Genomic DNA, 55,674 nt, shown 5'->3' with positions numbered 1-55,674 from the left:
CATCGCGCCAATGCACCCTCGCGCGACCGGCCGCTCTGGGCGACGATTGCTCATGCCGCACGCCCCGGAATGGGCGCAGGCACGGCCGCGTCGTCCGGTAGCCGCTTCCTGCAAAGCCGCGCCTCCGCTCCGCAGCGCGATGAATACGAGGTCATGCAAGCTTTATCGGCCAAACAGGAACTGCGTCGTGCCTTCCGGCACATCGAGCAGGAATTGCCGACCCGGATGGCGGCGGCCCTGAGATGGCTGCGCCATCCGCGCTCGCGGCTGGTCCGCATTCCCGCCGGCATCGCCCTCATCGCCGGCGGCGTGTTCTCGTTCCTGCCGTTGCTGGGACTGTGGATGCTGCCGCTCGGCCTGCTCCTGCTCGCCGCCGACGTGCCGTTCCTGCAGCGGCCGATGGCGCGCTTCGCGCTCTGGTGCGTCCGTGCGCTCAACCGCTTCCGGGCCTGGCGCAAGCGGGATTGAGCGTTTCCGACCCGCCGTCAGACGATCAGCTCCGCGACAGGCAACCGCGCGCGATGCGAAGCGGCGTTTGACGGGATCCGGCCCAGCCGGAAGACGTTGACGAGCCTGCGCCCGGCCGGCAGCGGATGGCGCGCGACGAGGGCGGCATTGCTGACCGGCCAGTCGGCCAGCACCGAGATCGGGCAGGCGCCGAGCCCCTGCGCTTCCATCGCGAGCCAGGCCCGGTAGAAGGCACGGCCCGTCTCCAGGGGGTCCTCGCTCTGGGGCCGATGGAACAGCGCTATGGCGCCCGATGCTGTCTTCGTACGCTCCTGCGTCAACGGTTCGGCGAGGCCGAGGCGCTTCAGCAGCGGGAACAAGGGCCCGAGCACGAGCGCGGCCCCCATCGCCTCGACGCTGCCCAGCGCCATCGCCTCCGCATTGAGCCCGTCGCGGCCATAGCGCGGATCGCGGCGCGACAACCGCATCCAGGCGAGCAGTTCGCGCCGATGCTCGTCCTCGCACAGGAAATGGAAACCGGCGCGGTCGCCCATTTCCGCGATCGCCGCGACGGCCGGGCCTGGTGGGACAATGAAGAGATCGGGCGCGGCAGCAAGCTTCTGAAGGGCTTCCTGCAACCGGGCATCGGCAGCCGCAAACCGGCCACGCCAAGAGCGGCGGCCTGCGACAGCGGCGGCGAGCGGGTCTGCCGTTCCACCGGGAGCAAGCGTCAGCCGGGCGATGACGCGCAGCCCCGCCACCTCCTTCGAGCCATCACCGAGCTCCACACGCGAGACCCGCAGCCCATGTCGACCGCAAGTCAGCGACAACCCTTCGATTGCCGCCCCATGCGAGAGCCGGACATCGTGGCCGCTCGGGTCGGCTGCCGACAGACGCCTCTCACCATCCTCCAGCACGAGCACCGTGTCGGCCTCGAGCAGGCGCCAGCGCGTCGGCTGGATGTTGTGGACGCTCGGCGCGAGGCTGGCCTCGGCGATCAGGTCCCGGAACAGATCGCGGTCGAGCATGCCCCTTCACCCCTGCAGCGGCTTGGCGAAGAGATGCAGGCGATGCAGGGGCTTGGCGCCGGCCTTCTCGGCCTGCCGCAGGCTCGGCCCGTTGACATCGGCGATCCAGGTTCCGCCGAGTTCGGTATAGCCGGCGGCCTTGAGCGCGGTCGCCACCTTGAACAGCATCGCCCCGTTCAGGCCGCGATTATGAAAGGCGCGACTGACAGACTGGTAGACGATGACGGCGCGCCGGTTCGTCCAGCGGTGCCGCAGGAAACGGAAGGGGAAACTCAGGCCCATCCGGCCGCCGGTCGCCTTCACCAGCGGGTTGAGATCGGGGATGGCGATGATCGCGCCGACCGGCTCGCCCTTGTGGTGAACGACGGTCGAGATGCGCTTGTCGATGACCCACATCATGTCGCCGGCCTGGAAGCGATACTCCTCCGCCGTCGGCGGCACGAACATCGGGTTGGCGTCGAAGCCGTCATTGAGGATCAGCCGGGAATCCTCCAGCCGCTCGGCGAAATGGCGGCGGTCGATCGGCATCCAGCGATAATCGGGATCGGCGAAGATCTCCTGCTGCTTGGGCCCAAGCAGCCCGCGCGGGTCGATATCGGCGAGATCGATCCGGAAGGTCGTCATCGGGAAGGTCGGGGCATAGCCGTTCGCTTCGAGCAGGCGCGCGATATGCGGCGGGCTCCAGAGCATGTCGGTGAAGGGGGCGTTGTCGAAGCCGCCTGTCACGACACCGGCCTGCTGCATCGCGGTCAGATTGAAGTTGCCGACGAGTTCGTCCATGCCGCGCTCGCGCGCCCAGCTTTCCGCTGCGCCGAGCAAAGCCGCGGCGATCTCGGAATCGTCGGCGCAGTCGAAATAGCCGAACTGCGCACGCCTCGTGCCGTGCCGGGCATTGGAGGCGTCGTGGATCGTCGCGACGATGCGCCCGAGCGGCCGGGCGTCACGCAATGCCGTGAACAGCTCGAAACGGCCATGGCCCTGCGTCACCAGCGGATTCCTGGCAGGGTCGAGCATGCGATCGAAATCGGACCACATCGGCGGGACATAGGGGCTGTTCGCCGGATAGACGTTTGCCGTGACGGCGAAGGCCGCCTTGCGGTCGTTGCTGCGGATCTCGATCATGCGAGGGCCTCACTCGGGGCAGTCGCAAGCAGGCGGCGCACCAAGGCCAGCGCCGTCTCGGTCGCCGGATCGGCCGAGACCACCGGCACCGTCACCAGCAGCAGGTCGAGCGGCTCTTCACCAAGCACGAGCAGATGGCTCGCGGAATTCCCTGCCATCAGCGCCGCCAAGCGCTCGGCAGCCGGGTCGGTCGCCGGCCAGGGCCAGCCGCGCCCGGAGGCATGGAGCACGCCGATGCCATGCAAGGCCGGCCGCAGGATTGCCGGATCGTAATCGGCGAGCGCGGCTTCATCAAGCCGGCGGGCGCTGCCGAACAGGGGATGCGTGGCAAGCTGCGCGATCAGCGCCTCTCGCGTCTGCGCCCGTGACCGGGCGAGGGAATCGAGAATTCCGGGCGCTTCCGCGTCGAAAGCGCTCGACAGCGCATCGACGGCCAGCGCGATGGCGAGCACCCCGGCGAGCGCGACGGCGCAGAGCCGCGCGGCATGGGCGAAGCCGGCATCGGGGGTCACGAGCGCCGCCGCGAAACCCAGGAGCAGCGCTGCCACGACGCGCAGGCTGAGCATCGCGAAACGCTGCCGCCGGGCCGGCGCGGCCCCGCCGGTGACCAGCAGGATCGAGACCAGGAGCAAGGCGCCGACGCCGCCGAGCCTCACCGGCAGACCCGGCAGCAATTCGCGGAAATCGCTGAGCGCGAAAGGCAGGATCAGGAAAGCGCAAAGCCCGAGCCGCCAGACGCTCGTATTCTCGGCTGCGGTCAGAGAGGCCTGATCGCGCCGGAACAGCAGGAACCCGCAGAAGGCAAGAGTCAGGAGCTGGAAGCCAGCCAGCGCGAGATCATAGATCCGGCCCGGCTTGTCGAAGCCGAGGAGGCTGGCGAGGACCAGCAGGAGCGAGCCGGCGAGCACCGCGATCTTGACCGGGCGCGGGGCATGCCGGCGCAGCATCCCCTCGGTGACGATCAAGGCGCCGAGCGGGAACAGGGCGGCACAGGCGAGCGCGAGGCGTCCGAGGATCACGCTGCCGCTCCACCAGCCCAGTGCCCGCAGCAGGAAGAGCGCCGCGACCAGCCCCATCGCGACGAGGAAGCGCCGCGCCAGCGCGCCGCGCGGATCACGGCGGCGCAAGGTCGCCATGGCGACAGCGAGGCCGAGCGCGCCGCAGAGATCGACGATCGAATCCGCCACCAAGGCCGGATTGGCGAAGCCGCCGGTCATGGCCCGGCCACCATTTGCTTCAGCGCCCGCGCCACGAAGGGCTTGAGTAGCGCCGCGACCGGGGCCGGCCAGGGCCGCTCCACCGCAGGCCGGTAGGGATTGAAGAACCAGCCACGGCAATCGGTGCCGGTGCGCCGGCCCAGCGTGAGCGCGATCGCCTCATAGGCCATCATCATGCCCGTGGTGATCACCATCGGCGCGAAGGACATGCGGCTGCGCCGCCCGGCAGCGACCTCGCCGGCGATGGCGAGGTCGACATGATGGCGCGAGCGCGAATGCAGCATGACATGCGTGACCTCGCAGAGCATGGCGGCGCGCTTGTCGTCATCCGACAGCGTTCGCCAATCCTTGCTGAGCGTCGGAAAGCCCAACCGCTCCTCGGGACGCGGGTCGTCGGGGCGCACCACGATCACCGAGGGTAATGGCGCCATATAGGCGTCGATGACGGTCGCGCCGGCCGTCTTGGCCGTGCGGTAGAGATGGAGGCCGACGGCAATGTCGTCCATGCCGTTGACGATCACCTTGCAGCGACCTGCGATCTCGGGCAGGCGCTTGACCCACTCGGCGCCGAGCACCTCGATCTCGATCCCCGGGTTGATCGCGCGCGCGGCCTCGGCCGCCGCTTCCGCCTTGGGCCGGCCGATCGTGCCGGCATTGGCGAAGACCTGCCGGTTCAGGTTAGAGATCTCGAAGACGTCGATATCGGCGATGACGAAACGGCCGATCCCCGCCCGGACCAGCGCCATGAAGGCCGCACCGCCCATGCCGCCGACACCGCAGACGAAGACTGTCGCTTGCCTGAGCCGCGCCTGCTCGGCCTCCGAGACGAAGCCGATATTGCGGGTGGCGAAGAGATCGTAGCTGAAGCCGGGGATCATGGTTTCGACCTCGATGGGCGCGGACGCAGCGTACCGAAGCGTCTGGTATCGTCGAGCCAGTGCACCAGCGGCAAGGCCAGGCGCTGCACCAGCAGGAAGGCCGAAGCTCCGAGCAATCCCGGCAGCGAGGCGCGCGGCACCTGGCCGAGCAGATAGCGGCGCGCGGCGGCGAGGTCCATGCGGCCGAGCTGAAGCACATCGTCGCCACGGGCGTAATCGAGCTTGTCGCGGCAGAACGAGTTGTACCGCTCCTCGCGGTGATGCGTCGCCTGCTCGAAGCTCTTCTTCAGGTCATCCGAGCCGCCGGTATAGGCATCGGTGATGATCGAGTTCGCCTCGTCGAAGCCGGCCTCGGGCCCAACGCCGAAGACATGGCGGTGGTCGCGCATGATCTGCCGCGCGAGCGAAAGATGCGCGAAGCTCTGGCGACTGCCCGGATCGGGCGAGGGATAGACCTCCGAGAAGGTCTCGCAGACCATGCCGACCACGCCCGGCACCTGCGTAACGTTCGAAATCCAGCGCGGGCGCAGGCCGCCACGGACGAAGAGCACCAGCACGGTCAGACCGTAGAGCACCCAGGACAGGCCGCGACCGCGCACCTCGGGATCGACCATGACGAGGCCGAGATGCGTGACTTGCTCGGGTTCTCCCGCGAGCGTGAGCGGCATCTGGGCGAGCGCATTGAAGGCGATCGGCCGGCCGGTCGCCGTGTCGCTGATCAGGGTGACGATGCTCTGGCTGAGGCGCTCGCGCTCGCCGGAGAAGACGCCATAGGTCAGCGCGCCCTGCGCCAGCGTCCGCCCCGCGACCGTCCGCAACTGCTCGACCAGCGCAGCAAGCTCCGCATCGTCGAGCACGACGCCCGGCCGCTCGATGATGCGGGTCTGCTGACCCGGCGCCGTCGTCAGCGTCAGGTCGAGCGTCGGCCGGGTCAGCGCCTTCAGCCAGAAGCCGAGCATCAGGCCTCCACCGGCTGAGGCGCGGGCGAGGCTGCCCGCTCCTTGACCAGCCTGGCGATGCCGGCGAAGTCGAGCTTGCCGGAGCCGAGCACCGGCACGGCCGGCACGACCACGATTTCGGCCGGGATCATCAGGTCCGCCGCGCCCCTGCCCTTGGCGAAGGCCTGGAAGGCCGCACGCGTCGCGTCCTTCTGCTGGGTCACCAGCACCAGTCGCTCGCCCTTGCGCGCATCGGGGAGGCTGGCGACGCCGGAGAGCACGCCCGGCCAGCATTCGGCGGCCAGCGCCTCGACCGCGGCGAGCGAGACCATCTCGCCGGCGATCTTGGCGAAGCGCTTGGCTCGGCCCTTGATCGTGACGAAGCCGTCCCTGTCAATCGCGACGATGTCGCCGGTGTCGTGCCAGCCCTCGGGCGGCGGTTCGAGCACGCCGGGATTCTCCGACTTCAGATAGCCCAGCATGATGTTGGGGCCGCGGACATGCAGGCGGCCGCCCTCCTCGACGCCCGGCATCGGCTCGAGCCTGGCTTCCATGCCCGGCATGATCCGGCCGACCGTGCCGAAGCGGTTGAACATCGGCGTGTTCAGCGCCAGCACCGGCGCGGTCTCGGTGACGCCATAGCCTTCGAGGATGCGCAGGCCGAATTTCTCGGCATAGGTGCGCCGCGTCGTATCCTTCACCGGCTCGGCACCGGCCACGATATAGCGCAGCGAGCGCAGATCATATGGATGCGCGGCGCGGGCATAGCCGGTGAGGAAGGTGTCGGTGCCGAACAGGATCGTCGCGTTCGAGCCGTAGACCAGTTCCGGCACCATCCGGTAATGCAGCGGCGAGGGATAGAGATAGACCGGCACGCCCGAGACCAGCGGCAGGATCAGCCCCGCCGTCAGGCCGAAGGAGTGGAAGACCGGCAGGACGTTGAAGACCTTGTCGCGCCGGCCGAAATCGATGCGGGCCGCCGCCTGCGCCGCATTGGCCAGCATGTTGGCATGGCTGAGCACGACGCCCTTGGGCGCGCCTTCCGAGCCCGAGGTGAACAGGATCGCGGCACGGTCCGAGCCCTTGGCGGGCTCGATCGCCTTGCCATGGCGCCAGAGCGCTTTGAGCTTGTCGGCCGTCGAGACGGTGGCGCGGACATCTTCGAGATAGACGATCTTCACATCAGTCGAGAGCGCCTCGATCAGCGGCCCCATCCGGCCCTTCTCGACGAAGGCGCGCGAGGTGACGATGGTCCTGACCTCAGCCGCCTTGCAGGCGGCGGCGATATTGCCGGCGCCGGCCGTGAAGTTGATCATCGCCGGTACGCGCGCCGCCGACATCAGTCCGAGCAGCGTCACCGCCGCGCCATTGGCATTGGGCAGCATCACGCCGACCGCCTCGCCCCTGGCCGCCAGCGGCATCAGCTTGCGGCCAAGCACCTCGGCGCCGATCAGCAGGCGCTTATAGGTCAGCGTCCCCGTGATCGGGTCCTCGACCGCGACGCGGCCCTTGCCGTTCCGCTCCGCGGCTTCGGCCACGGCTTCGAAGACGCTGCGGTCGATATCGGTGGTCTTGAAGATCAGGTCCGACATGATCTGGTAGAGCGCCGCACCCGCCGCCTGGCGGCGCGGCTTGCCCTTCAGCTCGTTGGGCACCGTCAGCGAGACCGGATCGAGCACGGTGACGCGCACCTTGGGGAACCAGCGGCGGCGGACCTGCTCGCGGGTCAGGCGCGAGAAGATCGTCGCTTCCAACCCCTCGATGCGGACCGGCACGATCGGCACGCCCGACTTCTCGGCGATCATGCCGACGCCGTCATAGACCTTCATCAGGCTGCCGGTGACGGTGAGCCGCCCTTCCGGGAAGATCACCAGGCTTTCGCCGTTCTTGACCGCGTTGATCAGGGAGCGCGTCGCCAGCGGGCGCGAGGGATCGAGCGGCATCGCCCGCGTCAGCTTCAGGAAGGGTTTTACCCACCAGCGCTGGGCGATGCCGTGGTCGATGGCGAAGACCGGCTCCTTGTCGAGGATCGACAGCGCCAGCGCGGCATCGAGGAAGGAGACATGGTTCAGCGCGATGATGGCGTTGTCGCCGGCCTTGGCGATGTTCTCGCGGCCGGTAACCTCGACGCGGTAGAAGGCGCGGAACAGGATCGAGAGGAAATCGCTGAGCGGATTGGTCGGCAGCGTCCGGAAGATCCAGACGGAGGCCGCGATCGTCAGGGCACCGATCAGCAGGAAGAGATGGCTGAGCGTCAGGCCCGCAGCCTGCAGCAGGGCGACGACTGCAGCGCCGGCAACCATGAAAGCGGCCGAGAGCACGTTGACGGCAGCGACGATGCGGGCGCGCTTCTCGGCCGGCGCCCAGGCCTGGGTCGCGGCAAAGGAGGGTACGATGAAGATGCCGCCGGCAATGGCGAGGCCGGCAAGGTCGATGCCGACGCGCCAGGCGGGGGAATTGCTGAAGAAGACGTCGATATCCTGCGCCGGCTGATGCGCGACGATACCCGAGATCGCCCAGCCGAGATCGAGCGCGAACAGCCCCATGACGATGCCGGCGACCGGCACGGGCAGGAGCACGATGCGCCCGCTCGCCAGGAAGGAGCCGATGCCGGAGCCAACGGCGATGGCGATGGCGAAGGTGGCGAGATAGGCCGAGACGACCATCTCGGTGCCGCCCATGCCGTTCTTCACCAGCGCGGGCAAGAGCGCCATCACGACGGCGCCGATCAGCCAGAACAACGAGACCATGACGCCGGTGCGCCACAGCCGCGCATCGGCCCAGAGATCCTTGAGAAGGTCGCGTGTCGAGCGCAGGATGTTGCGGTCGATCGCGAGATCGGGCGCGGCCGCACCGGTCTTCGGGATGAACAACGTCGCGACCCAACAGGCGAGCGCGAAGACCATGATCAGCAGGCTGAGCTGGGCCGCGTCGCCACCCTCACGCGCGGTCAGGCCGCCTGCGATGGTGCCGAGCAGGATCGCGATGAAGGTCGCGCCTTCGATCAGCGCGTTGCCGGCCGGCAGTTCCTCGCGCTTCAGATGGTCGGGCAGGATGCCGTATTTGATCGGCCCGAACAGGGCGGCGATGACGCCGAACAGGAAGAGCGCGACGAAGAGCATCGGCACGGAGTGGAGGGTGAAACCGAGCGCCGCCACGCCGGCCGCGCCGATCTCGGCGAGCTTCAGGCGCTGCGCCATCATGGCCTTGTCGAAACGGTCGGCCATCTGGCCGCCGATGCCGGAGAGCAGGAAGAAGGGCAGAATGAAGAGCCCGCCCGCCAGCGTCACCAGCGCTTCGCCATGCGAACCGGCGAGCCGGTAGAGGATGATGAAGACCAGCGCGTTCTTGAGAAAATTGTCATTGAAGGCGGAGAAGAACTGCGCCCAGAACAGCGGCGCGAAGCGCCTTTTCAGCATCAAGGTGTCGAACATCATGCACTCGCGCGGTTCGAGGGAGGTTCGCATCGCCCGTGCAAAGCAATCCTTGCCGGCGGCGGGCGATGCGATCTTGCGGTTAAGCGGGGCTTACCGCCGCCGCCTCAGAGCACGGGCTTGCCTGCATCCATCAGCAGGCGCTCGGTGCGGGCGTCCTCGATGCGGTTCACCAGTTTGGAGGCCTCGTGCATGTCGCGCACCGTCTTGGTCATGGTGATGCAGGACTGGACAAGCATGACGCAGCCCATGGCGAGATAACCCTTGGCCCACCAGTCGAGCGGCAGGAACAGGATGCCGGAGCCGACCATCGCGGCGGCGGCGAAGAACGAAGCGTAGGTGAAGCTGACCCAGGCACCACTATGCGGTTGAACGTTCGGGTTCATGCGGCGATCTCCCGTTTGAAAAGCGATTGTTGCGATCAGTTGGCTGGAGCGGCGGCACGGCTGCGTAAGCGTTCCAGCACGTCCTCGGCAGTGGTGCGCAGGCGAGGCCCGAAACCCTTGGCCGCCAGCTTCTCGGTGACGGAGGCCGCAGCCGCGCCGTCCAGCTCATCCAGCGCCGTCTCGGCTGCTTCCGCCTCGACCTGGCGTTCGCGCAGTCGCTTCAGGGTCTGCTCGGCTTCGGCCAACGACGCCTCGTGGGTGGGACCGGGCTCGATCCGGCCCTGCCGCATCTGGCGCACGGCTTCCGAGGCACGGGCGAGGCGCCGCCCGCGATCAAGCTCGGCGATCCGCGCCTGGGCCTGGGCGACATGCCGGCGCAGGCGGAGAATTTCCGCCGCGAACAGCGCCTGCGCGCTCGCGGCAGCGTCACGGTCCGCCTCCAGCGCAGCGATGGCCTCGGCGCCTTCGCGGGCAAGGCCTTCGTCGCCGGCCACCAGCGCTGCCGCGACGCGGGTTTCCAGATCCGCGATGCGAGCATGGCTGATGGCAAGGCGCTCCGTCTCCTGCCGGTCCTGCGTGATTGCGACGGCGAGTGCCTTCTTGGCGCGCTCGAAGGCTCCCGCCCCATCGCGCATCTGCTGGTCAAGAATGAGGAGTGCGTTGCGGTCGACGAAGCGTTCCTCGGCGATGGCAGCACCGCCGCGAACGAAAGTGAGAAACATCTTGAGCATTGGCTTTCCCTTGCTATGAACATCGTTCACGGTATATGGGTAGCGCATCAATGAACAACGTTCAAGACATATTTTGAACATCGTTCAAGGTAAATGAGAAACGGGCAAGGCGAGAGCGACGAGATGACCACAACGGCGGCACGACGGGACCGGCAGCGCCAGCAGCTCATCGATGCGGCGGAACGGGCCATTGCCGAGAAGGGCCTCGCCGGCCTGAAGGCGCGCGAGCTGGCCCAGGAGATCGGCTGCTCGCTCGGCGCGATCTACAATCTCGTCGCGGATATGGACGAACTCGTGCTGCGAGTCGGCTCGCGCACGCTCGCCCGGCTCGATGCTGCGCTCAGCACCGCATCCCCACCCGTTTCGTCACAGGAACAGGCCACGGAAGCCCTCGTTGCCGTCGCCCTCGCCTACTCGGCCTTCGCCCGCGACAACCTGCAGCTCTGGCGCGTGCTGTTCGAACACCGCATGGCCGAGGGTTCGACCGTGCCCGACTGGGCCGTCACCGAGCAGATGATGATGTTCCGGCACATTCTCCAGCCACTTGGCACGCTGGTGCCGGATCGCAGCGCGGAGGACCGCAACCTGCTGGGCCGGACCTTGTTCTCTGCCGTCCATGGCGTCGTCGCGATCGGGCTGGAGGAGAAGCTGATCGCCGTACCGCGCCGCGAACTCGACCGCCAGATCGAGGGGCTGGTGCGTCTCGCCTGCCGTGGCCTATCCACGGCGAATTGAGGCGGCTTGGACCACGGCTGGGTCGTTCCTAGCCAAACCACCCTTGTCATTCCGGGGCTTCGCGCAGCGAAGAACCCGGAACCCACGACCGGGTGAGCAGCTAACGGTTCGGGATCGAATGTCTCACCCAGTCGTGGGTTCCGGGTTCGCGCTTGCGGCACGCCCCGGAATGACAACAGCGCGGCGATAAGCTCTGCCTACCCCTTGAAAGCACCAATGAAGTGCTTTATAAAAATCGCATGGTCAAGAAGCCTCAGACAACGATGGCGCTTCTGCTGGCGCCGAGCGACGAAGACCGCGAGGCGCTGCACGCCACCCTCGCCGCCTATCGGCAGGCCATGGCGATCCTCGACGGCACGACGGGCGCCAATCTCGTCGCGCTGCACGAGGAGGCCTATGAGGAGATCCGGGCGCGGACAGGCCTGCCCTCGCGCATGGCGACCTTGGCCCTGCGCGATCATAGCCGGCAGCAGCCGAACGAACCGGCCTTCGAGATCCCGCTCGACTCCAAACTCTTCGCCATCAAGGGGCCGGACAGCATCAGCATCGCCACCATCAACGGGCGGATTGTCGTCCCCTATTCGGTGGATAGCTATCGCGGCGGCTGGAACGACTTTGCCGAGGCGCGTCTGTCCTTCCAGGGATCGACGATCAGCGTCCTCGTCGCTGTCCAGGCCGGAATTCACACACACAGGGAGAGCACGATGTCCAACGAAGGAATCCTTGCCCGCCTCGGTCGCGTGATCGCCGGCGTCGTCAATAATGCGGTCGATGCGGCCGAGGGCGCCAACACCACCGCCGTCGCCCAGCAGGCCGTGCGCGAGATCGAGAAGATCGCCGAGGAGGCCCGTGCCGCGCTCGGCGTCGCCGTCGCCGCCGGCCATCGCCTCAAGGCGAAAGCCGCCGATCTCGACGAGGAAATCCGCGACCTCGACCAGAAGATCAAGACGGGGCTCGAAAAGGGCCGCGAGGACCTCGCCCGCGCCGCCACCGGCGTCCAGATCGACCTGGAGGCGCAGCGCACCGCGCTCGCCAAGGCGGTCGCCGAGAATGCCGGCGAGATCGCCGAGGCCGAGGCCACGCTGCGCAGCATCGCCTCGGCCCGCGCCGACGCGATGAAGAGGTTGGAAGACGCCAAGCGGGCCGAGCGGGCTGTCGCTGCCAGCGATCCCGCCACCCCCTCGCAGCGCAACGACCAGCGGCTTGCCGCGGCGCTTTCCGCCGTCGAGCGCGTCACCGGCGTCCCAGCCAAGCCGATGACCGGCGCGGCGGAGGTCGATGAGCTTGGCCGTATCCAGCGCGAGGATGCGATCGAGGCAAGGCTCCGGGCGTTCCGGGAAGGCCAGCGCTGATGGGCGACATCATCCAGCCGGGCACCGCGCCCTTCTGGGTGGCGCTGATGGTCGTGGCCGGGCTCGGCCTGATTGAGCTGGCCTCGGTCCTGATCGGCGCCTCGGCCTCCGGCCTGCTCGATGACGGGCTCGGCCATCACGGTCCCGGCGAACACGAGGCCGGGCTGCTTGGCGGCTGGATGTCCTGGCTCAATGCCGGCGGCGTGCCGATCCTGGTGCTGGCGGTGATCCTGCTCACCGCCTTCGCGGTCTTCGGCTTCATGCTGCAAAGCGTGGCCGCGCAGATCCTGCGGCCGCTGCCGCTCCTGATCGCCGTGCCGGCCGCTGCTCTGGCGGCCGTGCCCGCGACGCGCTGGGCGAGCCGAGGCATCGCCCGGATCATCCCGCGCGACGAGACCAATGCGCTGAGCCAGTCCGAGTTCATCGGCCTGATCGGCACCGTCACGATCGGCCCGCTCGACCAGGGCCATCCCGGCGCGGTCCGGGTGAAGGACCGCTACGACAATGTTCACATCCTGCGCGCCAGGGCGGCGCCGGGACATCTGATGGCAACGGGCACGCTGGTGCTGATCGTCGATGGAGCGGACGGCCTGTTCGAGGCCATTCCCGCGCCTGACAGCGTCGCAGGCAGCGCCTCAACGGGGGTCTGAGACATGGATTTCTTTTCGCTCGGCATCATCGCCGCCAGCATTCTCGTCGCCATCGTGGTGATCGGCATCATCATGACGTCGCTCTACACGCGGGCGACGCGCGACAAGGCCTATGTCCGCACCGGTCTCGGCGGCAAGAAGGTCGTGCTCGACGGCGGCTCGGTCATCCTTCCGATCTTCCATTCCTATTCCTGGGTCTCGCTCAGCACGCTGCGCCTCGAGGTGAAGCGGGCCGAGAACGAGTCCCTCATCACCAAGGACCGGATGCGGGCGGACATCACGGCCGAGTTCTATGTCCGGGTGAAGCCGGATGCCGAGAACATCGCGCTCGCCGCGCAGACGCTGGGCGACCGCACCAACGATGCCGACGCGCTCAAGGCACTTGTGGAAGCCAAGTTCGTCGACGGCCTGCGCTCGGTCGCCGCCACCATGTCGCTGCGCGACCTGCAGGAGCAGCGCGCCGAGTTCGTGAAATCGGTGCAGGCGGCCGTCGCGCATGACCTGCAATCCAACGGTCTCGAGCTGGAATCGGTCTCGCTGACGCGGCTCGACCAGACCGACATCAAGCATTTCAACCCGAACAACACCTTCGACGCCGAAGGCCTGACGGCGCTGACCAAGATCACCGAGGAGCGCAAGCGCGAGCGCAACCAGATCGTGCGCGACAACGAGGTCGAGATCGCGACCAAGGACCGCGAGGCCTCGCTGCGCCGCCTGACCATCGAGCGCGAGCAGCGCGACGCGGAGCTCAGCCAGGAGCGCGATATCGCCAACAAGACGGCCGAGACCCGCGCCGAAGCGGCCAAGGCCGAGCAACTTGCCCGGCTCAACGAGGAGACGGCACGGCTGGAAGCCGAGCGTGGCATCGCCGAACGCGATTCCGAGACGCGGCAGGCGCGCGAATCCGCCCGCATCGCCGCCGAGCGCGGCATCGCCGAGCGCGAGGCCGAGGCGCGCAAGATCACCGAGACCGCCCGCATCGAGGCCGCGATCGCCGTCGCGCAGAAGACCGAGGAGGAACAGGCAGCGCGGGCCAAGGCCGACGAGGCCAAGGCTTCCGCCATCACCGCCGAAGAGCAGGTGACGACGGCCCGCGAGGTCGAGATCGCCGAACGTGCCAAGCGCATCGCCGTGCTCGATGCGCGCCGTATTGCCGAGCAGGAGGCCACAGCGGTCACTGTGAAGGCCGAGGCCGAGCGTCAGGCTGCGGAGAACCTCGCGGCCGCGACCAAGATCGAAGCGGAGGCTGAGGCCGCCGCGGCCAAGATCCGCGCCGCCGGCGTGATCGAGCTCGGCGAGGCGCAGGCGCGCGCCGAGCGGGCCAAGAACGAAGCCCGCAACGCCCTGTCGCCGGCGATCATCGAGTTCGAGCTCAACAAGGCCCGCGTCGACATCGTGCCGGCGGCGCTGGCGCAGGCGATGAAGCCGATCGAGAAGATTTCCGACATCCGCATCTTCAGCGCCGGAAATCTCGCGGGCGCGATGAATGGCGGGGCCGGCGGCGACCAGGCGGGCGCAGTCGGCGACCTGTCGAGCCAGTTGCTCAGCTTCACCGCCCAGAAGCCGATCCTCGACGAGATCCTGAAGCAGGCCGGGTTCGAGGGCGCCGATCCGACGCAGGCGTTGCTCGCGGCTTCCGTGGGGGCGACAGGCAAGGCTCAGACGGCCCCGGCAACCGAGCCGAAGAAGCCGTAACGTTTCAGCCGGTCATCCCGGCCGACGCGAAGCGGAGAGCCGGGATCCATGCCTGAACCTTTGCCGGATGCGCTCCGGCATGGATCCCGGGTCAAGCCCGGGATGACGGTGTGGTTCTCCGCAAAATCGGCTAATCATGGCGAGCAGCCGTTTGATCAGCTCTCGCTTTTGCCGAAGAGCTGCGACACCGCCAGCAGCAGCGACGTCATCACGATCATGATCGTCGAGATCGCGGCGATGGTGGGATCGATCTGGTCGCGCAGCGCGAGGAACATCATCCGCGTCAGCGTCGCGTTGTCGCCGCCGGAGACGAAGAGCGCGACCACGACCTCGTCGAATGAGGTCAGGAAGGACAAGACCGCCGAGGTGACGAGCGCGAAGCCGATCTGCGGCGCCGTCACCTGCAGGAAGGCCTGCGTTCGCGTCGCACCGAGGCTGCGCGCCACCCGCTCCTGATCGAGGTCGAAGCTCTTCAGGGCCGAGCCGACGATCATCATGACGATCGGCACCGCCAGCATCGTATGCGCCAGCACGATGCCGAGGAAGGAATTGACCATCTTGAGCTGCACATAAGCGTAGAACAGCGCGATGCCAACGAGGATGACCGGCACGATCGTCGGCGTCAGCAGGGCGAGGATCGCAAGCCCCGCGAAGCGCAGGCGCGAGGCGTGCAAGCCATAGGCTGCGAGCGTGCCCATCGGCGTCGCCAGCAGCGCCGTGCAGAAGCCCGCCTTGAACGAGGTGGCGGTCGCCGCCATCCAGCTCGACGAGGAGAAATAGGCCTCATACCAGCGCAGCGACCATTCGCGCGGCGGGAACTCCAGATATTGCGACTGGGAGAAGGACATCGGGATGACGATCAGCGTCGGGATGGCCAGGAAGGCCAGCACCAGCACGCCGAGTGCATAAAGCCAGAGCCGCGCGCCATGGCTGATCTGCGTATCGCTGGCGGGGCGATCGAGCCAGCTCATCTCAGTGTCCCGCCCCGAACAGGCCGGCGCCGCGCGACAATCGCGCCGCCAGCACGAGCACGACCAGCGTGATCACCAGCAGCACGACGCCGAGCGCGCTCGCCGCGCCCCAGTTGAAGAACAGCTCGATATCGTTGGCGATGCGGTTCGAGACCATCGTCACCTTGCCGCCGCCGAGCATGGCCGGCGTCACGTAGAAGCCGAGGCAGAGCACGAAGACGAGCGCGGCGCCGGCCGCGAGCCCCGGCAGCGAAAGCGGGAAGAACACCGTCCAGAAGCCATGGACCGGCGTCGAGCCGAGGCTGGCCGCGGCGCGCAGCAGGTTGCGATCGATCGCGCGCATCGTGCCGTAGAGCGGCAGCACCATGAAGGGCAGCATGATATGGACCATGCCGATCAGCGTGCCGCCCATGTTGTGGACGAGCTGCAAGGGCTCGCTCCACAGGCCGAGCTTCATGCCCCATGTGTTGATGAGCCCGCTGCGCTGGAGCAGCACGAGCCAGGCATAGGTGCGCACCAGGAGCGAGGTCCAGAACGGCAGGAGCACCGCGATCATGCAGAGATTGGCGGCTCGCCTTGGCAGCTGCGACAGGAAATAGGCCAGGGGATAGCCGAGCAGGATGCAGATCAGCGTGGTGACGAAGCTGATCTCGAAGGTGGTCAGGAAGGTCCGGCCGTAGGAGGGCTCGGCCAGCATGCGCCGGTAATGCTCGAGGCTGAAGCCGCCGTTGTCGTCGAGGAAGGACAGGCCGAAGAGCCAGCCGACCGGCACGAGCATGGTGACGATGACGAGCAGGAGCGCCGGCGCCGCGAGGCCGGCCAGCCCCATGCGCTCGCGCCACTGGTCGCGCCGCAGGCCGGCGGCGTGGTCGTCGCCGGCCGAACCGGCAGGATCGAAGGCGCTCGCGGCCGTCACGGCGCGCCTCGCGCCTCGTCGGGCAGCAAAACGGTATCGGTGACCGCGATGCCGATCCGGACGGGCGTTCCCGGCGCGGGCGGCGGGCCTTCGCCACCGCGCGTCGTCAGGCGCAATGCGACCGGGCTGCCACCGTTCAGGACAGCCTGAAGGAGCAGCGTGTCGCCCTGATAGACCGCGCCGGTCACGCGGCCTTCGAAACAGTTCATGCCCTCGCCTTCGCCAGGTCCGAGCAAATGCAAACGTTCCGGCCGCAACACCATCGTGCACCGACCCTGTTGCGTTGGCAGGTTGCCGGCGCGGATGGACGTGCCGGCGGCGCGGGCGACGCCATCTTTGACCGTCACGTCGAGGAAGGAAGATTCGCCGATGAACTCGGCGACGAAGCGGCTGCCGGGATCGTCATAGATCGCGCGCGGCGTGTCGATCCGGGCGATGCGGCCGCGATCGAGGATGGCGACGCGGTCCGACATGGTCAGCGCCTCGCGCTGGTCATGCGTGACATAGACGGTGGTGGTGCCGAGACGCTCGTGGAGCTGGCGCAACTCGATCTGCATGCGTTCGCGCAATTGCTTGTCGAGCGCCGAGAGCGGCTCGTCCATCAGGATGATGCGCGGCTCGAAGACGATGGCGCGGGCGAGCGCGACACGCTGGCGCTGGCCGCCGGAGAGCTGGTCGATGCGGCGACCGCCAAAGCCGCCGAGCTGGAACATCTCCAGGGCCGTCTCGACGCGCCGAGCGGTCTCTACCGCCGGCACGCGCCGCAGCCGCAAGGGAAAGCCGACATTGCGGGCGACATCCATATGCGGAAACAGCGCGTAGTTCTGGAAGACCATGCCGATCTCGCGCTTATGCGGCGCGAGGCGGACGACCTCGCGCTCGCCGAAGCGGATCGAGCCCTTGTCGGGCCGCAGGAAGCCGGCGATCGCCATCAAGAGCGTCGTCTTGCCCGAGCCGGAGGGGCCGAGCAGGGTCAGGAACTCGCCGGGCCGGACATCGAGATCGATCTCGTCCAGCACGGGCACCGCGCCATAGGCCTTGCTCAGCCGCCGGATCGCGATGGGCAGGGCCGTGGCGGAACCCGAGGCCGAAGCGGCCGCATCGCGCGGCCGCTCGTGATCGCCGGCCAGCCTCATTCGGTCAGCATGTTCTGGTAGGCGGAGGAAGCCTGGGCTTCGAACTTGATGTACCAGTCCAGGTCGATCGGCAGCTGCTTGCCGGCATTGTCGGGATGAGACGGCAGGGTCTTGGCGAAGGCTGCATCGATCGCGCCGCCCTCATAGGCCTTCTTGTTGGTCGGGCCGTAGGTGATGTATTTCGTGAACTCGGCCTGGTATTGCGGCTTGCTGATCTCGGCGAGGAATTTCATCGCCAGATCCTTGTTCGGCGCCCCCTTGGCGATCGCGAAGCAGTCATAGTCGAGCAGGCCCTGATTGAAGGTATAGGCGACCTTGGCGCCGTCCTTGGCGGCGACGTCGAAGCGGCCGTTCCAGCCGGTGATCATGTCGACCTCACCGTCCTTCATCAGCTGGGCATGCTGCGCGCCCGAGCTCCACCAGACCGCGATATGCGGCTTCAACTCGCGGATCTTCTTGATCGCGCGCTCGATGCCGCCGGGCTGCGACAGCACCTCGTAGACCTTGTTGGCGGGAACGCCGTCGGCCATCAGCGCCGGCTCGAGCGCGCCGGCCACGCCCTTGCGATAGGAGCGCTTGCCCGGGAACTTCTTCACGTCCCAGAAATCGGCCCAGCTCTGCGGCCCGTTCTGGCCATAGGTCTTGGTGTTCCAGGCGAGCACGGTCGAAAACACGTCGCCGCCGACGCAATAGTCCTGCGCAGTGCCGGGCAGGAAATTCGAGGTATCGATGACCTTGTAGTCAAGCTTCTCGAGGATGCCCTCGGCGCCGGCGCGGGCCGCGCTGCCGGAACCGCTGGCGACCACGTCCCAGGTCACGGCGCCGGCCTTCACCTTGAGGCGCAGGTCGGCGATGCTGGTATAGGTCTCCTCCTTGATCTTGATGCCCAGTGCCTTGGCGGCGGGCTGGAAGAGCGCCTTGCTCTGGCCCTCCTGATAGGAGCCGCCAAAGGAGACGACGGTCAGTTCCTGCGCCCCGGCGGGCGCAGCGCTCAACAGGCCAAGGCCCATGATGAGGGCAAGGGCCGTTCTCGTCGGCATCATCGGCTGGCGCGGCATGTGTCTGTTCTCCCGTTTGAACGATGCGTTCCCTGGCGCGAGTGCGGTTGACCGGCAAACGGCGTCCGCACTTCTCGCCTTATGTAGAATTCGGCGAAATTGGTCTGGCTATAAGGTCCACTCTGAGAATTCGGAGCGACCACTTTATCGTGTCAGCGGGCCAAACGATCGCGCCAGCTGTAGTAGAGGACCGACGGCGCGAGGAACCAGGGATTGCCGCTGTAGAAGGGCCGCGTCTGGAAGGGCAGCCCGTCGAAAGCGGTCTTGCCTTCGGCGAGGCCAAGCACCTGCTGGCCCAGCCGCATGCCGAGATAGCTCGCCATGCCGACGCCGGAGCCGCAATAGCCCATGGCGTAATGCATGCCGTCATGGCGGCCGATATGCATGAGTTCGTCGAAGCTGTAAGCGACGAAGCCGCACCAGGAATGGCTGATCTTGCGGCCTGCGAGTTCCGGGAAGATCCGGCTCATCGCACCATGCAGCAGCGGGCCGCTGCGGCGCGGATCGGTCTCGCTCAACGAGACGCGGCCGCCGAACAGGATACGCCGCCGGTCCGGCGAGGCGCGGTAGTAATAGACCACCTTGCGGGTGTCGCTGACGATGCGGTCCTTCGGGATCAACTTGTCGACCAGCGCCGGCTCCAGCGCCTCGGTCGCGATGACATAGCTGCCGATCGGGATGACGCGGCGGCGCAGCCAGCCGGTCAGCGGGCCGGTATAGCCGTTGGTGGCGATGACGACATCGCGGGCGCGGATCGTGCCCCGTGGGGTCTGGACGAGGAAATCCTGCCCGATGCGCTCGATGCCCGTCGCCGGGCAATGCGGCACGATCTCGGCTCCGGCCGCGACGACGCGCTGCAACAACCCCTGATGGTAGCGGGCCGGGTTGATCGAGGCATGGCTCTCGTAGACGACGCCGCCATGGTAGAGATCGGAGCCGATCTCGCTGCGTTGCTCGGAGCGCGGCACGACATGGCAGGCGACTTCCAGCCCCTTCGGCTGGGTTCCGACGCTGCGGGCCAGCTCCTCGTATCTGCCGGGTGCATGGGCCGCATGGAAGCGGCCGACGACGCCGAAATCGCAATCGATCTGCTCGTCGTGGACGAAATCGCCGATATAGCGCAGCGAGTTCCGGCCCTCCTGCATGATCGCGAAGGCGCGCTCCCGGCCATGGCGGCGGGCGAGTTCGTCGAAGCCCGGTTTCACGCTGGTCGAGATCTGACCGCCATTGCGGGTGCTGCAGCCAAAACCCGCCGCCTCGGCATCGAGGACGACAGTGTGGCGCCCGCCGCGCGCCGTCTGGAGCGCCGCCTGCAAGCCGGTATAGCCAGAGCCGACGACGACAACCTCGGCCTGTGCAGGCGGGTCAACGCGCGGCAAGTCAGGCCGCGGTACCTCGTCCCACCAATAGGGCGCGGCCTTGAAATCACTGGCGAACAGATCGCTCGACATTATCCCGTCATCCCCCCGGATCAGATTCGCGCCACCACACTCTTGAGCTTGCAGTAGGAGCGCAAGCCCGCCATGCCCTTGGCGCGGCCGAAACCGGATTTGCGGTTGCCGCCGAAAGGCATCGCGATGCCGCCGGCGAAGAACTCGTTGATGTAGACCTGCCCCGCATCGACGGCCCGTGCATATCGCCACGCCTTGGCGTGATCGCGGGTGTAGATGCCGGCGACCAGCGCATAGGAGGTGGCGTTCGCCGCGGCGATGGCCGCATCGAAATCGGGGACGACCTGCACCGTCAGCACCGGGCCGAAGATTTCCTCCTGCACCAGTGGATCGCCTGGGCCATCAGCCAGCACGATGGTCGGCTGGTAGAACCAACCGCCGCCGCTAGCCTCGGGCGGTACGATCGCGCCACCGGCCAGGATGTGGTTGCCGGCGGCACGGGCGCGGTCGACATGGGCCGCAACGCGCGCGAGCTGCGCCGGAGAGTTGATCGGCCCGATCCCGGCATCGCTCAGGCCATGACCCGGCCGCAGAGCCTGCGCGCTGGCGACGAGGCGTTCGAGCAGCGGCTCGGCGATCGCCTCCTCGACGATCAGGCGGGAGCCGGCCGAGCAGATCTGCCCGGCATTCTCGAAGATCGCTTCCATGATCCCGGCCACGGCCGCGTCGATATCGCAATCGGCGAGTACGACGAGAGGGGATTTGCCGCCGAGCTCCAGCACGAGCCGGGTGACGTGCTCCGCCGCGGCGCGCATCACGCGCTGCCCGGTCGCGACCGAGCCGGTGAAGGTGATGTGGTCGATACCGGAATGGGCGACGAGCGCCGCGCCTGCCTCGGCACCGGTGCCGGCGACGACGTTGAGCACGCCTGCGGGTAGCCCTGCTTCGTGCAACAGCTCCGCCAGCATGAGCGTCGTGAAGGGCGTCTGCTCGGCCGGCTTGACGACCAGCGTGCACCCGGCCGCGAGCGCAGGCGCGATGCCCCGCGCCGCCGTCGAGAGCGGGTAGTTCCAGGGCACGATCTGGGCGGCGACGCCGACCGGCTCCTCGATCGTCAACCCGATATGATCGGGGTCGAGCGGCATGCTGTCGCCGTGCAGCTTGTCGGCCGCACCGGCATAATAGGCGAAGGCCTTCACGACGCCGCCGACATCGCCCTCGGCTTCCGCAAGACGCTTGCCGGAGTCGAGGGTTTCGACCACGGCGAAACGGGCCGCGCGCTCGGCGATCAGGCGGCTCGCCCGCATCAGGATGTCGCCGCGCGCGGCCGGGCTCAGACGCGACCATGGACCGGACAGGGCCGCACGGGCGGCTGCAACCGCCCGGTCGATATCCTCGCTGTCGCCGGCTGCAACCGTGGCGAAAACCTTGCCTCGGCCGGGATCAAAGCTCTCCATCCGTCGCCCGGACGCAGACCCAACGAAACGGCCATCGATGAAATGCCCGCCCGGCAGGCCGGCGAGCGTGCCCGTCCGCAAAGCCTCGGCGATAAGCTCGGCGCGGTCCAGGATCACGCGCCGATCTCCGTGACCTGATAGGCGGCCTTGTCGAGCCATGACGGCTCGATCTCGACGCCCCAACCCGGGCCGTCGGGGATCGCCACCATGCCGTCGCGCGCCTGCGGCGGGTTGCGCAGCAGGCCCTGCTCCCAGGGGTAGTAATCCGGCCCCTCGATCGAGAACTCGACATAGGGGCCGGCATTGGCGAGCGCGCCCATGATGTGCAGCGTGAACACGGTCACCAGCGACTGGTTGGCCGAATGCGGCGTCACCGGGAGGCCGGCGGCCTCGGCCCAGCGCGCGACTTTCAGCATCCGCCCGACGCCGCCGATATAGCAGACGTCCGGCTGCACCACGTCGACCACGCGCCCGTCGATCATGGCGCGCCAGACCGCGAGATCGCAGTCCTGCTCGCCGCCGGTCACATCGAGATCGAGGGCGTCGCGGACCTCGCGCGTCCAGGCATGCTCCCAATAAGGACAGGGCTCCTCGAAATGGATGATGCCGTGATCCTGCAGCATCCTGCCGACCGCGATCGCCTTGGCCGGCGAATAGGCGCTGTTGCCGTCGACGAGCAGCGTCGCCTCGGCGCCGAGCGCCCGCCGGATCTGCGGCACGATCGCCTCTGTCCGGCCCGGCCATTCGTCGCTATCGCGGCCGCATTCGCGCCCGACCCGGAACTTGAAGGCGCGGTAGCCATGAGCGTCGCGCAAGCGCAGGAAGCGCTCGGCCTCGGCTTCGGGCGTGATCTCGCCACGCTTCATGCTGGAGGCATAGACCGGGAAGGGGCGCGGCGTGCCGCCGAGCAATTCGCAGACGCTCTTCCGCTCGATCCGCCCGCGCAGGTCCCAAAGTGCGGTATCGAGCCCGGTCATGGCACGGCAGAGATAGGAGCCGGGGAACTTGTGCTCGCGCTCGCCGATCGTCGCGATCAGCTCGTCGATGTCGAAGGCGTTTTCGCCGACCGCCCAACGCGCGACCTGCCGATGGAAGACGGTCGCGGTGATGTCGGCATTATAGGGCGAGAACTGACCCCAGCCCTGGCTGCCATCCTCGCATGTGGCGCGGACGAAGCCGACGTCCTGCGTCGAGAAGCTTTCGAGCCGGGTGATCTTCATCGCTGCCGCTATCCGTTCCGGGAGCGCCGCCCGGCGGGACCGCGAGCAGCTTCGGCGCAAGAAGGGGCTTGAATTGGCCTGATCCCAAGGTCCATTCTCGCCAAATCGACAGTCCACTCCAGCGCAGAGCATCATGGTCAAACGTGAGGAAGGCGCCCTGCTCCAGTCGATCGTGCTGGACCGCGAGGGCGAGCACGGGCTCAGCGTCCAGATCTGCGCGGGCCTGCGCGAATTGATCCTCGGCGGCACGCTCAAGGTCGGCGAGCGCCTGCCGGCGACGCGCACGCTGGCGCAGGAATTCCGGGTCGCCCGCACCACCATCGTCGAGAGCTTCGAGCGGCTTGCGGCGGAGGGTCTGATCGAGACGCGGGTTGGGTCCGGCACCTATGTCAGCCAGGCTCTGGCGAACGAGCGCCCCGCCCCGGCCGCCGCAGCCGTCGCCGCGCCGACGGCGCGGGTCAAGCTGGCGCAGGCGATGAACACGGCGTCAAAACTGTTCGGCACGCGCCTGCCGCATCAGCCGCGCGCCTTCACCACGGCGATGCCGGCCTTCGATGCGTTCCCGATGGCGCAATGGGCCAGGCTCTCGGGCAAGCACTGGCGCAAGCCGCGCCATCAGGTGCTCGGCTATCCCGACCCGCATGGCGAGCGGGCCCTGCGGCAGGCCATCGCCGCGCATCTCAGGCTCAACCGCGGCATCGCCTGCGAATGGCAGCAGGTCTTCGTGGTGGCGGGCGCGCAGCAGGCCTTCCAGCTCATCGCGGCGACGCTGCTCGACCCCGGTGACAAGGTCTGGTTCGAGGATCCCGGCGCTATCGGCGCGCGCAACAGCATGATCCAGTCGGGCGTCGAGATCGTACCCGTCCCGGTCGACGAAGCCGGGCTCGTGGTCGAGGAAGGCCTGCGCCGCGCGCCCGAATTCCGGCTCGCCTTCGTCACGCCGGCGCATCAGCAGCCGCTCGGCGCCAAGATGAGCCTGGAGCGGCGCCTCGCCCTGCTCGAAGCGACCGAGGCCAGCGGCGCCTGGATCATCGAGGACGACTGGGACGGCGAGTTCTGCTTCCAGGGCGCGCCGATGGCGACATTGACCAGCATCGATCGCAGCGGCCGGGTGATCTACGTCGGGACCTTCTCGAAGACGCTGTTCCCGTCGCTGCGGCTCGGCTTCCTCGTCGCGCCACCGCACCTTGTCGAGCAGATGGGCATCTGCCTCGAGGCCTTCTCTCCCGGCGTTCCGACCGCGCTGCAGGGCATCGTCGCCGATTTCATCGTCGAGGGGCATTTCGCGACGCATGTGCGGCGCATGCGCAAGCTCTACCAGGAACGCTACCAGGCGCTGGAGGATGCGGCGCGGGAACATCTGGCACCCGATCTGGAAGTCGTGCCGACCCAGACCGGCATGCACACCATCGCCTATCTCCGCGACGGGCTTGATGCCGTCGCGCTGACCCAGGCCGCGGCCCAGCGCGGCGTGACGGTCGCTCCGATCAGCCGCTTCTGCCTCGAACCTGTGGTGCGTGACGGGCTCGTGCTCGGCTTCAGTGGCTTCACGCAAGCGGAGATCAGGGCCGGCGTCCTCGACCTGCGCCGCGCGATCGGCGACCTCATGGCGGGCAGCGAATGGACTGGCGCTTCGGCGGGAATGGCCCTTAGCGGGAAGCCCAATCGTTCCTAGGAATCGTGTCGGGCAAGCTGGATGAGAGCATCTTGACGGAATGGGACGTGATCATCGTCGGGGCGGGTTCGGCCGGCTGCGTGCTGGCAGGGCGGCTCGCCGAGGCCGGCCAGGGCTCGATCCTGGTGATCGAGGCCGGGCCGCGCGATCTCAGCCCCTGGGTCCACCTGCCGATCGGCTACGGCAAGACCTTCTACCATCGCCGCATGAACTGGATGTACCGGACCACGCCGCAAGCCGAGCTGGACGGGCGGGAGATCTACCAGCCGCGCGGCAAGGTCGTGGGCGGCTCCAGCGCGATCAACGCGATGGTCTATGCCCGCGGCCAGGCCGAGGATTTTGACGAATGGGAGCGGCTCGGCAATCCCGGCTGGGGCTGGGCCGAGGTGCTCGCCGCCTACAGGCGCATGGAGGACCATGCCCTGGGTTCCTCCATCTGGCATGGCGCCGGCGGGCCGCTCCATGTCGAAAATGTCGCGGCTGAAGTCCATCCGCTGACACCCCTCTTCGTCAGGGCGGCCGGCGAAGCGGGCCTGCGCTTTAACCCCGACCTGAACGGCGCGACCAGCGAGGGCGCCGGCTTCTACCAAATCACCACGCGCGACGGCCGACGTGAATCGGCGGCGCGCGCCTTCCTGCATCAGGCAAGGCGGCGCGGCCGCGTGAAGCTCGAAACCGACATGCAGGTGACGCGCATCCTGTTCGACGGACGGCGCGCCATCGGCGTCGAGGGGAAGCGCGGCGGCGAGACCCTGCGCTTCGGTGCCCGCAGGGAGGTCGTCCTCTCCGGTGGCGCGTTCAACTCGCCGCAATTGCTGCAGCTCTCCGGCATCGGCCCTGCCGAGCTCCTGAAGCAGCACGGCATCGCGCCGCTGCTCGACCGGCCGGCGGTCGGCCGCAACCTGCAGGATCATCTCTGCTACGACCATGTCTATCGCTCGAAGCGGCCGAGCCTGAACGACGCGCTGTTGTCGTGGCCGGCCCGCATCGGCATGGCCGCGAATTACCTGCTGCGGCGGCGCGGGCCGCTTTCGCTCAGCGTCAACCAGGGCGGCGGCTTCTACCGCACAAGGCCGGAGCTGACGCGACCGGACATGCAGCTCTATTTCTCGCCGCTGAGCTATGAACGCGCCGTGCCGGGCGTGCGCGCCCTGATGAAGCCCGATCCGTTCCCCGGCTTCAGCCTGAGCGTTTCGCCCTGCCGGCCCTTGAGCCGCGGGCATGTCGCGATCCGCTCGCCCGATCCGCATGCCGCGCCGGAGATCGCGCCGAACTACCTCTCCGAGCCCGAGGACCTGCGCCTCTTGCTGGATGGCGCCCGCTTCCTGCACCGGCTTGCGGCGACGCCGACGCTTTCCGCTCTGATCGATACCGCGATTCGCCCCGGCCCTGAGGCCGTCGACAAGGCGGCGCATGTCGCCGCTATCCGCGCGAACGCGTATTCGGTCTTCCACCCTTGCGGGACCTGCCGGATGGGCCCCGATGCGAGCGACGCCGTGGTCGATGCCAGGTTGCGGGTGCATGGCATCGAAGGTTTGCGCGTCGTCGATGCCTCGATTTTCCCGACGATTCCCTCCGGCAACATCAACGCGCCCGCCATGATGGTCGGGGAGCGCGCCGCCGCCCTGATGGCCGCCAGGTGACGCGGAACCCCTCTGAATATTCACGCCACAGGATGCGAGCCGGCTATTCCGCCGGACGCATTCCCGTGTGAAGATCGCGCATCGGAGATGGATGACCGGCATGACGCAAGCCTACACGTTCGACGCTCTGAAAGAGGATGTCACCGCCGGTCGCATCGATACCGTGCTCGCCTGTCTCGTCGACATGCAGGGGCGCCTGATGGGCAAGCGCTTTCATGCCGCCTTCTTCCTCGAAAGCGGGCATCACGAGACGCATAGCTGCAACTACCTGCTCGCGACCGACATGGAGATGGAAACCGTAGCCGGCTATGCGGCGACGAGCTGGGCCGCCGGCTATGGCGACTATACGATGAAGCCGGACCTTTCGACCTTGTGCCGCGTGCCCTGGCTCGAAGGGACGGCGCTCGTGCTCTGCGACGTGCAGGACCATCATGGCCATGACATCCCGCATTCGCCGCGCGCCGTGCTTAAGAAGCAGGTCAAGCGGCTCGAGGCCATGGGGCTCAAGGCCTATATGGCGACCGAGCTCGAATTCTTCCTGTTCGACGAGACCTATGAAAACGCCTGCGCCGGCGGCTATCGCGACCTCAAGACCGCGAGCAGTTACAACGAGGACTACCACATCTTCCAGACGACCAAAGAAGAGGCAGTGATGCGGGCGATCCGCAACGGATTGCAGGGCGCCGGCATCCCGGTCGAGAACTCCAAGGGCGAGGCTTCGGCCGGGCAGGAGGAGATCAATGTCCGCTATGCCGACGCGCTGACGATGGCGGACCGGCATGCGATCATCAAGAACGCCTGCAAGGAGATCGCCTGGGCGCAGGGCAAGTCGATCACCTTCCTCGCCAAGTGGAGCAACGCCCATGCCGGATCCTCCTCGCATATCCACCAGTCGCTCTGGAGCGCCGACGGCAAGACCCCGCATTTCCTCGATGCGCAGGCGAAGCACGGCATGTCGCCGCTGATGCGGAACTATGTGGCCGGGCTTCTCGCGCATGCCTCCGACATCACTGGCTTCCTCGCGCCCTATATCAACTCCTACAAGCGCTTCGTCGCCGGCACCTTCGCGCCGACCAAGGCGATCTGGAGCGCCGACAACCGCACCGCCGGCTACCGGCTCTGCGGCGCCGGCACCAAGGGCATCCGCATCGAATGCCGCGTCGGCGGCTCGGACCTCAACCCCTATCTCGCCATGGCGGCGCTGCTCGCCGCCGGCATCGACGGCATCGAGAAGAAGATGGAGTTGGAAGAGGCCTTCGTCGGCGATGCCTATGGCGACCGGAACGTCCGCGAGATCCCCAAGACCCTTCGCGACGCGACCGTCGCGCTGAAGGGCTCGGCGATGCTGCGCGAGGCCTTCGGCGACGACGTGATCGACCATTACGTCCGCGCCGCCGAATGGGAGCAGGAGGAATACGACCGCCGGATCACCGATTGGGAAGTGAAGCGCGGTTTCGAACGCGCCTGACCCGGCTCCCTCCCCCAGCAGCGAATTTCAGCCAGACGGATAGTGACTATGACGATGATCCGATGCGTGTCGCCGGTGGACGGTTCGGTCTTTGCCGAGCGGCCCACCTTGAGCCTCGACGATGCGAAAGCCGTGATCGCCCGCGCCCGCAAGGCGCAGAAGGCCTGGACCAGGCGTCCGCTCGACGAGCGTATCGCACTGGTGCTCAAGGGTGTCGCGCGACTCAACGAGATGGGCGATGAGGTCGTCACCGAGCTCGCCTGGCAGATGGGCCGACCGGTGAAGTATGGCGGCGAGTTCAAGGGCTTCAACGAGCGCTCGAACTACATGGCCTCGATCGCGCAGGAGGCGCTGGCGCCACTCGTCATCGAGGACAGCGCCGCCTTCAAGCGGTTCATCGCGCGCGAGCCTCATGGTGTCGTTTTCGTCATCGCGCCGTGGAACTACCCCTATATGACCGCGATCAATTCGGTCGCGCCGGCCCTGATCGCCGGCAATGCGGTCATCCTCAAGCATGCCAGCCAGACGCTGCTCACCGGCGAGCGATTGGCACGCGCCTTCCATGAAGCCGGCGTGCCGGAAGAGGTCTTCGCCAATGTCTTCCTCGACCACGAGACCGCGTCGCGCCTGATCGCCGAGAAGCAGTTCGACTTCATCAATTTCACCGGCTCGGTCGCGGGCGGGCAGGCGATCGAACGCGCCGCTGCCGGCACCTTCACCGGGATCGGGCTGGAGCTCGGCGGCAAGGACCCCGGCTACGTTATGGACGACGCCGATCTCGACAAGGCGGTCGATACGCTGATGGACGGCGCGACCTTCAATTCAGGGCAGTGCTGCTGCGGCATCGAGCGCATCTATGTGCATGAGAGCCTCTATGACGCTTTCGTCGAGAAATCGGTCGCCTGGGTGTCGAATTACCGGCTCGGCAACCCGCTCGATCCCGAAACTTCGCTCGGCCCGATGGCGCATAAGCGCTTCGCACAGGTGGTGCGCGAGCAGATCGCTGAAGCGACCGCGAAAGGCGCGCGGGCGCTGGTCGATCCCAAGCTGTTCCCGCAGGACGACGGCGGCGCCTATCTCGCGCCGCAGGTCCTGGTCGATGTCGACCATTCCATGACGATCATGCGCGAGGAGACCTTCGGCCCGGCGGTCGGCATCATGAAGGTGCGCGATGATGCTGAGGCGGTCGCTCTGATGAACGATTCCAAATACGGCCTCACCGTCTCGCTTTGGACCGGCGATGCCGAGCGCGCCGCCCGTTTGGGTGCAGAGCTCGAAACCGGCACCGTCTTCATGAATCGCGCCGATTATCTCGACCCGGCCCTGTGCTGGACCGGCGTCAAGGAGACCGGGCGCGGCGGCTCGCTCTCGGTCATCGGCTTCCACAACCTCACCCGTCCGAAATCCTACCATCTGAAGAGAGCTGGCTGATGCCGATCACCGCGAACTGGAGCTATCCGACCGCCGTCAAGCTGGGCGCCGGGCGGATCAGGGAAATGGCCGATCACTGCAAGGCGCTCGGCATGAAGCGGCCGCTGCTCGTGACCGATCGCGGGCTGGCGAGCATGGCGATCACCGCCAACGCGCTCGACATCCTCGAGGCCGGCGGGCTCGGCCGGGCGATCTTCGCCGATGTCGATCCGAACCCGAACGAGCGCAATCTCGACGCCGGCGTCCGGGCCTTCAAGGCGGGCGGGCATGACGGCGTCGTCGCCTTCGGCGGCGGCTCCGGCCTCGACCTCGGCAAATGCGTGGCCTTCATGGCCGGCCAGACCAGGCCGGTCTGGGATTTCGAGGATGTCGGCGACTGGTGGACGCGCGCCTCCACCGAAGGCATCGCGCCGATCGTCGCCGTGCCGACCACGGCTGGCACCGGCTCCGAGGTCGGCCGCGCCTCGGTCATCACCAATTCGCAGACCCATACCAAGAAGATCATCTTCCACCCGAAATTCCTGCCGGGCGTGACGATCTGCGACCCCGAACTCACCGTCGGCATGCCCCGGGCGATCACGGCCGGCACCGGCATGGATGCCTTCGCGCATTGCCTGGAGGCCTATTCCTCGCCCTTCTTCCATCCAATGAGCCAGGGCATCGCGCTCGAAGGCATGCGACTGGTGAAGACCTATCTGCCGCGCGCCTTTGCCGATGGCGGGGATATCGAGGCGCGCACGCAGATGATGGCAGCCGCCGCGATGGGTGCCGTCGCCTTCCAGAAGGGGCTGGGCGCGATCCACTCGCTCTCCCACCCGGTCGGCGCGGTCTATCACACCCACCATGGCACCACGAACGCGGTGGTGATGCCGCCGGTGCTGCGCTTCAACCGCCCGGCGATCGAGGAGAGGATCGCAGCCGCCGCCGCCTATCTCGGCATCACGGGGGGCTTCGACGGCTTCTATGATTTCGTGCTGAAGCTGCGGGCCGATCTCGGTATCCCCGACAAGCTCGCTGCGCTCGGCGTCGGCACCGACCGGATCGACGAACTGGCCGAGGCCGCGGTGGCCGATCCCTCGACCGGCGGCAATCCGGTGGAACTCACGGTCGATGCGGCGCGGAAGCTGCTGATCGAGTCGATCTGAGACCGACGAATACTCTCAACCGGCGCGCAGATTGCGGACGATGTTCGCGGCGCGCCGGATCGCGGTGACGACGGCACCGATCGCGATCAGCCAGAGCGCGCTGGTGAGCACCTGATTATGGCCGCTCCAAAGCGGCTCGGCCAGCGACAGCACGGCCGCCGCCGTGATCACCGCCATGCGGTGCTGCTTGGCCATCGGCCCGGAGAAATCGGCAGGCAAACCGCAATTTCGGCCGAGCTCGCGGATATAGGCGGTCAGCACGGCGAAGGCCGCCGCCGCCCAGCCCAGCGTCGGCACGCCCGCGCCATAGCTGGCCCCGACAAGGATCAGGATATCGGCGACGCGGTCGGGGAATTCGTTCCAGAACGGCCCGTCCGGAGCCTGCTTGCCGCCCTCGATCGCCACCATCCCGTCGAAGAGATTGCAGAGCAGCCTGAACTGGCAGAACAGCGCGGCGAGCAGGAGAAGGGCCACGCGGGAACCGCCCATGGCCGTGCCTGCCTGCCAGAAGACGACGCCGGCAACGGCAGCCATCACAATGCTCGCCATCGAGATCTGGTTCGGAGTCACAGAGGCCGTGCTCAAGCGGCGGGCGATGGCGCGGGCCCAGCCGGAATCGCGGCTGGCGAGCGGGCGGCGATTTTCGTCCTGCGCCATGGTTCAGGCCTTCCGGATGCGCCAGAGCGAATAATTGTAGAGCGCGGCGTAGCTCGTCGCGACGGTGAGCGGCACGGCGATGGTCTTCGCGATCTCGGGCGTGCCGCCGAGCGTATGGAGAAAGGTCAGCAGGCTCGCGGAGACGAGACCGGCGATTACGGGCGGCGCCAGCAAGGCCGTCAGGCCCGAAAAGCGGCTGGCGAGATATTCGATCGCGCGCTTCAGCACCAGCGTGATCGTGGCCGAGATCGCACCCTGCAACAGCCCGGCCTGAAGCGGCGCCGGCATCGGATGGGCGCGATTGGCGAAGGCTGCCCAGCCGCCCATCGCGAGAAAGGCGAAGCCGACATGGACGACGCTGCTCCGCATCAGGCGCGCGAATGGCGCGCTCATACGGCCGACCAGCCGTAGCGGACGAGATGAAAGAAGATCGGGGCGGAAAACACGACCGAGTCGAGCCGGTCGATGAAGCCGCCATGGCCCGCGATGAGATGGCCCCAGTCCTTGACGCCGCGATCGCGCTTGATCGCCGACATGACGAGCCCGCCGAAGAAGCCCATGAGGACGATGACCAGCGCAAGGAAAGCCGCCTGAAACGGTGTGAACGGCGTCATCCAGGACAGGCCAGCGCCGACCGCGGTCGCGCTGAGCGCCCCACCGACGAAGCCTTCGACCGTCTTCGAGGGCGAGAGCTTCGGCGCGATCTTGGTGCGGCCGATGAGCTTGCCCCAGACATATTGCAGGACGTCGCTGATCTGCACGACGATGACGAGGAAGGCGATCAGCAGGACATTGCGCCCCTCATAGCCGGCGATATCGAGGCTCAGCAAAGCCGGCACATGCGAGGTGGCGAAGACGCAGATCATCAGCGCCCATTGCACCTCGGCAATGCGCACGAGGAAATGATCGGTATCGCCACGCGCCGCGGCGATGATCGGCATCAGCAGGAAGGCGTAGACAGGGATGAAGATCGAATAGAGCCCGTACCACTCGATCCAGATCAGGTAGTACTGCACCGGCAGCACGACGAAGAAAGCCGCGGCCAGCGCCCAATGATCGGCCCGGCGCGTATCGGTCAATGTGATGAATTCGCGCAAGGCCGCGAAGGAACAGAAGCCGAAGAGCAGGGTTACGCCGGTCTTGCCGCCGATCAGCGCGAGCCCCATCAGCACGACCATGATCCACCAGGCCCGGATGCGGTCGTTCAGATTCTCGACCACGGCGTTCGAGCCATCAGGCGAGAGCTTGCGCTGCAGCACGAAGCCGATGGTGGAGGCGACGACGAGGACGCCGAGGATGCCGGCGAGCACGGCCACGAGATCGGAATGCGGCATCGTCATGGCGCGTTCGCCTTCGGGGACAGGGCGAGCAAAGCGGCTTCGGCCCGCGCCAGGAAATCCTGCTTCGCCTCGCCGTCAGCAAGGCGAAGCGGCGCGCCGAAGGTCACCGTGCAGATCAGCGGGATCGGCACGAACTCGCCCTTGGGCATGACGCGGTTGAGATTGTCGATCCAGGCCGGCACCAGCGCCACGTCCGGCCGCGCCTGCGCCAGATGGAACAGTCCGCTCTTGAACGGCAGCAGGCGCGCCTCGGTGGTGTTGCGCGTGCCCTCCGGGAAGACGATGAGCGAGGAGCCGGCATCGAGCGCCTCGGTCATCTGGGCGATCGGGTCGCTCGTCCGGCTCTCGCGATCGCGGTCGATCAGGACGGCATTGAAGACGTTGCAGCCGATGAAGCGCCGCAAGCTGCCCTTCAGCCAGTAATCGCTTCCGGCGACGGGCCGGGTCGTGAAGCGCATGCGCCGCGGCAGCACGGTCCAGATCAGGACGAAATCGCCGTGGCTGGCATGATTGGCGAAGTAGATGCGCTGTTCGTCGGCGGGCGCAGCGCCCTCCCAGCGGCCGCGCGCGGCGGTGATGAAGCGGGCGAAGAAGAGAATGAGCGCGCCAGCCACGCTTGCCCCTGCCCCACGCATTCCCCGATCTCGCCCCCGTTCGCCGTGCAGTGGAGGTAGCGCCTGTTTCTGGCCGTGTCGATATCGACAGCTCGCCACCCCACGGGCAGCCGGCACAACAGCCGTGGACAAGGTTTCCCGGCGTCAGTGCGCATAGGGGTCGGCCGGTGTGCCGTCCTCGGTGTCGACATCACGCGGATCGAACGCGGCGGACCATGCCGATAGCTCCTCCCTATTCCCGCTATGGAACACCGCCTGCCTCAGGAAGACGCGCAGCGCCTGCCGGCCGAACCGGCTGCGCGGCGCCTCGAAAGCCTCAGCAGCGAGACCGGCGGCGATGGCCTCACGCGCGCTTCGCTTCAGCGCGATCAGCGCAGGGTCGCCGAAGCGATCGACAAGCGTTTCGAACGCCAGGAAGGCTTCGCGGTCGAACGCGTGAGGCCGGCCCAGGCTATCCTTGAGCGGGTGCGCCGGGACAAGATGGGCGCAGGGCACGAAGCCCTCCGGCATCGGCTCGGTCGCAGCATGGGTGCGGCCGCTGCGCAGGAGCTGGGGCAGCACATGGGTATGCGGGCCTTCCGGGCTGCGGCCATCGGCCGGCGGAATCGGCTGATAGACCTCGCAGCGGCCGAAGCGGGCGATGAAGACCCGGTGCGGTCCCGCCGCGACGATCACGCCCATCGCGGGATTTCCGGGCTCGAACAGGGAACGCCCCGCTTGCCCCCGCAACGCCGCGATCAAGGCCGGATCAGCCGTGCGGATGCAGATATCGGCCTGGAGCGTGCCGAGCCCCATATCGAACAGGATGCCCGCCGCATCCTGCGGACGCAGCGCGCCCGCGTCCGGGCCGAGCTCGGTCAGGACAGTGCGCCGGTTCATCGCGCAAGCGTCCTCCGGCAGGCAGAGCGCGACGCGGTGATTCCAGCCGCTGCCGACGGCGCTCTCCGATGCATGGAGGCGCACGCCGTCGAGCCGGCCGAAGCCGACCCCGCCGCGGGCCGTCGTCGCCGAAAGCCGATCCGGTTCATCGACGATCTCGAACGGCTCGCCGGCGTCGCGCATGAATTCCGCGATGGCGCCGAAGGTGCCGAGGTTCCACTGGCTGCCGGCGTCGAGAAGATGATCGCGCAGAAGGCTGCGCACCGTGTCGGTTCCGATCATGAAGCAGTCTTTCCGTTGTCGAGTGTGCGCCAGGGCAGGAGGAAGGGCTCGCCGGCATGGGCGCCGCGCAGGGCATGGATGCCGAAGACCTGCGCCAGCCTGACATCGTCGACAACTTCGGTTGGTGCTCCGTCGGCGATCCGCCGGCCATGGTCGAGCAGGAGGAGCCGGTCGCAGAAGCGAGCGGCCAGCGTCAGATCATGCAGCACGACGACGACCCCGGTGCCGTCACGGCTGATCCGGCGCAGCAGTTGCAAGGTGTCGAGCTGGTGCTGAGGGTCGAGCCCCGCCAACGGCTCGTCCGCGAGGAGATACGGCGCCTCCACCGCAAGCGCCCGCGCCAGCAGGACGCGGCGGCGCTCCCCGCCCGAAAGCGTGCCGACCGAACGGCCGACGAATCCGGCGACATCGCAACGCGCCAATGCCCGCGCGACCGCCTGCCGATCCGCATCCCCCAGCTCGGCGAAGGGGCGGCGATGCGGCAAGCGGCCGAGCCCGACCAGTGCCTCGACCGAGAGCGCCGCCGGCGCCTCACCGCCCTGGGCGAGGAAAGCGACGCGGCGAGCGAGCGCAGCTCGACCACGTTCTCGCGCCGTAGCACCGTCATAGTCGACCCTGCCACGATTCGGCGCGAGCAGTGCCGCCAGCACCCGCAGCAAGGTGGTCTTGCCGGCACCGTTGGGACCGATCAGGCCGAGCAGCTCGCCGGGCCGGACCTCGGCATCGACCTCTTGCAGGATCGGCTTGCCGCCGAGCGAGACCGTGATGCCGGACGCCGTGATCGCCATCACAGGGCCTCCCGGCGCAGACGCTGCACCAGTGCGAAGAGGAAGGGCGCGCCGATCAGTGCGGTCACCACGCCGAGCTTGAGTTCCGGCCTGACGGGCATGAGCCGAACGCCGATATCCGCCGCCAGGACGAGAATGGCGCCGCCGAAGCCGCTGGCGATCAGCAACCGTCCCGGCCGGTGGCCGACCAGCGGACGCAGCAGATGCGGCACGACGAGGCCGACGAAGCCGATCGCGCCGGTGACGGCGACCGCACTGCCGACCGCCAGCGCTGCGCCGCCGATCAGTCGCGCCCGCAGCCAGCCGAGATCGAAGCCGAGGCTCGCGGCCGTATCCTCGCCGAGGCTGAGCGCATCAAGCGCCGGCGCCGTCGAGGCCAGCAGGAGCCAGCCGACCAGCATCAGCGGCAGAGCGAGCGCGACATGGTTCATGCTGCGGTCCGCCAGCGAGCCCATCAGCCAGAACACGATTTCCAGCGCCGCGTAAGGATTGGGCGCGAGGTTCAGTGCGAGCGCGGTCGCGGCGCCCGCGAAGCTGTTGAGCGCCACGCCGGCGAGGATCAACGTGGTCGTGCTCGCGCCACGGCCAAGCAGGATGAAGAGGATCACAGTCGCCATGAGCGCTCCCGCGATGCCGCCGAGCGGCAGGGCGAGCGCAAGGCTGGCGGAGAGCCCGCTATAGAAGACGAGGACGGCGCCGAAGGCCGCCGCGCTGGAGATGCCAATCACGCCGGGCTCTGCCAGCGGATTGCGCAACAATCCCTGCATCGCCGCGCCGGCCATGCCGAGGCTGAACCCCACGAGCGCACCGAGCAGGGCGCGGGGCAGGCGCAGTTCATAGAGCACGAGCGCCGGCAGGCTCTTTTGCCCCGCGAGGAGGTCCGTCACCGCCGGGCCGAGCGCCAATGGCGCATAGCCGACGGCCATGGAGATCGCAGTCATCGCCAGAGTGGCGAGGGCAAGCAATCCCAGCAGCGGTGCCGGCCTGATGCCGGGCGAAGCGTCCGGCGTCATGGCTTCTCCTCCACGGCACGCACCAACAACTCGATCGCGTCGAGGACGCTCGGGCCGGCGCAGGTCCATAGCCGCGACGGCAGGGCGACGCGCTTCAGCCGGTCGCCAAGCCGGTCGATCACCGGATGGTGCAGGATCTCGTGCGCCAGGGACGGCGGGCCATCCGGCGTCTCGTTCAGGATCAGGATTTCGGCGCCGCCGAGCGCCACGGTTTCGAGCGCGATCTGCCCATAGCTCTCGACGCCCAGTTCGGCCGCGATATTGACGAGACCGGCGCGGGTCAGAATCTCGTCGACGAGCGAGCCGCGGCCGACCGTGAAGCCGCTGGGACGGAGCACGATCGCCCGCAACGGCCGCTCGACACGCCGAGCGGCGAGGGCCTGCAAGCGCTGCTCGATCCCGACGAGCAAGGCCTGCCCGCGAGCGGGCTCGCCGAGAACATCGGCCATCTCGGCGATCTGCGCCTTCATTTCCGCGAGATTGTGGGGAACGCCGAATTCCCTGACGCCGATGCCGACCCGCCCGAGCAGCGAAACCGTGGCGCGCGTCGTATAGGTGCCGGCGACGACGAGATCGGGGTGAAAGCCCAAGACTTCCTCGGCAAGCCCGTGATTGGCCGGTATCAGGCGGGCGGCGTCCGCCATGTTGGCGTTGCGCGGGTCCTGCGACAGCCATGTCACCGAAGCGATGCGCTCGGGATCGGCCAGGCGCAGGACGAGCTCGTCGGTACACATATTGAGCGAGACGATGCGGGCCGGCCGCTCCGCAGCAAGCGAGACCGATGCCATCGCGCCCGCAAGCGCGATGGGCAGGAGGCAGGCGCCGCGCAGGCGGCGCAGGGCGAGAGGCAGGTTCATCCGCCGATGGCCACCTTGATTCCGCCGAAAGCGCCGAACCCCGGCACGAGGAAGCCGACCGGATTCTCCCAGCGCTTGTCGAAGAGGTTATCGACCCGCCCGAACACCGTCACCTTGTCGGTCGCCTTGTATTCGGCGGCGAGGTTGACCAGCGTCGCCCCCTTCGCGCGCATGCGGGATACCGAGAAGTCGCGATTGCCGTCGACCCAGGAGCCCACATAGATCAACGTCGCGGAGAGGCTGAGCTTGTCGGTCGGCGTCCAGGTCGCGGTCGCGCTCGCCTTGTGGCGCGGCCGGCGCAACAGTTCCTGCCGGGCGATCTCGTCCCTGGCGAGGGTGAAGGTGTAGTCGGCGCGGATGCGGAACTGGGGCGAGATTTCCAGTGCGGCGAAGGCCTCGACGCCCTTCGTTCTGGCCTTGCCGATATTGGCGTAGGAATCGCGCGTGACATTGGTGACGATCAGGTTGTCGATATCGTTCTGGAACCAGGTCGCGCCGAATTGCAGGCGCTTGTCGAAGAGCGGCTGCTCGAGGCCGATATCCCAGCCGCGGCTTTCCTCCGGCTTCAGGTTCGGGTTGCCGAAGAAGTTGTAGCCGGGGCGATAGTCGATGAAGAGCTCGCTCAGCGTCGGCGCCTTGAAGCCGGTGCCGTAGCTCGCCTTCAGCTTGGTTTCCGTACCGGGGATGATGACGGCCGGGGTGACGCGGTAGGTCGTGTGCCCACCATAGCTGTCGTCATGGTCGTGACGGATGTTGGCCGCCAGGAAATAGCGATCCTCGATATTGCCCTGGTATTCGAGATAGGCCGCCTTGTTGCCGTTCGAGGCGATCAGGCTCGTGGTATCGAGCCGCTCGCGCTCATATTGCAGGCCCGTGATCAGGTTGTGGCCCTTGATGATCTCGAGATTGCCGCGCCAGTCGAGCTTGGTGCGCTCGCCGAGGCTCTGATTGGGCAGGCCAAGCAGGCCTGTCGCCGCGGAGGCCGTCCGCGTTCCCCTGTCCTGCCGCGAATAGGACACGCCGAAGGTGTTGACGAAGCGCCCGCCAAACGGGTCCCAGACCACCTCGCCGCGGGTGAAGGCCTGCGCGTAGTTCTGCAGGGAGCGATAGGGCGAGGGCGTGCTCGGGAAGCCGGTGTCGCCGGTATAGCGCAGCTGGCCGTCCTGATAGCGGCCGACCCAGTTCAGCGTCAGCGTGTCGGTGAGCGCAAAGCCGAGGCGTCCCGAATAGCTGTAATTGTCGAAGATGTTCGGATTGATCCGGCGGCCGGGCGGTACGAGGTTCGGCGGCGTCACCTCGGTTCCGTCGGCGCGGAAATGGCTGGCGTTGAAGGCATAGTTGAAGCGCGCATCGCCCCCGCTGAAGCCGAGGGACTGGTTGAAGCTGCCGTGCGAGCCGCCCTCGACGCGCGCGGTCACCTTCGGCGGCCCTTCGCCGCGCTTCGTGGTCACCGAGATGACCCCGCCCAGCGCGTTGGCACCGTAAAGGCCGCTCTGCGGGCCGCGCAGCACCTCGATGCGCTCGATATCCTCGGTCAGCATCGAGCCGAAATCGAAAGAGCGGTTCGGCGCCGAGGGGTCATTGGCCTCGATGCCGTCGATCAGCACCTTGACGTGATTGGAATTGGTGCCGCGCATGAAGACCGAGGTCAGGCCGCCCGGCCCGCCAGTCTGGACGATGTTGAGCCCGGGCACGGCGGCGAGCGCCTGCGGCAGCGTCCGGCGCTGCTGCTGTTCGATATCCCCGGCGGTGATGACGGTGACGGAGCTCGCGACCTCGCGGGCGGGCGTCGGCGTTCCCGTGGCGCTGACGACGATCTCGTCGAGCGCCACGGTGGCGGGGGCGTTCTGGGCAAAGGCCGGGGCAGTTGCACCGGCGATGGCAAGGCAGGAAGCGGACAACAGCAGGCGGCCGCATCCGGCGGCCGGGAGGAAGAATTTCACGATGGAGACCTCGGGCGTTGACGTCAGTGGCACGTCACCGCGAACGCGATCTCCCATCAGCCGTACGAAAGACGGCGAACAGTCGAATCAGCGATCGGCGCACCCCGGCCGAACGTGTCCGCGTGTGACCACGGCTGACGGCAGGTCTCCTGGCTCGCGGGTCGTTGCCTTTCGCCGCCTTCCCAGGTCCGAGGCCCCAGTGGCGTATGGCGAAAGGCTCGCCGCTTACAGTTGCGGGGGCAGCCGCGGCATGGGGTGGTTCGACACCCGCACCGCGTTCCCTTTTGATCCCGTGAGGGAACCGTCGCGCTCAGGCTTATGGGGAGATCGGGCCGGCGTCAAACGGAGGTTCCCGATCCTGCTTTCCGCCTTGGGACCTGATGCCGTTTTCCGTCACGATATGGCGCATCGGGATATCGAAGTCGTGCGGCCGGATCGTCGTCATCTCCGCCATCTCGTAGCCGACCCCGATCGCGATCGTGGATGGCGGCAGCGCCGCCAGCGTGCGGTCGAAGAAGCCGCCGCCATAGCCCAGCCGGTAGCCCTGCGCATCGAAGCCGACCAGGGGCGCGATGACGATCCGGGGGAAGACCGGCACACCTGCAGCCGGCACGGGGATGTTCCAGACGCCGCGCTCCAGCCGCTCGCCCTTGCGCCAGAGCCGGAACAGCAGGGGCTTGCCGCGCTCGACCACGACCGGCAGTGCAGCGAGGCCACCGCGCTCGCGCAGGCTTCGGAACCAGTCTCGCAGGTCCGGTTCGCCACGGAACGGCCAGTAACCGCTAACGAGGACGCCGGCGGGATCGCCGATCAGCGCGTCGAGATGACCGGCGATCCGACGCCCGAGCGCGTTTCGAGCGCGGGCCGACATCGCCAGACGGGCTGCGATCAACCGCGCCCGTTCGGAGCGCCGCCATTCGGTCAGGCTCGGTTCGGGCTGCGCCTGCCCGGCTCTGCGCGGCGGCGTCAGCCCGGAATAGGCCGGATCGATCTCGTGCAGCAGGCAAGCCGGCGAAGCATAGTCATTCAGATCATCGTCGCCCTTGCCCATCAGCTTCCGGCCTCCCTCGCCACGACGCGCCAGCCACCCCCGGCCCGAGCGAGGCTGCGCGCGAAGGTCCGGACCTTGGATCTGCGGCTCATGAGCATTCTGCGCAGGCAGGCCATGCAATCAACCGAATTCAGGGTTGATGGAATACGGCAATCTTCGATGCAGATCGCTCTGGAACGCCGAATTCGCCGGCACCTCCGGTACCCATCGGGCACGGAAATGCTCTATGCTGCCGGGATCAGAAGCAGATAGGCACCCGCTCGATGCTGGCCGAGACTTTGCCCCCCGCGAGCGTGGGCGTCACCGTCAAACTCTATGACGACCTCTCCTCGGCCATCGTCTCCGGGGAGATCGCGCCTGGCGCCAAGCTGAGCGAGCCGGCGATCGCCCGCCGTTTCGGTGTCAGCCGCGCGCCGGTGCGCGAAGCGATCCGGCGCCTGCAGGAGCGCGGGCTCGTCACCTATGTCGCCAACCAGGGCGCCCGCGTCGCCGAGCCGAGCGCGGCCGAGTTCCTCGCCCTGCTCGACGTGCGCGAGGCGACCGAGGGCATGGCCGCCCGCCTCGCGGCCGAAAGCATGAGCGAAGCCGAGATCGCCGCGCTGGACGCACTGGTCCGGGGTCATCGCGGCGAGATCGAGCGCAACCCGATGGGCGCCTATCTCCAGGACGAGCCCGAGGCGGATTTCCACCGCCGGATCGCGAAGGGCAGCGGCAACCCGATCCTCGCCGAACTGCTCTGCGAGCAGTTCTATCCGCGGCTGCGACTGTGCCGGCGCCTGCACTCCACCGTGCCGGGACGCGGTCGTGAGGCCTGGGGCGAGCATATGCGGATCACCGAGGCGATCAGCCATCGCGACGGCGAACTGGCGGAGATCCTAATGCGGCGCCATATCCGCGCCGCGCGCATGGCGCTTCAGGCCGCGCTGGCCGCGAATGTCGGTACCAAACCGGGCAAGCGCCGGACCGGAGCGAAGCGCTAACCTGCCCGGCCAGCAGAGGTCGCCGGCTCTTCTTCGGCACTGGCGCGCCGGCGCAAGCGCGCGAGCACGGGCGGCACGACCAGCACCAGCGCCGCGATCGCAAGCAGTGTCGCCGCGATCGGCGTGCCGATCAGCACGCTCCAGTCGTTCTGACTGACAGCGAGCGCACGCCGGAGCTGAATTTCCGCCTGCGGGCCGAGGATCAGCCCGATCAGGGCCGGTGCGATCGGGAAATCATGGACGCGCGCGACATAGCCGACGAGGCCGAGGCCGCACATCAACGCCAGGTCCATCCAGGAGGTCGAGAGACCCCAGACACCGACCATCGCGAAGACGACGATGCCGCCATAGATGTATTGCCGGGGGATCAGCAGCAAACGGACCCAGATGCCGACCAGCGGCAGGTTGAGGATCAGCAGGATGACGTTGCCGATATAAAGCGAGGCGATCAGGCCCCAGAGCAGATCGGGGTTGGTGGCGAACAGCAGAGGCCCGGGCTGGAGCCCGTAATTCTGGAAGGCAGCGAGCAGGACGGCGGCCGTCGCGGTCGAGGGCAGGCCGAGCGTCAGGAGCGGCACGAGGATGCCGGCCGCCGCCGCGTTGTTGGCGGCTTCGGGGCCGGCGACGCCTTCGATCGCTCCCTGTCCGAACTCCTCCGGATGCTTGGTCAGGCGGCGCTCCAGCGCATAGGACAGGAAGGTCGGGATTTCCGTGCCGCCAGCCGGCAGCGCGCCGATCGGAAAGCCGATGACGCTGCCGCGCAGCCAGGGCTTCCAGGAGCGCTTCCAGTCCTGCTTCGTCATCCAGCTTCCGCCGGAGAGCGGATTGATCGCGGCCGGCGCAGCCCCGCTGCGGCTCGCGACATAAAGCGTCTCGCCGATCGCGAAGAGAGAGACCAGCACGACGGTGAAGGGGATGCCGTCGAGCAGTTCGAGCGTGCCGAAGACCATGCGGGTCTGGCCGGTCTGGGTGTCGATGCCGATCGTCCCGAGCGCGAGCCCGAAGAACAACGCGGCGAAACCCCGCACCATCGAACGCCCCATCACCACGGCGACCGAGGTGAAGGACAGTATCATCAGGGCGAAGTAATCCTCGGGGCCGAAGACGAAGGCGAGCTCGGCGATGGCCGGCGCGAGGAAGGTCAGTGCCAGCGTGCCGATCGTACCCGCGACGAAGGAGCCGATCGCCGCCGTCGCCAGTGCCGCCGCGCCACGGCCGCGCCTTGCCATGCGGTTGCCTTCGAGCGCCGTCATCACCGAGCCGCTCTCGCCCGGCGTGTTCAGCAGGATCGAGGTGGTCGAGCCGCCATAGAGCGCGCCGTAGAGGATGCCGGCGAACATGATGAAGGCGGAGGCCGGGTTGACCTGCGCGGTGACCGGCAGGAGCAGCGCGATGGTCAGCGCCGGCCCGATGCCGGGCAGGACGCCGACCGCCGTGCCGAGCCCGCAGCCGACGAAGGCCCAGAACAGGTTCATCGGCTGCAAGGCAACCGCGAACCCGCCGAGCAACTGGTTCAGGATGTCCATGCTTTAGCCCAGCAGCGGAAAGAAGGGGCCAAGGCTGATGCCGAGGCGGGAGAAGCCGAGCCAGGCGAGACTGGCGATCGTTGCGCCGATCGCAAGATCGAGCAGGGTGCGGCGCGAGCCGAAAGCGTGGGTCACCAGCGTGAAGGCCAGCATCGCGCTGAACGGAAACCCGAGCCAGCGGATCGTCAACAGCGGCACGCCGACGCCGGCCAACGCCATCAGGAAGGCGGGACGGGAAAACGGCGCCTCCTCCTCGTCCTCACTGGGCGGCGCCAACTGCCCCTTCAGCGCCTGCATGATCAGCAGGAAGCCGAGCAGGACAAGGACGAGTCCGACGGCGAGCACGATCGCAGCCGGCCCAAGGCCGACATAATTGGTGGTCGAGGCAATGCCGCGCGCGCCATTGAGCCAAAGCGCGCCCATGACCACAATGGCGAGCCCGAGCCACCAGGGCCGCCCGCCGCCGGCCGCAGCCGAATCGTTCTTCATCGACGACATCTGCCTTGCCCTGCCCTTTCGCGATGGACCGCGGGCGGCGCGCTTACGCACGCCGCCTGGCTTCGTCGAAGGCTATTTCAGGATGCCGACTTCCTTGAGCGCGCTCGTCCAGTTGGCGTCCTCGCTCTTGAGGAAGGCGTCGAAGGCATCGCCCGGCAGATAGGCGTCCTCCCAGCCTTGCGTCTTCAGCGTCTCCTTCCACTCCTTGGTGGCATGGAGCTTGGCGAAGCGGTCGAGCCAGGTCTTCTTGGCGGCGTCGCTCATGCCGGGCGCACCGACGAAACCGCGCCAGTTGCCGACCTCGACCGGGATGCCGGCTTCCTTCAGCGTCGGGGCGTTGAGGCCCTCGACCCGCGTCGGGCCGGAGGTCGCAATGATGCGGATGCGGCCGGATTCGGCGAAGGCGCGGAATTCCGAAGCGCCGGAGATCGCCGCCTTGATCTTGCCGCCGCCGAGCGCAGCCAGGATCTCGCCGCCGGAGAAGGCGACGAAGTTGATCTTCGAGACCGGCGCACCGGCATGTTTGGCGAGCAGCGCCAGCATGACATGGTCGGCGCCGCCGGCCGAGCCGCCGCCGACGGAGAGCGCGCCGGGATCGGCCTTGAGCGCGGCAATGAAGTCCGCCGGCGTCTTGATCGGCGAGTTCGCGGGCACGGCGATGGCGTTGTACTCGTTGGTCAGGCGCAAGAGCGGCGTCGTGTCCTTGAGCGAGACCGGCGTCTGGTTGGTGATGACGCCGCCGACCATGATGACGCCTGTGACCAGCAGGGCGTTGTCATCGCCCTTCGCGGTGCGGACGAATTCGGCGAGGCCGATCGTGCCGGCAGCACCGCCCTTGTTGGTGAAGGACGCGCCGTCCGTGAAGACCTTGGACTGGGCGAAGGCCGCCATGGTGTGGCGCCCGGCTCCGTCCCAGCCACCGCCGGGATTGGCGGGAATCATCACCTTCGCCGGTTCAGCCAGGGCCGTGCCGGCGCCGAGCCCCAAAGCCAGAACGCCGGCCATCGTCAAACGCTTCAGCATTTCCATTTCCTCCCGTTGTCGTTACGCCGCCTGTTTCGGCTGGTCGTTCTCTTGCCGCGTCATCCGCGGTTCGGATGCCGGATCATTCCGGCACCTGGTGTCCTCATGCGCTGCGCTCGCGCTGCGGCATGCCTTCCGGCGCGATGGTCGCGACGATCGAGGCGTCCAAAGCTTCGTAATCGGCGAGGCCGATCGTCTTGTAGAGCTCGACCCGCGTCTGCATCTGCTCGACCATGGCATGGGTGCTGCCGTCGCGGGCAAGTGCGGCGTAGAGCTTTTCCTGCGCCTTGTTGGCGACACGCAGCGAGGAAACCGGCCAGATCACCATGCGATAGCCCATCGCCTCGAATTCGGAGGCGGTGAAGAACGGCGTGCGGCCGAACTCGGTCATGTTGGCGAGCAACGGCACACCGGGCACACGGCGCGCGAATTCGCGGAACATCTCGGCCGTGGTCAGGGCCTCCGGGAAGATCGCGTCCGCACCGGCCTCAAGATAGAGCTTCGCACGGGCGACCGCGCCGTCGATGCCCTCGCTCGCGGCGGCATCGGTGCGGGCGATCACGTAGAGATGGCGGCGCGCCTTCACGGCGGCAGCGACCTTTGCCGCCATATCATGGGCGTCGGCGAGCTTCTTGTCGTTGAGATGGCCGCATTTCTTGGGCAGGAGCTGATCCTCGATATGGACCGCGCCGGCGCCCGCATCCTCGAAGACACGCACCATGTGCATCACGTTGAGCGCCTCGCCATAGCCGGTATCGCCATCGACCAGCAGCGGCAGGCCGGAGGCCCGCGCGATCTGGCGGATGAAGAAGGCGACCTCGTCGACGGTGATCATGCCAAGATCGGGGATGCCCATCGAGGCGGTCATCGCCGCGCCCGACAGATACAAGCCCTCGAAGCCGGCCATCCTGGCCTGAATCGCGGCCATGCCGTTATGGGCGCCGGGCAGGCGGGCGATGCCGCCGCGCTCGACCAGCGCCCGGAAGCGCTGGCCGGCCGGCTCGGAGGGAAGATCGGAGGCGACGAGATAGGGCATGGGCACTCAGCTGCAGTAGAGATCGACGTAATCGTTGACCGAGATCGCCTCGAGCTTCGCCTGATCCAGGGAGACGTCGAGGATCTGGCGCTGACGCTTCTCGACGAAACGACGGGCGAGATTGGTGCGGAACTTGGCTTCGAGCAGCGGGATGCCGTCAGCGCGGCGGCGCTTGTGGCCGATCGGGTATTCGACCACGAGCTCGGGCAATACCGTGCCGTCCTTCAGCGTCACCGTCATGCCGTTGGCGATCGAGCGCTTATCGGGGTCGTGATAGTCCTTGGTGAAGCCCGGGTCCTCGACGCACTCGATCTTATCGCGCAGCGCATCGATGCGGGGATCGGCGGCGATATCATCCTCGTAATCGGCGGCGGTGAGGCGGCCGAAGATGAAGGGCACGGCGACCATGTACTGGATGGTGTGGTCGCGATCGGCCGGATTATGCAGCGGGCCGCGCTTGTCGATGATGCGGATGCAGGCCTCGTGCGTGCGGATCTTGATCGAGGCGATGTCGTCGCTGCTGCGGCCCATCGCCTTGAGCTGATCGTGCAGCGTCATCGCGGCCTCGACCGCGGTCTGCGAGTGGAACTCGGCCGGGTAGGAAATCTTGAACAGCACATGCTCCATCACATAGGAGCCGTAGGGGCGCTGGAACTTGAAGCTCTGGCCGCGGAACGAGGCGTCGTAGAAGCCCCAGGTCTTGGCCGACAGCGCCGAGGGGTAGCCCATCTCGCCGGTGCGGGCGATCAGGGCGAGCCTGACGGCGCGGCTGGTGGCATCGCCCGCCGCCCAGCTCTTGCGCGAGCCGGCATTGGGGGCGTGGCGATAGGTGCGTAGCGCCTGGCCATCGACGAAGGCGAGCGAGAGCGCGTTGACGATCTCGTCGCGGTCGAGCCCGAGCATGCCGGCGACGACCGCCGTCGAGGCGACCTTGACCAGGATGACATGGTCGATGCCGACCTTGTTGAAGGCGTTCTCCAGCGCCAGGCAGCCCTGGATCTCGTGCGCCTTGATCATCGCGGTCAGCACGTCGCGCATCGTCAATGGCGCCTTGCCGGCCGCGATCGCGGTGCGCGAGAGCCAGTCGGCGACGGCGAGGATACCGCCGAGATTGTCGGATGGATGGCCCCATTCGGCCGCGAGCCAGCAATCGTTGAAATCGAGCCAGCGGATCATCGTGCCGAAATTGAAGGCCGCCTGGATCGGATCGAGCTGGTAGGGCGTGCCGGGCACGCGGGCGCCGTTCGGCACGACTGTGCCGGGAACGACGGGGCCGAGCAGCTTGGTGCAGGCAGGGTATTCGAGCGCCTCCATCCCGCAGCCCATCGTGTCGATCAGGCAGTTGCGGGCGGTCTCGTAGGCGAGGCTGCTCTCGACGCGGTAGTTCAGCACATAGTCGGCGATATCGACCAGCACGCCGTCCGGAGCCGGACGCTCATTGTTGTTGAATGTCGCCATTTTCGGCCGTTCCTCGCATCGATCGCCCGCCTTTTCGTCCTGGCCGGCGCTTATTGTCGACACAAATTACATCGACCCGCCCGTTTGACAAGCGGTTCCGGTTCGCTAATCTAAAAATTGTCGACAATCGAACAGGGCTGGCAAGAGCCCGGATAGCGACGCCAACCCGCCACCGCAGGCAGAATTTGGGAGGAACGCCATGAGAACAACGATCGCCACCTGCTGCGCGCTGCTGCTCTCGGCAACCGTCCACGCGCAGGACTTCCAGCCGCAGAACCCGGAATGCATCGCCCCCGCCGCGCCCGGCGGCGGCTTCGACCTGACCTGCCGTTTGACCAGCCGCGTGCTCAACGAGACCGGGCTGGTCGGCCCGTCGATCCGCACCACCAACATGCCGGGTGGCATCGGCGCCGTCGCCTATAACAACATCCAGGCGCAGCGCGCCGCCGATCCCAATGTCATCGTCGCGGTCTCGACCGGTTCATGGGTCAATCTCGCCCAGGGCAAGTTCGGCCGCTTCAGCGAATCCGACGTGCGCTGGCTCGGCGCGATCGGTGCCGATTACGGCGTGCTCGCCGTGCGCAAGGACAGCCGCTTCAAGACGCTGGCCGACGTGGTCGAGGCCCTGAAGAAGGACCCGACTTCGGTCAAGGTCGGCGCCGGCGGCACGGTCGGCAGCCAGGACTGGATGAAGCCGGCGCTGGTGCTGAAGGCGGCCGGCGTCGATCCGCGCAAGATGCGCTACCTCGCCTATGAAGGTGGCGGTGAGGCGATCGGCGCCCTGATCGGCGGTCATATCGACCTCTTCCCCGGCGATGCCTCCGAGGTGCGCGGCCAATTAGAGGCCGGCGAGATCCGCCTGCTCGCGACCTTCTCGGAGAAGCGCCTGCCGGGCGCCTTCGCCGAAGTCCCGACCGCCAAGGAACAGGGCTACGACGTGCAATGGCCGATCGTGCGCGGCTTCTATGCGCCGCCGAAGGCACCGGAAGCGTCCTATGCCTACTGGACCGGCATTCTGACCAAGCTCAACGCCGATCCGCGCTGGCAGAAGGCGCGCGGCGAGCAGGGCCTGTTCGAGTTCAGCATGGTCGGCACCGAGTTCGACGCCTTCGCCAAGAAGCGGACCTCCGACTTCCGGGCGCTGGCCGCCGAGGTCGGCCTGGCCAAGTAAGGCAGAAGCCTTTCGCCAAGCCAAGGGAACAGGACGGGAGGAGATCATGATCGATCGCCTGGTCGGGTTGATCTGTGCGTTGCTCGGCGCGGGCGCGATCTGGCACGCGCAGACCCTGCATGTGCCCTTCGCGGCCGATCCCGTCGGGCCGCGCATGTTTCCGACGATCACCGGCGCCGTCCTGATCCTGGGCGGAGCCATCCTGATGCTGCGCCCCGGAACGGTCGCGCTGGAGTTCGGGACATGGCCGCGCGCGCTCGCCGTGCTCGTGGCGAGCCTGATCTACCCGCTGCTCCTGCTGCCGATCGGCTTCATCGCGGCCACCGCTCTGCTCTGCTTCGTGGCCGCGCTGGCCTTCCACGCGCGGCCATTGCCGGCGGCGGCCTCGGCCGTGGCCACCGCCATCGTCTTCTTCGTGCTGCTCGACAAGGTGCTCGACCTGCCATTGCCGCGCGGGCCGCTGGGGATCTGAGATGGACGCATTCGCCGCCCTCATCGCCGGCTTCGAGGTCGCGCTCACCCCGCTCAACCTTGCCGTCGCCTTTGCCGGCGTCGCGCTCGGCACCGCGATCGGTGCGTTGCCGGGCATCGGGCCGATCAATGCCGTCGCCCTGCTGCTGCCGCTCTGCTTCGCGCTGAAACTGCCGCCGGAGACGGCGCTGATCCTGCTCGCCGGACTCTATTACGGCAGCGGCTATGGCGGCCGCATCTCCTCGATCCTGCTCAATATCCCCGGCGATCCCGGCCTGGTGATGACGACGCTCGACGGCTATCCGCTGGCCAAATCCGGGCGCGGCGCGGCGGCGCTGGCGATCAGCGGCATCGGCAGCTTCGTCGGCGGCACCAGCGCCGTCGTCCTGATGACCTTCCTCGCCGTGCCGCTGGCGCGGCTCGCGCTGTCCTTCGGCCCGGCCGATTACGTGGCGCTGATGGTGTTGTCCTTCGCGCTGCTCGGCACGATGAGCGAGGGCAAGGCGGTCAAGACCTGGATCGCGGTCGCGCTCGGGCTCCTGCTCGCCATGGTCGGAATCGATGGCGGCACCGGCGTCGAGCGTTTCACCTTCGGCTCGCTCGAACTCCTGGGCGGCATCGACTTCACCAGCCTGACCATCGGCCTCTTCGCGGTCGCCGAAATCCTGATGCTGGCGGAGGGGATGATCAGCGGCACCGTCTCGCGCACCGGCGACGGGGCGCGCCTGACGTTCCGGGAAATCCTGTTCTGCACGCCGGCGATGCTGCGCGCGACCGGCATCGGCTTCTTCCTCGGCGTGCTGCCCGGCACCGGCGCCTCGGTCGCCTCCGCGATGGCCTATACCGCCGAGAAGCGCGTCTCCGACGAGGGCAGCTTCGGCAAGGGCGACATGCGCGGCCTGGCAGCGCCCGAAACCGCGGATAACGCCGCGCAGACCGCCTCGATGGTGCCGATGCTGGCGCTCGGCATTCCGGGCTCCGGTACCACCGCCGTGATGCTCGGCGCCTTCATGATGTATTCGATCACGCCCGGCCCGCTGCTGTTCACCCAGCGGCCCGAGGTCGCCTGGGGCCTGATCGCCTCGATGTATATCGGCAACCTGATGCTGCTGGTGCTGAACCTGCCACTGGTCGGACTGTTCGCGCGCCTGCTGCTGGTGCCTGCCTGGATCCTCTATCCCGGCATCCTCGCCTTGTCCTATGCCGGCGTCTACGCCGTCTCGAACTCAGCCTTCGAGCTGATCATCACGACCGGCATCGGCATCCTCGCCTATATCCTGCGCAAGGTCGGCATTCCGCTGATCCCGCTGATGCTCGCCTTCGTGCTGGCGCGATTGCTGGAGGACAATTTCCGGCGGGCTTTGTCGCTCTCGGATGGCGGCTACGAGATCCTGTTCTCGACGCCGACCAGCATCATTCTCTGGCTGCTGGCGATCGTTGCGATCGGCCTGCCATTGATCCGCAAGCCAAAGCTTCATCCGGTCGTGCCGGTGGCCGAGGCCGGAAAGCCGGGCGCCTGAACGGCGCCCGGGAATAAGGCTCAGATCGAGCGGGTGACGCCACCGTCGACGCGCAGGTTCTGGCCGGTGATATAGGCCGCGTCCTTCGAGGCCAGGAAGGCGACGGTGCCGGCGATCTCGGCGCTGGTGCCGTAACGCTGCATCGGCACGCCCTGCCGCCGCTCCTCGGTCGCCGGCAAGCTGTCGATCCAGCCGGGCAGCACGTTGTTCATGCGGATATTGTCGGCCGCATAATTGTCCGCGAAAATCTTGGTGAAGGAGGCCAGTCCCGCCCGGAACACCGCCGAGGTCGGGAACATCGCGCTCGGCTCGAAGGCCCAGGCCGTCGAGATATTGACGATCGAGCCGGCCTTCTGGCGCTGCATGATCGGCGTCACCAGCCTGACCGGCCGGATGACGTTGAGGAGGTAGGTATCCATACCGCGGTGCCAGTCCTCGTCGGTGATGTCGAGGATCGGCGCGCGCGGCCCGTGGCCGGCGCTGTTGACGAGGGCGTCGACGCGCCCCCAGCGCTCCATGGCGAGATCGACCAGGCGCTTCAGGTCGTCGTTCGACTGGTTGGAGCCGGTGACGCCGATGCCGCCGAGCTCGGCGGCCAGCGCCTCGCCCTTGCCCGAGGAGGAGAGGATGGCGACAGCAAAACCATCCGCCGCCAGACGCTTTGCCGCCGCAGCGCCCATACCGCTTCCGCCCGCTGTGACCAGAGCCACTTTTTCTACCGACATGCTATCCTCCGGTTCGATGCCGCAGCAGCCAGGGCTGCAGCGGAGTGATTGTCCACCCGCCTTCTAGCATCGGCAACGCCGCGCGGCGAACCAGTTCCACACAGCGAATACAGTAGAAAAACTATTGCATGCCCTCATCCTCCCGTCGCTTGCCACCGCTGAACGGCCTCCGCGTTTTCGAGGTCGTGTCCCGCCATCTGAATTTCCGGCTCGCCGCCGAGGAAATCGGGGTGACGCAAGGCGCCGTCGCGCAACTCATCCGCGGTCTCGAGGCCGAGCTTGGGCTGAAGCTCTTCCTGCGCCGCCCCCAGGGCCTGGAGCCGACGGAGGCCGGCCAGCAATATGCCGCCAAAATCCGGCGCGCCTTCGAGCTGATCGCGGAAGCGACGCGGGAGCTTCGCGCCGAGCCGCAGCGCCTTACGATCAGCGTCACGCCGAGCCTGGCCTCACGCTGGCTCATACCGCGCCTTACCGACTTCACGGCCGCCCATCCCACGATCGACCTGCGGATCGTCGCCACCGACCGCCTCTCCAATTTCGAGACGGATGACGTCGATCTCGCGGTCCGGCTCGGGCAGCCGCCATTCGGGCCGGGGCTGAATGCGGAACTGCTGCACGAGCAGACCGTCATCGCCATCGGCAGCCCCCTGCTCATCGAGAAACTCGGCGATCCCGGCGAGCTCCGGAACTTCGCGCGCTATCCGCTGCTGCACGATGCCCATGACTTCTGGCCGGCCTTCCTCGGCAAGGCATTCCCGGCCGGGGCGCCCGCGTCGGGACAGAATGTGCGCTTCAACCAGACCTCGCTCGCGGTCGAGGCTGCGATCGCTGGGCAGGGCCTCGCCCTGGCAAGCCTTTTCCTCGTCGCCCACGATATCGCGTCAGGCCGATTGGCCCGCGTCCTTGCAGCGGAACTGCCGGTCGATGCCGGCTTCCATATGGTTTTCCCGCGCAAACCAAGGCACCCGGGCCCGGTCGAGGAGGTGTGCCGCTGGCTTGTCGAGGCCGCAGCAGGCAGCCGCCCTGCCCGGTTGGGACCCGCGCCTGGCCCGCAACCGAACACACGCAACGGATAGCCTCAGGCTCGCGCAACAAATTTGCATCCGGTCGACAGGATTGCAGCGCTTCTTTCGGCGCATCTACTCTATCCCTTCGCATCCCTGTGAAGCGAGGCCGCTCCGATGCCCAAGCTTGATCTCGACGCTCTCCAGTCGCAGATGACCGAATGGCGCCGCCACCTGCACGCCCATCCCGAATTCGGCTTCGAGGAGAAGCGGACGGCCGCCTTTGTCGCCGCAAAGCTGCGCGAATTCGGCCTGGACGAGGTCGTCGAGGGCGTCGGGGGCACCGGCGTCGTCGGGACGCTGAAGCGTGGCAGCGGCAACCGCGCCATCGCCTTGCGGGCCGATATGGATGCATTGCGCATTACCGAGCAGAGCGAGCAGCCCTATCGCTCGCAGTCACCCGGCGTGATGCATGCCTGCGGCCATGACGGCCATACCGCGATGCTGCTCGGCGCGGCCAGGCTGCTGGCGGAGGAAGGCGGCTTCGACGGCACCGTGCGTTTTCTGTTCCAGCCGGCGGAAGAATGGGGCCGCGGCGCGCTCGCCATGCTCGATGACGGGCTGATGGAGCGCTTCCCGTTCGAGGAAATCTACGGCCTGCACAACATGCCCGGCCTCGAAATCGGGCGCTTCCAGACGCGCGCCGGCGCGTTCATGTCGGCCGAGGATAATTTCGAGATCGTGCTGAAGGGCGTCGGCGGCCATGCGGCAAAACCCCATGCCGGCAGCGAGGTGCTGGTCGCCGCCTGCGCGCTGGTGATGCAGCTCCAGACCATCGTCTCGCGCCGGCTGAGTCCGGCGGATATCGCCGTCGTCTCGGTCACCGAACTGCTGACCGACGGCACCCGCAACGCGCTGCCGGGAACGGCGCGCATCCTTGGCGATGCCCGCAGCTTCCGCCCCGAGGTCAGCGCGGCGATCGAGCGCCAGATGGGCATCATCGCGCGCGGCACGGCCGAGAGCTACAATCTCAGCCCCGAATTGACCTATACGCGCGAATTCGTGCCGCTGGTGAACGACGCGGCGCTCTCGCAGGAGGCGCTCGCCGCTGCCCGGACCGTGCTCGGCGAAGCCAATGTCGCGACGGCCTCGGAGCCGATGACGGGCTCGGAGGATTTCGCCCGCTTCCTCGACCATGTCCCCGGCTGCTTCGCCTATGTCGGCAATGGCGAGGGCTCGGCGCCGCTGCACAACCCGTCCTATGATTTCGACGATCGCGGCCTGATCCACGGCGCCCGCTTCCATGCCGGGATCATCAGGCACAGGTTGCCCGAGGGCTGAACTGGCCTCGCGAGAGACGAAATCTTTCCCGCAGCCGCCGCTCGGGGAAGAGCCTTCCGAACATCCTGTGATGTATGGAACCAACCCCTACGCCGACCGGCGTAGACATAAGCCTGATCTCGCCTCAACAGGTCTCGAACAGGCTCATGCCCCAAAGCTCAGGCGCGCTTCGGCCGGCGCACGGCCCGCAGCGTGCTCTTGCCGCCATCGCCGCAATAGAACAGCCCGGCGCCGTCCGATTCCAGCCCGGAGAGGCCGACACCGGGCGGCATGGCGAGCGCATCCAGGGTCTTGCCGGATGTGGGGTCGATCCGGCGCAATTCGCACTCGTCGTCTTCCCAGGTGCCGTGCCACAATTCGCCGTCGACCCAGGTCACGCCGGTGACGAAGCGGTTGGTCTCGATGCTGCGCAGCACCTTGCCCGTGGCCGGGTCGACCTGATGAATCTTGCGCTCGCGGTAATGGCCGACCCAGAGCGAGCCCTCGGCCCAGGCGAGCCCGGAATCGCCGCCCTTGCCGGGCGCCGGAATCGTGCCGAGCACCGAGCCGGTCCGCGGATCGATCTTCTGGATGCGGTCCTCGGCGATCTGGAAGAGATGCGTGCCGTCGAAGGCCGTGCCGGCATGGGCGGGGACGTCGATGGTGCGGATGACCTCGCCGCTGGCGGTATCGAGCGCGTTCAGCCGGTCGCCGGAGGCGAACCAGACATTGGCGCCGTCGAAGCTGACGCCATGGACCTTCTCGACACCTGGAAACGGGCCGTAAGTACGGGTGATATCGGCGTTTGCGATCGTCATAACCTGGCTCCTGCGTCTGTTGCGATGCTGGACCCTAGCCAGCCGGCCAGGACACCGTGAGTAACAAACTCGTCGCGAAACCCGGCATGGGCGGCATCACCCAGCGGCGCGCCCGCGCCTGCCCGAAAGACTGGACCTTGCCGGCCTCGGCGAGGGTATCGAGCGCGCGCTGGACGCTGCGCTGGCTCGATCCGAGCGCCAGCGCCAGAGCAGAGCTCGACCATGCCTCGCCGTCAGTCATGAGGGCGAGCACCGTGGCGTGCTTCTCCTCGATCGGGCGTGCCAGCATCGCGATCCCGTTCGCGCGGCGCGGGGCGATGATGAAGCCGCGCCCGGTTGCGCTGATCCGTGCCAGCGGCCGCAATGCCGCGCGCAGGCGGCCGATCTCGACGCGCAGCCTTGCCCGGTGTGATTCATCGGTGAAGCGCGAGCCGAAGGCGGCGGCAATCAGCACATCGCGGGGCGCATCCATCGGCCAGGCTTCGGCCAACGTCCGCAACAGGGCGAAGAGCACGGGGCGCGTCGCCAGCGAAACCGCGTTGTTGCGGTCACGCACGGCATTGCGGCAGGCATCGACGATCAGCGCCTGCGATGCCTGCAGCTCCTCGATCTCGTCGAGCAGCAAGGGGCGCTCGACGCCGTCAGCGATCAGGCGCGCAGCCGGCTCCTCAAGCAGTCGGGTTGCAGCTTCCACCTCGGCGATCAGCGCCGGGATTCTGGCGCGACCGGCTGCCTCTCGCGCTTCCGCCAGCGCGGACTGTGCGTTTCGCGCTTCGACCCTGCGCAAGGCGATGCCGGCGCTTGCCAATCCGTGGACAGCCCGTAACGGCGCCGGAAGCCGCGCGGGATCGATGCCGGTGAGCCGCTTACCCGCGTGGTCGAGCCGGCCGATCAGCAGCAGGCGGCGAATGTCGAGCAGGCGCGCATGCGCGGCATTCTGCCGGTCGCCATGGGCTTCGAGCACCGCGGCGGCTTCATCGAGCCTGCCGGGCGGCCAGCCGAGATCGCGCGCCGCCAGGGCGATTTCGGCTTCGGCGACGGTGCAGCGAGCGCGTGCGACCGCCTCTTTCGGCCCGAAGGCGCGGCCGGCGCGGCGCAGCAAAACCTTGGCACGGGCGAAATCGCCAAGCTGGGCCATCGCGATGCCGCGCAGCGCCAGCGCAGGCGCGTCATCGCGCAAGGCAACGCGGTTCAGCGCACCCAACGGGTCGCCCTTCGCCAAAGCCTGGGCCGCCGCCGTGATCAGCGAGTCCATCGGAATCCCGCCAAACTTGTCACTCCCACCGTCTGCCGCCTCCGCCTTACCACCGATCGCGACGCCGCATCGAGTGTCGAAGCGGTGCGGACATCTGGCGACAGGAGTGAAACACCATGACCAGTCATGCGATCGGAACACGCGAGGAATGGCTTGCCGCCCGGCTCGAACTGCTGGAGGCCGAGAAGGCGTATACGCGGCAGGGCGACGCCCTTGCCGAACGGCGGCAAGCGCTGCCCTGGGTCAAGGTCGAGAAGGATTATCTCTTCCAGACCGAGCAGGGCGACGCCTCGCTCGCCGAGCTCTTCCAGGGGCGCTCGCAGCTCCTCGTCTACCATTTCATGTTCGGGCCGGACTACAAGGCGGGCTGCCCGTCCTGCTCGGCGATCGCCGACGGGTTCAACGGCTCGACCACCCATCTCGCCAATCACGACGTGATGCTCTGGGCGGTCTCGCGGGCGCCGATCGAGAAGCTCCTCGGCTTCCGGGAGCGGATGGGCTGGAGCTTCCCTTGGGCCTCGTCGGGCGAGAGCGACTTCAATTTCGACTACAACGTCTCCTTCACCGAAATGCAGGAGCGGACGCGGGGCATCGACTACAATTTCCGTCACCAGCCGAAATTCGAGTGGCGGACCTCCGGCAACGAGATCGAGCGCTCGCTCGCCGGGATGTCCGGGGTCGACGTCCCCACCTATCATCGCGACCGGCCGGGCCTGAGCGCCTTCATCCGCGAGGACGGCGCGATCTACCACACCTATTCCAGCTATTCGCGCGGCGTGGACGGCGTCTGGGGCATGTATGCCTGGCTCGACCGGGCGCCGAAGGGCCGCAACGAGGCGCAGGGCCCGTGGTGGCTCCATCGCGACCGCTACGCCGCCCGCCAAGCCGTGTCGTGAACGCGACCCGGACAGGTTGCGAGACGAGCCCTGCGTCCGGTCGAGAGACCGGGCGCGGGGCTGCGCCCATATTCTTCGGGACGACGGCCCTGATCTTCGCCGTCGCAGCCATCGTCACGATCCTGTCCAGCGCGGCGATGGAGTCCATGGGCGCGATGCCGATGGCCGGCGGCTGGCTGGTCTCGGGAATCTGGCTGCCGCTCTGCGGCCAGTCCTGGTTCGAGACCGCTGCCTGCTTCCTCGGCATGTGGCTCGTGATGATGATCGCGATGATGCTGCCTTCGCTGACACCGGCGCTGTGGCGCTATCGGAAGGCTTCGTTCGCAGCCGGTGCCAACTGGCCCGGCGGGCTCGCCGGGCTGACGGGCACCAGCTATTTCGCCGTCTGGACCGGCTTCGGCCTGCTCACCTTCCTGCTCGGCGCA

At 67.6% G+C, this 55,674-nt stretch carries 52 protein-coding genes and 1 riboswitch (2 of these 53 cut by a window edge); of the genes, 19 read left to right on the top strand and 33 right to left on the bottom strand.

All coding sequences use genetic code 11. The annotated features are described in order from the left end of the window. Positions 1-101, top strand: the 3' portion of a protein-coding gene (locus tag ACWIEX_RS00830) for a hypothetical protein (RefSeq protein WP_454031269.1). The gene continues 301 nt to the left of window position 1, outside the view; the window shows 101 of its 402 coding nt (coding positions 302-402); the start codon falls outside the window, past its left edge; the stop codon is at positions 99-101. A 52-nt stretch (positions 102-153) separates the two neighbouring features. Further along, positions 154-468 carry a hypothetical protein gene (locus ACWIEX_RS00825; protein WP_061966453.1) on the top strand — a complete coding sequence of 105 codons (315 nt, stop codon included), beginning with the start codon at positions 154-156 and terminating at the stop codon, positions 466-468. A 17-nt stretch (positions 469-485) separates the two neighbouring features. Here the strand turns inward: ACWIEX_RS00825 and ACWIEX_RS00820 are convergent, their stop codons facing one another. From ACWIEX_RS00820 to ACWIEX_RS00785, 8 genes are all read right to left on the bottom strand, one after another. Then, positions 486-1,475, bottom strand: a complete 990-nt coding sequence (locus ACWIEX_RS00820) for a hypothetical protein (protein WP_454031268.1) — start codon at positions 1,473-1,475, stop codon at positions 486-488. A 6-nt stretch (positions 1,476-1,481) separates the two neighbouring features. After that, positions 1,482-2,597 (bottom strand): GNAT family N-acetyltransferase, encoded by a 1,116-nt coding sequence (locus ACWIEX_RS00815; RefSeq protein ID WP_454031267.1) that lies wholly within the window; start codon positions 2,595-2,597, stop codon positions 1,482-1,484. Continuing rightward, the gene (locus tag ACWIEX_RS00810; protein ID WP_454031266.1) at positions 2,594-3,814 is read right to left on the bottom strand and encodes a hypothetical protein; all 1,221 of its coding nucleotides are present in this window, start codon (positions 3,812-3,814) and stop codon (positions 2,594-2,596) included. The genes ACWIEX_RS00815 and ACWIEX_RS00810 overlap by 4 nt, the downstream gene beginning before the upstream one ends. Next, the gene (locus ACWIEX_RS00805) at positions 3,811-4,692 is read right to left on the bottom strand and encodes a ThiF family adenylyltransferase (RefSeq protein ID WP_454031265.1); all 882 of its coding nucleotides are present in this window, start codon (positions 4,690-4,692) and stop codon (positions 3,811-3,813) included. The genes ACWIEX_RS00810 and ACWIEX_RS00805 overlap by 4 nt, the downstream gene beginning before the upstream one ends. Then, positions 4,689-5,651, bottom strand: coding sequence for a hypothetical protein (locus ACWIEX_RS00800; RefSeq protein WP_454031264.1), 963 nt, complete (start codon positions 5,649-5,651; stop codon positions 4,689-4,691). The genes ACWIEX_RS00805 and ACWIEX_RS00800 overlap by 4 nt, the downstream gene beginning before the upstream one ends. Then, positions 5,651-9,064 carry an acyl-[ACP]--phospholipid O-acyltransferase gene (locus ACWIEX_RS00795; protein ID WP_454033432.1) on the bottom strand — a complete coding sequence of 1,138 codons (3,414 nt, stop codon included), beginning with the start codon at positions 9,062-9,064 and terminating at the stop codon, positions 5,651-5,653. The genes ACWIEX_RS00800 and ACWIEX_RS00795 overlap by 1 nt, the downstream gene beginning before the upstream one ends. A gap of 107 nt (positions 9,065-9,171) precedes the next feature. Next, entirely contained in the window at positions 9,172-9,450 is a 279-nt protein-coding gene (locus ACWIEX_RS00790; RefSeq protein ID WP_454031263.1) for a YiaA/YiaB family inner membrane protein, read from the bottom strand. A 35-nt stretch (positions 9,451-9,485) separates the two neighbouring features. Then, positions 9,486-10,181 (bottom strand): PspA/IM30 family protein, encoded by a 696-nt coding sequence (locus ACWIEX_RS00785; RefSeq protein ID WP_454031262.1) that lies wholly within the window; start codon positions 10,179-10,181, stop codon positions 9,486-9,488. A 123-nt stretch (positions 10,182-10,304) separates the two neighbouring features. Between ACWIEX_RS00785 and ACWIEX_RS00780 the strand changes: the two genes are divergently transcribed. The 4 genes from ACWIEX_RS00780 (at position 10,305) to ACWIEX_RS00765 (ending at position 14,613) form a co-directional block, all read left to right on the top strand. Continuing rightward, positions 10,305-10,916, top strand: a complete 612-nt coding sequence (locus ACWIEX_RS00780; protein WP_454031261.1) for a TetR/AcrR family transcriptional regulator — start codon at positions 10,305-10,307, stop codon at positions 10,914-10,916. Positions 10,917-11,179: 263 nt separating this feature from the next. After that, complete coding sequence (locus tag ACWIEX_RS00775; protein ID WP_454031260.1) at positions 11,180-12,268, top strand: PspA/IM30 family protein; 1,089 nt, start codon at positions 11,180-11,182, stop codon at positions 12,266-12,268. Next, the gene (locus tag ACWIEX_RS00770) at positions 12,268-12,918 is read left to right on the top strand and encodes an OB-fold-containig protein (RefSeq protein ID WP_454031259.1); all 651 of its coding nucleotides are present in this window, start codon (positions 12,268-12,270) and stop codon (positions 12,916-12,918) included. The genes ACWIEX_RS00775 and ACWIEX_RS00770 overlap by 1 nt, the downstream gene beginning before the upstream one ends. A gap of 3 nt (positions 12,919-12,921) precedes the next feature. Then, the gene (locus ACWIEX_RS00765) at positions 12,922-14,613 is read left to right on the top strand and encodes a flotillin family protein (RefSeq protein WP_454031258.1); all 1,692 of its coding nucleotides are present in this window, start codon (positions 12,922-12,924) and stop codon (positions 14,611-14,613) included. A gap of 155 nt (positions 14,614-14,768) precedes the next feature. On the opposite strand, the gene ACWIEX_RS00760 is transcribed toward ACWIEX_RS00765, so the two are convergent. From ACWIEX_RS00760 to ACWIEX_RS00730, 7 genes are all read right to left on the bottom strand, one after another. Further along, a complete protein-coding gene (locus ACWIEX_RS00760; protein WP_454031257.1) occupies positions 14,769-15,584 on the bottom strand; it encodes an ABC transporter permease in 816 nt (271 codons plus the stop codon). A gap of 1 nt (position 15,585) precedes the next feature. Then, a complete protein-coding gene (locus tag ACWIEX_RS00755; protein ID WP_454031256.1) occupies positions 15,586-16,500 on the bottom strand; it encodes an ABC transporter permease in 915 nt (304 codons plus the stop codon). After that, positions 16,497-17,636: an ABC transporter ATP-binding protein gene (locus ACWIEX_RS00750; RefSeq protein WP_454031255.1), complete on the bottom strand. Its 1,140-nt coding sequence runs from the start codon at positions 17,634-17,636 to the stop codon at positions 16,497-16,499. The genes ACWIEX_RS00755 and ACWIEX_RS00750 overlap by 4 nt, the downstream gene beginning before the upstream one ends. Next, positions 17,633-18,694, bottom strand: coding sequence for an ABC transporter substrate-binding protein (locus ACWIEX_RS00745; RefSeq protein ID WP_454031254.1), 1,062 nt, complete (start codon positions 18,692-18,694; stop codon positions 17,633-17,635). Before ACWIEX_RS00745 ends, ACWIEX_RS00750 begins: the two co-directional genes overlap by 4 nt. A gap of 152 nt (positions 18,695-18,846) precedes the next feature. Continuing rightward, positions 18,847-20,145 carry an NAD(P)/FAD-dependent oxidoreductase gene (locus ACWIEX_RS00740; RefSeq protein ID WP_454031253.1) on the bottom strand — a complete coding sequence of 433 codons (1,299 nt, stop codon included), beginning with the start codon at positions 20,143-20,145 and terminating at the stop codon, positions 18,847-18,849. A 20-nt stretch (positions 20,146-20,165) separates the two neighbouring features. Further along, positions 20,166-21,659, bottom strand: coding sequence for an aldehyde dehydrogenase family protein (locus ACWIEX_RS00735; RefSeq protein ID WP_454031252.1), 1,494 nt, complete (start codon positions 21,657-21,659; stop codon positions 20,166-20,168). After that, positions 21,656-22,762 (bottom strand): mandelate racemase/muconate lactonizing enzyme family protein, encoded by a 1,107-nt coding sequence (locus ACWIEX_RS00730; RefSeq protein WP_454031251.1) that lies wholly within the window; start codon positions 22,760-22,762, stop codon positions 21,656-21,658. Before ACWIEX_RS00730 ends, ACWIEX_RS00735 begins: the two co-directional genes overlap by 4 nt. A gap of 133 nt (positions 22,763-22,895) precedes the next feature. On the opposite strand from ACWIEX_RS00730, the gene pdxR reads away from it, so the two are divergent. The 5 genes from pdxR (at position 22,896) to ACWIEX_RS00705 (ending at position 30,124) form a co-directional block, all read left to right on the top strand. Beyond that, positions 22,896-24,437, top strand: coding sequence for a MocR-like pyridoxine biosynthesis transcription factor PdxR (pdxR, locus tag ACWIEX_RS00725; RefSeq protein ID WP_454031250.1), 1,542 nt, complete (start codon positions 22,896-22,898; stop codon positions 24,435-24,437). A 32-nt stretch (positions 24,438-24,469) separates the two neighbouring features. Then, positions 24,470-26,080, top strand: a complete 1,611-nt coding sequence (locus tag ACWIEX_RS00720; protein ID WP_454031249.1) for a GMC family oxidoreductase — start codon at positions 24,470-24,472, stop codon at positions 26,078-26,080. 100 nt (positions 26,081-26,180) lie between these two features. Beyond that, a complete protein-coding gene (locus ACWIEX_RS00715; protein ID WP_454031248.1) occupies positions 26,181-27,548 on the top strand; it encodes a glutamine synthetase family protein in 1,368 nt (455 codons plus the stop codon). A 48-nt stretch (positions 27,549-27,596) separates the two neighbouring features. Next, a complete protein-coding gene (locus ACWIEX_RS00710) occupies positions 27,597-28,979 on the top strand; it encodes an aldehyde dehydrogenase family protein (protein WP_454031247.1) in 1,383 nt (460 codons plus the stop codon). Continuing rightward, positions 28,979-30,124: an iron-containing alcohol dehydrogenase gene (locus tag ACWIEX_RS00705; RefSeq protein WP_454031246.1), complete on the top strand. Its 1,146-nt coding sequence runs from the start codon at positions 28,979-28,981 to the stop codon at positions 30,122-30,124. The genes ACWIEX_RS00710 and ACWIEX_RS00705 overlap by 1 nt, the downstream gene beginning before the upstream one ends. 15 nt (positions 30,125-30,139) lie before the next feature. On the opposite strand, the gene ACWIEX_RS00700 is transcribed toward ACWIEX_RS00705, so the two are convergent. From ACWIEX_RS00700 to ACWIEX_RS00655, 10 genes are all read right to left on the bottom strand, one after another. After that, the gene (locus ACWIEX_RS00700) at positions 30,140-30,781 is read right to left on the bottom strand and encodes a CDP-alcohol phosphatidyltransferase family protein (RefSeq protein WP_454031245.1); all 642 of its coding nucleotides are present in this window, start codon (positions 30,779-30,781) and stop codon (positions 30,140-30,142) included. A 3-nt stretch (positions 30,782-30,784) separates the two neighbouring features. Then, positions 30,785-31,174: a hypothetical protein gene (locus tag ACWIEX_RS00695; RefSeq protein ID WP_454031244.1), complete on the bottom strand. Its 390-nt coding sequence runs from the start codon at positions 31,172-31,174 to the stop codon at positions 30,785-30,787. After that, positions 31,171-32,121, bottom strand: coding sequence for a phosphatidate cytidylyltransferase (locus tag ACWIEX_RS00690; RefSeq protein WP_454031243.1), 951 nt, complete (start codon positions 32,119-32,121; stop codon positions 31,171-31,173). The genes ACWIEX_RS00695 and ACWIEX_RS00690 overlap by 4 nt, the downstream gene beginning before the upstream one ends. Next, on the bottom strand, positions 32,118-32,756 hold the full coding sequence (locus ACWIEX_RS00685) for a lysophospholipid acyltransferase family protein (protein ID WP_454031242.1): 639 nt from the start codon (positions 32,754-32,756) through the stop codon (positions 32,118-32,120). Before ACWIEX_RS00685 ends, ACWIEX_RS00690 begins: the two co-directional genes overlap by 4 nt. A gap of 123 nt (positions 32,757-32,879) precedes the next feature. Beyond that, complete coding sequence (locus tag ACWIEX_RS00680) at positions 32,880-33,896, bottom strand: DUF6925 family protein (RefSeq protein WP_454031241.1); 1,017 nt, start codon at positions 33,894-33,896, stop codon at positions 32,880-32,882. Continuing rightward, positions 33,893-34,684 carry an ABC transporter ATP-binding protein gene (locus ACWIEX_RS00675; protein ID WP_454031240.1) on the bottom strand — a complete coding sequence of 264 codons (792 nt, stop codon included), beginning with the start codon at positions 34,682-34,684 and terminating at the stop codon, positions 33,893-33,895. Before ACWIEX_RS00675 ends, ACWIEX_RS00680 begins: the two co-directional genes overlap by 4 nt. Then, complete coding sequence (locus ACWIEX_RS00670; RefSeq protein WP_454031239.1) at positions 34,684-35,697, bottom strand: FecCD family ABC transporter permease; 1,014 nt, start codon at positions 35,695-35,697, stop codon at positions 34,684-34,686. The genes ACWIEX_RS00675 and ACWIEX_RS00670 overlap by 1 nt, the downstream gene beginning before the upstream one ends. After that, entirely contained in the window at positions 35,694-36,554 is an 861-nt protein-coding gene (locus ACWIEX_RS00665) for an ABC transporter substrate-binding protein (RefSeq protein WP_454031238.1), read from the bottom strand. The genes ACWIEX_RS00670 and ACWIEX_RS00665 overlap by 4 nt, the downstream gene beginning before the upstream one ends. Further along, complete coding sequence (locus tag ACWIEX_RS00660; protein ID WP_454031237.1) at positions 36,551-38,497, bottom strand: TonB-dependent receptor plug domain-containing protein; 1,947 nt, start codon at positions 38,495-38,497, stop codon at positions 36,551-36,553. The genes ACWIEX_RS00665 and ACWIEX_RS00660 overlap by 4 nt, the downstream gene beginning before the upstream one ends. Before the next feature lie 122 nt (positions 38,498-38,619). Next, positions 38,620-38,818: riboswitch (cobalamin riboswitch) on the bottom strand. Further along, positions 38,814-39,548, bottom strand: a complete 735-nt coding sequence (locus ACWIEX_RS00655) for a 5-formyltetrahydrofolate cyclo-ligase (protein WP_454031236.1) — start codon at positions 39,546-39,548, stop codon at positions 38,814-38,816. Its footprint overlaps the riboswitch before it by 5 nt. Before the next feature lie 263 nt (positions 39,549-39,811). Here ACWIEX_RS00655 and ACWIEX_RS00650 point away from each other — a divergent pair, with 263 nt between their 5' ends. Next, complete coding sequence (locus ACWIEX_RS00650; protein WP_454031235.1) at positions 39,812-40,528, top strand: GntR family transcriptional regulator; 717 nt, start codon at positions 39,812-39,814, stop codon at positions 40,526-40,528. Here ACWIEX_RS00650 and ACWIEX_RS00645 read toward each other — a convergent pair. The 5 genes from ACWIEX_RS00645 to ACWIEX_RS00625 form a co-directional block, all read right to left on the bottom strand. Beyond that, the gene (locus tag ACWIEX_RS00645) at positions 40,525-42,054 is read right to left on the bottom strand and encodes a tripartite tricarboxylate transporter permease (protein WP_454031234.1); all 1,530 of its coding nucleotides are present in this window, start codon (positions 42,052-42,054) and stop codon (positions 40,525-40,527) included. The two genes, ACWIEX_RS00650 and ACWIEX_RS00645, sit on opposite strands and share 4 nt — an antisense overlap. 3 nt (positions 42,055-42,057) lie before the next feature. Then, positions 42,058-42,543: a tripartite tricarboxylate transporter TctB family protein gene (locus tag ACWIEX_RS00640; RefSeq protein ID WP_454031233.1), complete on the bottom strand. Its 486-nt coding sequence runs from the start codon at positions 42,541-42,543 to the stop codon at positions 42,058-42,060. Between the two features lie 81 nt (positions 42,544-42,624). Next, the gene (locus ACWIEX_RS00635; protein WP_454031232.1) at positions 42,625-43,575 is read right to left on the bottom strand and encodes a Bug family tripartite tricarboxylate transporter substrate binding protein; all 951 of its coding nucleotides are present in this window, start codon (positions 43,573-43,575) and stop codon (positions 42,625-42,627) included. Between the two features lie 103 nt (positions 43,576-43,678). Continuing rightward, on the bottom strand, positions 43,679-44,611 hold the full coding sequence (gene prpB / locus ACWIEX_RS00630) for a methylisocitrate lyase (protein ID WP_113586212.1): 933 nt from the start codon (positions 44,609-44,611) through the stop codon (positions 43,679-43,681). 6 nt (positions 44,612-44,617) lie between these two features. Next, positions 44,618-46,069: a bifunctional 2-methylcitrate dehydratase/aconitate hydratase gene (locus ACWIEX_RS00625; RefSeq protein ID WP_454031231.1), complete on the bottom strand. Its 1,452-nt coding sequence runs from the start codon at positions 46,067-46,069 to the stop codon at positions 44,618-44,620. Positions 46,070-46,268: 199 nt separating this feature from the next. On the opposite strand from ACWIEX_RS00625, the gene ACWIEX_RS00620 reads away from it, so the two are divergent. Genes ACWIEX_RS00620 through ACWIEX_RS00610 form a run of 3 tightly spaced genes read left to right on the top strand, consistent with a single transcriptional unit; the run spans position 46,269 to position 49,231 of the window. Then, positions 46,269-47,240: a Bug family tripartite tricarboxylate transporter substrate binding protein gene (locus ACWIEX_RS00620; protein WP_454031230.1), complete on the top strand. Its 972-nt coding sequence runs from the start codon at positions 46,269-46,271 to the stop codon at positions 47,238-47,240. Positions 47,241-47,286: 46 nt separating this feature from the next. Beyond that, complete coding sequence (locus ACWIEX_RS00615) at positions 47,287-47,712, top strand: tripartite tricarboxylate transporter TctB family protein (protein WP_454031229.1); 426 nt, start codon at positions 47,287-47,289, stop codon at positions 47,710-47,712. A 1-nt stretch (position 47,713) separates the two neighbouring features. Further along, entirely contained in the window at positions 47,714-49,231 is a 1,518-nt protein-coding gene (locus ACWIEX_RS00610; protein WP_454031228.1) for a tripartite tricarboxylate transporter permease, read from the top strand. A 20-nt stretch (positions 49,232-49,251) separates the two neighbouring features. Here the strand turns inward: ACWIEX_RS00610 and ACWIEX_RS00605 are convergent, their stop codons facing one another. Further along, positions 49,252-49,956 (bottom strand): SDR family oxidoreductase, encoded by a 705-nt coding sequence (locus ACWIEX_RS00605; RefSeq protein ID WP_454031227.1) that lies wholly within the window; start codon positions 49,954-49,956, stop codon positions 49,252-49,254. 128 nt (positions 49,957-50,084) lie between these two features. Here ACWIEX_RS00605 and ACWIEX_RS00600 point away from each other — a divergent pair, with 128 nt between their 5' ends. Next, a complete protein-coding gene (locus ACWIEX_RS00600; protein ID WP_454031226.1) occupies positions 50,085-51,032 on the top strand; it encodes a LysR substrate-binding domain-containing protein in 948 nt (315 codons plus the stop codon). 105 nt (positions 51,033-51,137) lie between these two features. After that, on the top strand, positions 51,138-52,301 hold the full coding sequence (locus ACWIEX_RS00595; RefSeq protein ID WP_454031225.1) for a M20 aminoacylase family protein: 1,164 nt from the start codon (positions 51,138-51,140) through the stop codon (positions 52,299-52,301). Positions 52,302-52,459: 158 nt separating this feature from the next. Here the strand turns inward: ACWIEX_RS00595 and ACWIEX_RS00590 are convergent, their stop codons facing one another. Both ACWIEX_RS00590 and ACWIEX_RS00585 read right to left on the bottom strand, forming a co-directional pair. Beyond that, positions 52,460-53,098, bottom strand: coding sequence for a Vgb family protein (locus tag ACWIEX_RS00590; protein ID WP_454031224.1), 639 nt, complete (start codon positions 53,096-53,098; stop codon positions 52,460-52,462). A gap of 34 nt (positions 53,099-53,132) precedes the next feature. Next, on the bottom strand, positions 53,133-54,353 hold the full coding sequence (locus ACWIEX_RS00585; protein ID WP_454031223.1) for a helix-turn-helix domain-containing protein: 1,221 nt from the start codon (positions 54,351-54,353) through the stop codon (positions 53,133-53,135). 116 nt (positions 54,354-54,469) lie between these two features. On the opposite strand from ACWIEX_RS00585, the gene ACWIEX_RS00580 reads away from it, so the two are divergent. Further along, positions 54,470-55,249, top strand: coding sequence for a DUF899 domain-containing protein (locus ACWIEX_RS00580; RefSeq protein WP_454031222.1), 780 nt, complete (start codon positions 54,470-54,472; stop codon positions 55,247-55,249). Further along, positions 55,246-55,674: the 5' portion of a copper chaperone gene (locus tag ACWIEX_RS00575; protein ID WP_454031221.1), read on the top strand. 399 nt of this gene lie beyond the right edge of the window; the window shows 429 of its 828 coding nt (coding positions 1-429); it begins with the start codon at positions 55,246-55,248; the stop codon falls past the right edge of the window. Before ACWIEX_RS00580 ends, ACWIEX_RS00575 begins: the two co-directional genes overlap by 4 nt.

The organism is Allobosea sp. NPDC055353, from assembly GCF_053644975.1.
The sequence above is the reverse complement of the archived record's forward strand: the minus strand, read 5'-3'. Positions and strand labels throughout refer to the sequence as shown.

Excerpts from the sequence above, each read along its gene's own strand:
- ACWIEX_RS00770 (WP_454031259.1), top strand. The coding sequence starts at position 12,268 with ATGGGCGACATCATCCAGCCGGGCACCGCGCCCTTCTGGGTGGCGCTG.
- ACWIEX_RS00655 (WP_454031236.1), bottom strand. The coding sequence starts at position 39,548 with ATGGGCAAGGGCGACGATGATCTGAATGACTATGCTTCGCCGGCTTGC.
- ACWIEX_RS00620 (WP_454031230.1), top strand. The coding sequence starts at position 46,269 with ATGAGAACAACGATCGCCACCTGCTGCGCGCTGCTGCTCTCGGCAACC.
- ACWIEX_RS00810 (WP_454031266.1), bottom strand. The coding sequence starts at position 3,814 with ATGACCGGCGGCTTCGCCAATCCGGCCTTGGTGGCGGATTCGATCGTC.
- ACWIEX_RS00740 (WP_454031253.1), bottom strand. The coding sequence starts at position 20,145 with ATGTCGAGCGATCTGTTCGCCAGTGATTTCAAGGCCGCGCCCTATTGG.
- ACWIEX_RS00675 (WP_454031240.1), bottom strand. The coding sequence starts at position 34,684 with ATGGCGATCACGGCGTCCGGCATCACGGTCTCGCTCGGCGGCAAGCCG.
- ACWIEX_RS00730 (WP_454031251.1), bottom strand. The coding sequence starts at position 22,762 with ATGAAGATCACCCGGCTCGAAAGCTTCTCGACGCAGGACGTCGGCTTC.
- ACWIEX_RS00595 (WP_454031225.1), top strand. The coding sequence starts at position 51,138 with ATGCCCAAGCTTGATCTCGACGCTCTCCAGTCGCAGATGACCGAATGG.
- ACWIEX_RS00760 (WP_454031257.1), bottom strand. The coding sequence starts at position 15,584 with ATGAGCTGGCTCGATCGCCCCGCCAGCGATACGCAGATCAGCCATGGC.
- ACWIEX_RS00825 (WP_061966453.1), top strand. The coding sequence starts at position 154 with ATGCAAGCTTTATCGGCCAAACAGGAACTGCGTCGTGCCTTCCGGCAC.
- prpB (WP_113586212.1), bottom strand. The coding sequence starts at position 44,611 with ATGCCCTATCTCGTCGCCTCCGATCTTCCCTCCGAGCCGGCCGGCCAG.
- ACWIEX_RS00665 (WP_454031238.1), bottom strand. The coding sequence starts at position 36,554 with ATGAACCTGCCTCTCGCCCTGCGCCGCCTGCGCGGCGCCTGCCTCCTG.
- ACWIEX_RS00710 (WP_454031247.1), top strand. The coding sequence starts at position 27,597 with ATGACGATGATCCGATGCGTGTCGCCGGTGGACGGTTCGGTCTTTGCC.
- ACWIEX_RS00800 (WP_454031264.1), bottom strand. The coding sequence starts at position 5,651 with ATGCTCGGCTTCTGGCTGAAGGCGCTGACCCGGCCGACGCTCGACCTG.
- ACWIEX_RS00580 (WP_454031222.1), top strand. The coding sequence starts at position 54,470 with ATGACCAGTCATGCGATCGGAACACGCGAGGAATGGCTTGCCGCCCGG.
- ACWIEX_RS00695 (WP_454031244.1), bottom strand. The coding sequence starts at position 31,174 with ATGAGCGCGCCATTCGCGCGCCTGATGCGGAGCAGCGTCGTCCATGTC.
- ACWIEX_RS00670 (WP_454031239.1), bottom strand. The coding sequence starts at position 35,697 with ATGACGCCGGACGCTTCGCCCGGCATCAGGCCGGCACCGCTGCTGGGA.
- ACWIEX_RS00690 (WP_454031243.1), bottom strand. The coding sequence starts at position 32,121 with ATGACGATGCCGCATTCCGATCTCGTGGCCGTGCTCGCCGGCATCCTC.
- ACWIEX_RS00775 (WP_454031260.1), top strand. The coding sequence starts at position 11,180 with ATGGCGCTTCTGCTGGCGCCGAGCGACGAAGACCGCGAGGCGCTGCAC.
- ACWIEX_RS00790 (WP_454031263.1), bottom strand. The coding sequence starts at position 9,450 with ATGAACCCGAACGTTCAACCGCATAGTGGTGCCTGGGTCAGCTTCACC.
- ACWIEX_RS00585 (WP_454031223.1), bottom strand. The coding sequence starts at position 54,353 with ATGGACTCGCTGATCACGGCGGCGGCCCAGGCTTTGGCGAAGGGCGAC.
- ACWIEX_RS00645 (WP_454031234.1), bottom strand. The coding sequence starts at position 42,054 with ATGGACATCCTGAACCAGTTGCTCGGCGGGTTCGCGGTTGCCTTGCAG.
- ACWIEX_RS00685 (WP_454031242.1), bottom strand. The coding sequence starts at position 32,756 with ATGCGTGGGGCAGGGGCAAGCGTGGCTGGCGCGCTCATTCTCTTCTTC.
- ACWIEX_RS00640 (WP_454031233.1), bottom strand. The coding sequence starts at position 42,543 with ATGAAGAACGATTCGGCTGCGGCCGGCGGCGGGCGGCCCTGGTGGCTC.
- ACWIEX_RS00680 (WP_454031241.1), bottom strand. The coding sequence starts at position 33,896 with ATGATCGGAACCGACACGGTGCGCAGCCTTCTGCGCGATCATCTTCTC.
- ACWIEX_RS00815 (WP_454031267.1), bottom strand. The coding sequence starts at position 2,597 with ATGATCGAGATCCGCAGCAACGACCGCAAGGCGGCCTTCGCCGTCACG.
- ACWIEX_RS00635 (WP_454031232.1), bottom strand. The coding sequence starts at position 43,575 with ATGCTGAAGCGTTTGACGATGGCCGGCGTTCTGGCTTTGGGGCTCGGC.
- ACWIEX_RS00765 (WP_454031258.1), top strand. The coding sequence starts at position 12,922 with ATGGATTTCTTTTCGCTCGGCATCATCGCCGCCAGCATTCTCGTCGCC.
- ACWIEX_RS00820 (WP_454031268.1), bottom strand. The coding sequence starts at position 1,475 with ATGCTCGACCGCGATCTGTTCCGGGACCTGATCGCCGAGGCCAGCCTC.
- ACWIEX_RS00715 (WP_454031248.1), top strand. The coding sequence starts at position 26,181 with ATGACGCAAGCCTACACGTTCGACGCTCTGAAAGAGGATGTCACCGCC.
- ACWIEX_RS00610 (WP_454031228.1), top strand. The coding sequence starts at position 47,714 with ATGGACGCATTCGCCGCCCTCATCGCCGGCTTCGAGGTCGCGCTCACC.
- ACWIEX_RS00590 (WP_454031224.1), bottom strand. The coding sequence starts at position 53,098 with ATGACGATCGCAAACGCCGATATCACCCGTACTTACGGCCCGTTTCCA.
- ACWIEX_RS00605 (WP_454031227.1), bottom strand. The coding sequence starts at position 49,956 with ATGTCGGTAGAAAAAGTGGCTCTGGTCACAGCGGGCGGAAGCGGTATG.
- ACWIEX_RS00750 (WP_454031255.1), bottom strand. The coding sequence starts at position 17,636 with ATGAGGCTGGCCGGCGATCACGAGCGGCCGCGCGATGCGGCCGCTTCG.
- ACWIEX_RS00745 (WP_454031254.1), bottom strand. The coding sequence starts at position 18,694 with ATGCCGCGCCAGCCGATGATGCCGACGAGAACGGCCCTTGCCCTCATC.
- ACWIEX_RS00705 (WP_454031246.1), top strand. The coding sequence starts at position 28,979 with ATGCCGATCACCGCGAACTGGAGCTATCCGACCGCCGTCAAGCTGGGC.
- pdxR (WP_454031250.1), top strand. The coding sequence starts at position 22,896 with ATGGTCAAACGTGAGGAAGGCGCCCTGCTCCAGTCGATCGTGCTGGAC.
- ACWIEX_RS00795 (WP_454033432.1), bottom strand. The coding sequence starts at position 9,064 with ATGTTCGACACCTTGATGCTGAAAAGGCGCTTCGCGCCGCTGTTCTGG.
- ACWIEX_RS00650 (WP_454031235.1), top strand. The coding sequence starts at position 39,812 with ATGCTGGCCGAGACTTTGCCCCCCGCGAGCGTGGGCGTCACCGTCAAA.
- ACWIEX_RS00785 (WP_454031262.1), bottom strand. The coding sequence starts at position 10,181 with ATGCTCAAGATGTTTCTCACTTTCGTTCGCGGCGGTGCTGCCATCGCC.
- ACWIEX_RS00600 (WP_454031226.1), top strand. The coding sequence starts at position 50,085 with ATGCCCTCATCCTCCCGTCGCTTGCCACCGCTGAACGGCCTCCGCGTT.
- ACWIEX_RS00615 (WP_454031229.1), top strand. The coding sequence starts at position 47,287 with ATGATCGATCGCCTGGTCGGGTTGATCTGTGCGTTGCTCGGCGCGGGC.
- ACWIEX_RS00625 (WP_454031231.1), bottom strand. The coding sequence starts at position 46,069 with ATGGCGACATTCAACAACAATGAGCGTCCGGCTCCGGACGGCGTGCTG.
- ACWIEX_RS00805 (WP_454031265.1), bottom strand. The coding sequence starts at position 4,692 with ATGATCCCCGGCTTCAGCTACGATCTCTTCGCCACCCGCAATATCGGC.
- ACWIEX_RS00780 (WP_454031261.1), top strand. The coding sequence starts at position 10,305 with ATGACCACAACGGCGGCACGACGGGACCGGCAGCGCCAGCAGCTCATC.
- ACWIEX_RS00700 (WP_454031245.1), bottom strand. The coding sequence starts at position 30,781 with ATGGCGCAGGACGAAAATCGCCGCCCGCTCGCCAGCCGCGATTCCGGC.